The organism is Nocardioides dilutus (assembly GCF_054779555.1).
The window spans coordinates 838647-895349 of record NZ_BAAGYA010000001.1 but is presented as its reverse complement, the minus strand read 5'-3'; the positions used below and the strand labels follow the sequence as shown (position 1 = coordinate 895349).

Here is a 56703-nt window from a genome sequence, read left to right as displayed (position 1 = left end):
CAGACGGCGGGACGGCGGTGCCCGCAGGGTGGGTCAGATGACGTGGCGGGCGATCTCGGCGAACGCGGCCTCGACGCCGGCGAGCGCCTCGTCGATAGCTGCATCGTCATGGGCGGCGGACAGGAACATGTTGTGCCATGGGTGCAGCAACACGCCGTGCCGGACCGCCGCGTCGGTGAAGGCGAACGCGACCTTCTTCTGCGGGTCGTCGGCGAAGTTCAGCATGGGCATCTGAACCGGCCCGGTCAGCGCGACGTCGAAGCCGGCGGCGCGCCCGGCCGCCTCGAGACCGTCCTTGAACCGGGTGCCGGCTCGCCCGATGACCGCCGGGGCGTCGATCTCGACGGCCTCCCGCACCGTGGCGATACCGGCGGCCATGGGCACGGCCGAGAACCAGAACGACCCGGTCACGTAGATCTCGGCCGCAGGCTCGCGAAGGGCGTCGACGCCGACGAGGGCCGAGACGGGGTGGCCGTTGGCCAGCGCCTTGGAGAAGGCGGTGAGGTCGGGCCGGACCCCGAACTGCTCCCAGGCGCCGTTCACGTCCAGGCGGAAGGCCGTGCGCACCTCATCGAGGATCAGCGCGGCCCCCTCGCGCGTGGCCGCCTGGCGGACGGCCCGTGCGAACTCGACGGTCGCGAGCTCCTGCTCCACGAACGCGTCGTGGCGGAACGGTGTCACGATGATGGCGGCGATGTCACCGCTGTGCTCCCTGACCGCGGCCTGCATCGAGACGACGTCGTTGTACTCGAACTCGACGATGTTGAGGCGGTCCTCGAGGGTGACCCCGGCGGTGCCAGGGGTGAACCAGTCGTTGGCGCCGTGGTAGGCCACGGTCGCCTTGAGCAGCTTGCGCTTCCCGGTCGCCGCGCGCGCGACCCGCACGGCGGCGGACGTGGCGTCGGTACCGTTCTTGGCGAACATGGCCCAGTCGGCATGGGCGACCGTCTCGGTGAGGACCTCGGCGAACTCGATCATCCGCGCGGAGGGACCGGACAGCGTGTCGCCCACCCGAGCCTGGGCCGCGGCCGCCGCCTCGATGCGCTCGTGCCGGTGGCCGAGCAGCACGGGGCCGAAGGAGCAGAGGAAGTCGACGTAGCGGTGGCCGTCCACGTCCCACGTGTGCGGTCCCAAGCCGCCCTCGTAGTACTGCGGATAGGACGGCGGGAGCGTCTTCGCGCTGGCCGTCATGTGTCCGTACATGCCTCCCGGCACGACAGCAGCAGCGCGGGCTCGCAGGCTCTGGTCTCGCGGCAGCGTCCATTCAGCGGCCGTGAGGGCAACGGGCACCACAGTCCTCCTTCGGTTTTAGAACGGATGCCCGATATAAGATACCGATTGGGTGCGCCCCTGTAAAGGTGGCCTGAGGTGGAGTCGGCCACGGCCCCGACTACGGCTCCTCCGCGACTCCGGCCGAGGACCGGGACCGGCGCTGGAGGTCCAAGGCGCGCGAGATCTCAACTGCGAGCACGAGCTCGGGCAGCCGGGTGCGTAGGTCGCCGCCCAGGAGCTCCTCGAGTCGCTCCACGCGGTAGCGCACGGTGCGCTCGGAGACCGCCAGCTGTCGGCCGGCGGCGCTCGGGCTGAGCCCGGTCCGCGCCCACACGACCAGGGTGTCTGCGAGCTCGGCTGTCCGGGACCCGGCCGCCTCGAGAGGCGCCAACAGGTGGTCCGCACAGACCCGGGCAGTCACCTCGTCCTCGAGGGCAGCAGCGAGCAGGGCGACCTGGTCGAACCGGATGACCGGCACGGTCGACGGCACCAGCCCGCGCGCCCCCAGGGATGCCGCCAGGCGGGCCTCGCGGTGACTGGTCACGAACCCCTCGCGCCCTGCCGAGACCGAGCCGAGGGCCACGTGCGTCCCGGCGGCAGGGCGGACGGCGCCGGCGGGGTCCCCGACCTCGGACGACGCGAGGCCGAGCCACCCCCAGACGTGGCCGGAACCGGCTTCGACCAGCAGCAGCTCCGCGCCCATGCGCGCGGCGAGGCCCCGCACAGACGCCTCGACATCTACGCCCCAAGCGACCAGGGCGAGGTGGTCCTGGCCGAGCCGGTAGCCCAGCTCGACGTCGCGCACGGCGACCCCCTCGAGCACCTGCGCCACCCGCTCGCGCAGCCGGCGCTGGCTGCGCTCGGACTCCTCCTGCCGCGCAGCATCGAAGACCCGGTGGGCCGCCTCGGCCTGCCGGTCGAAGTAGGTGAAGAACACGTCGCTGACCTGGCGCAGGAGCAGCGCCTGGTCCGCACGGGGCAGGCGCAGCTCGGCAAGGACCGGAAAGACCTCCTCCCACAGCGCCTGGTGGGTCAGCCGGTAGGTCCGGTCGAGGACCTCCCACGGGAGGTCGGAGCGCGCGGCGGCCGTGGCCTCGTCGACGAGCGACCGGTCGAGGGTGGTCGGCGGCGTCGCCCCGGCCAGCACGTCGAGCACCTCGTCGACCAGGACGTACATGGCCGACCAACCGGCCTGCTGGAGGTCGCTCTGGTCTACGGCGTAGTACTCCGGCACCGCCTCGCGCAACCGGCGGCTGAAGCGCTCCCCGAAGTCGTCTCTTCGGGCCCGGATAGCGGCGGCGACGGCTCGCCGCTGCTGGACCAGTCCGTCCACGCCGACCTCCTCTGCCGCCGGCCGACCACCGTAGCCCGCGGTGGCTCAGTCGGCGACGAAGAAGATGCGCTTGTTGACGAACTCGTCCATGGCCAGCGGGCCGAGCTCGCGGCCGAAGCCGGAGCGCTTGATCCCTCCGAACGGGATCTCCGGGCCCTCGCCCATGGGGGTGTTGACGTTGCTCATGCCGACCTCGAGGCGCTCGGCCAGTGCCCGGGCGCGCGCCGGGTCGCGGGAGAACACCGCACCCCCGAGCCCGTAGGCCGAGTCGTTGGCGAGAGCGAGGGCCTCCTCGTCGGAGCAGGTCCGGTACACCACGGCGACCGGACCGAACAGCTCCTCGGACCAGGCGCGCATGTCCGGTGTCACCCCGGTGAGGACGGCGGGCGAGTAGTGCGCGTCCGGGCCGGGGCTCAGCACGCCTCCCGCGTGCAGGGTCGCGCCCTTGTCGACCGCGTCCTGTACCTGCGCGTGGAGGGTCTCGGCCGCCCGGCGCGAGGACATCGCGGGGGGGCCCTCCACCGCCGTCGCCAGGGCAGTCAGCTCCGCGACGAAGTCGTCGTACAGGTCCGCCATGACGATCATCCGCTTGTTGGAGTTGCAGGCCTGGCCGGCGTTGTACATCCGGGTGTCCCAGGCCAACCCGGCGGCCGCAGCCACGTCGTCGGTGTCCAGCACGATGTAGGGGTCGGAGCCGCCGAGCTCCAGGACGCACTTCTTCAGGTACCGGCCCGCGATCGCCGCAACCACCGAGCCCGCGCGCTCCGAGCCGGTCAGTGACACCCCGGCGATCCGCGGGTCGGCGATGAGGGTCTCGACCTGCTGGTGGGTGGCGAACAGGTTGACGTACACCCCGTCCGGCAGGCCGGCCTGGTCCATGATCTCCTGCACCGCGAGCGCCGAGCGCGGCACCGACTCGGCGTGCTTCAGCACCACCGTGTTGCCGAGCACCAGGTTCGGCGCCGCGAAGCGGGCGATCTGGTAGTAGGGGAAGTTCCACGGCATCACGCCGAGGAGAGGTCCCACCGGGAGCCTCTGCACGACCGCCGTGCCGCCCGAGAAGGTCTTCAGCTGCTGCTCCGCCGCCAGATCGGGTCCTTCGCTGGCGAAGTACTCGAAGATGGCCCGGCAGAACTTCGCCTCCTCGACGCCCTCCGAGAGGGGCTTGCCCATCTCGGTTGTCGCGGTCTCGGCCAGCTGCTGGGCGCGCTCGCCGAACAGCTCGCCGATGCGCCGGACGATGGCTGCCCGCTCGAGGAGGGGCACCTCCCGCCACGCGTCGTACGCCGCGGCCGCGCGCGCAAGGGACGCCGCGACCTCCTCGTCGCTCGCGTGCTCGAAGGTCTCGACGACCTCACCGGTCGCCGGGTTGACGACCTGGTACGCGGGACTGCCCACCCCTCTGCTCCTCTGCTCGTGTTGTGATTCCTCACGGCCTGCGTTCGTACCGCGGATGCTCCGCTCCCGGCGGCTCGACGAGGTCACGGATCGAGGATGACCGAGACTCCCGGGACGGTCGACGTGCCGACCGACATCAGGGCCTGGCCGGCCTCGTCGAGACCCAGGGTGCGACCGATCAGCTTCTCCGGGGCCAGCAGCCCGGCGTCGATCATGGACAGCATCGCGCCGTACCGGTGCGCGGGCATGCCGAAGCTTCCGAGGATCTCCAGCTCTCCGAACAGCACCTCGTCGGTGAACAGCCCGGCCGGTTCGGTCTCGCCCAGCATCAGCCCAACCTGGACGTGGCGTCCCTGCTTGCGCAGGCACCGCACGGAGTTCAGGAAGACCTCGCGGTGGCCCAGCGCCTCGATGGAGACATGCGCACCGCCGCCCGTGAGGTCGCGCACAGCCGTCACGACGTCCTCGGACGAGGCGTCGACCACGGCCTCGGCCCCAGCGTCGCGGGCCAGCGCGAGCTTTTCCGGCGTGATGTCCACCGCGACGACCCGCGCGCCCAACGCCCGGGCGATCATCACCGCTGACAGGCCGACGCCACCGCAGCCGTGCACCGCGACCCACTCGCCCGCGCCGGTCCGGGCGCGGTCGACCACTGCCCGGAACGAGGTGACGAAGCGGCACCCCAGGCTGGCGGCGGTCGGGAACGCCATGCTGTCCGGGAGACGCACCAGGTTGGAGTCCGCGTGCGGTACGGCGACCAGCTCCGCGAACGAACCCCAGGTGCTGAAGCCGGGGGAGCCCCCGTCGTCGCACAAGTGCTGCCGCCCGGTCACGCAGTAGCTGCAGGACCCGCAGCCCAGCAGGAACGGCGTGGTCACCCGGTCGCCCACGGCCCAGTGGCGCACCTGCTCCCCCACCGCTACCACCGTGCCGGCGAACTCGTGGCCGGGGACATGCGGCACGACGATGTCTGGGTCGTGACCGACCCAGGCGTGCCAGTCGCTGCGGCACACCCCTGTCGCTCCCACTCGAAGAACGACGCCCGAGGCTGGCAACACCGGGTCTGGCACCTGCGTGACCGCGGGTTGGCTCCCCACCTGCTCGTAGACCAGTGCTCGCACGGCGCCTTCTCAGGCTCGGACGTCGCGCTCGGCGCCGACCGCTGCTGCGGACGGCTGGTAGACGGGCACCGGAAGGCCTTCGAAACGCGCCTTGAGCTGCACGGCCAAGAACTTCGAGTACAGCCGGGACTGCATCAGATTTCCGGCCTGGATCCATAGGTTCTTCTGGGCGGTCGGCTTGTAGACGTTGCGCAGCTCACCTTCCCACGGCCCCGGGTCCAGCGGTCGGTCCGAGCCCAGTCCCCACACCGGTCCCACCCGGTCCGCGACCTCGGCACCGACCAGCTCGGCCAGGGTGTCGTGGAACGGACCGAACCCGGTCGCGTAGACGACCAGGTCCGCCGGCAGGTGCCGACCGTCGGAGAGCACGACCGAGTCGGTGGTCAGCTCCTCGACCTCGACGCCACTGCACAGGGCGATCTGCTTGGAGGCGACCAGCTCGGAGGCGCCCACGTCGACGTAGTAGCCACCAGCCCTGGTTAGGTACTTCATCCCCAGGCCGGAGCCGTCGGTGCCGAAGTCGAGCCGGAACCCCACCTCGCTCAGCCGGGTGTACAGGTCGGCGTCCATCTCCCGGATGCGGTCCCAGGCCGGGATCGACATCGCGGGCACCAGGCGGTACGGCGTCGCCGCGCTCAGCAGATCGGCCTGCTCGGTGCTGATCCCGGCGGCCAGCGCCTCCTCGGAGTACAGCCCGCGCTGCAGCCACCGCAGCGAGTCAGCGGTGACGATCAGAGTCGAGGAGCGTTGGACCATCGTGACGTCGGCGCCGTTCTCCCACAGCGCCGCCGCGATGTCGTGGGCCGAGTTGTTGGCCCCCACGACCACGACCCGCTGCCCGGCGTAGTCGCCCGCTCCGGAGTGCTGGCTCGAGTGCTCCTGCCGTCCGGCGAAGTGCTCCTGGCCGGGGACGACCGGCACCTGGGGCCGCCCCGACAGACCGGTCGCGATCACCAGCTGGGCAGGGCGCAGCTCGACGCGCTCGCCGTCGCGGGACACGACGACGGTCCAGCGCTGGGACTCCTCGTTCCACGCCGCCGACTCGCAGGTCGTGGACCCCCAGAAGGCGATCTCCATGACCTGGACGTAGGTCTCGATCCAGTCGCCCAGCTTGTCCTTGGGCGTGTAGACCGGCCACGAGGTCGGAAACGGCAAGTAGGGCAGGTGGTCGTACCAGACGGGGTCGTGGAGGCAGAGCGACTTGTAGCGGCTGCGCCAGATGTCACCCGGCTTCTCCTGGCGGTCGATGACCAAGGTGGGCACGCCGAGCTGGCGCAGCCGTGCCGCGAGCGCGACGCCGCCCTGGCCTCCGCCCACCACGAGCGTGTAGGGCTCGCGGTCGGTCTCGACCTCACGCGCCTCCCGCTCCCGCTGCTCGAGCCACGTGACCCGCTCGCGGCTGGCGCCGTGCTCCGCCCCCAGCGGGCGGTGCGGGCCGGCGGCCTCCTCGAACCCGTCGAGCTGGTCCACGACGGTGAGCAGGGTCCACGCCCGCCCGTCGCGCAGCCGCACGACACCGCGGCCGGTGGCCGTCGCGGTGCGGAAGGTGAACCACCCCTGGGTGACCCCCTCCGGCACCGGGCTCGCCGCGACGTCGGTGAGCGCGGCGAAGTCGTGGGGCGCGGTGCTCTCGACGGTGCTCGTCACCAGCTCGCGCACGCCCAGGTGGCCCTCGACGGTCACGAGGTTCCAGCTGAAGGCGACGAGGTCACGCCAGTAGCAGTCCTCGTGGAAGAGCTCCGCCACAGCGTCGGCGTCGCGGGCGTCGAGAGCGGTCTCGAACTCGGCCAGCCAGGTGGCGACCGCCTCAGGTGTCGGTGTCATGCGAGCTCCTGTGTCTTCGGGGTGGATGGGGTGCGCCGCGAGGGCGCGCGGCGCGAGAGCCGCCGGTATGGGTCGGCGGCTCTCGCGGACGCCCTCGTCAGGGGTGCCTGGCCACGGGGGCGACGTCGGCACCGCCCGCGTGGCGCCCGGTCGGGATCGCCGCGAGGAGGGTCTTGGTGTAGTCGTCCTGGGGTCTGTCGAAGATCTCCTCGGGTGTCCCGCTCTCGACGATGCGACCGCCCTTCATCACGTGGATCTCGTGGCAGACCATCCGCACCACTGCGAGGTCGTGGCTGATGAAGACGTAGCTGAGGCCGAGCTGCCGCTGGAGGTCGACGAGCAGGTCGAGGATCTGCGCCTGCACGATGACGTCGAGGGCGGACACCGCCTCGTCGAGCACCACGACCTCGGGACCCAAGGCCAGGGCACGCGCGATCGCGACCCGCTGGCGCTGCCCGCCCGACAGCTCGTGGGGGTAGCGGTCGACGAGGCCCTCGTCGAGGGCGACCTGCGACAGCAGCTCGAGCACCCGCGTCTGGCGCTCCGCCTTGGTGCCGACCTTGTGCACGTCCAAGGGCTCCTGCACCGACTCGCCGACGGTGTATCGAGGGTCGAGCGAGGCGTAGGGGTTCTGGAAGACCGGCTGCACGCGGCGACGGAACGACATCAGCTCGGCGCCCGAGGCGTGCGTGACGGGCTTGCCCTCGAAGAGGACCTCGCCCGAGGTGCTCTCCTCCAGCAGGAGCAGCATCTTGGCCGTCGTCGACTTGCCCGAGCCGCTCTCCCCGACGATTCCGACGGTCCCGCCGCGCGGCACCGAGAAGGACACTCCGTCGGCGGCCGCCAGACTGACCTTGCGGCCCGACACGCCGCGGCGCAGCGGGTAGACCTTGGTGAGGTCCGAGACGGCGATGACCTCGTCGCGGCGCGCATCGCCGGCGGCCGGGTACGGGCTCACCAGCGACGTGGTCCCGAGGCTCGGCGCCGCGGCGATAAGGCGCCGGGTGTAGTCGTCGGTCGGGTCGGACAGCACCTCGTGCGCCCGGCCGGACTCCACGATGGTTCCCCGGTTCATCACGACGACCCGGTCGGCGCGCTCGGCTGCGAGCGCGAGGTCGTGGGTCACCAGGAGGACCGCGGTGCCCATCGACGAGGTCAGCTCGGCGAGCTGGTCGAGGATGACCTTCTGCACCGTCACGTCGAGTGCTGAGGTCGGCTCGTCAGCGATGAGAAGCTTGGGCTTGCAGGCCAGCGCCATGGCGATGAGCACGCGCTGCCGCATGCCGCCGGAGAACTCGTGGGGGTACTGGCTGTAGCGCTGGGCGGGGTGGGAGATCCCGACCATCTCGAGCAGCTCGACGGCCCGGGCCTTGGCGTCCTTGCCCCGCGCGACACCGTGGAGCCGGAAGACCTCGGCGATCTGCTTGCCCAAGGGCATCAGCGGGTCCAGGTTCGAGATGGGGTCCTGGGGGACCAGTCCGATATCCCTGCCTCGCACCTGGCTCATCTCACGCTCACTGAGGGCGAGGACGTCGCGGCCGTCGAAGGAGACGGAACCTCGCGTCACCCGGCCGTTCGACGCCAGCAGGCGGTTGATCGCCGCCGTGAGCGTCGACTTCCCGGACCCGGACTCACCCACGATGGCGACGGTCTCGCCGGCCGCCAGCTGCAGGTTGGCGCCATGGACGGCCTCCACCTCCCCCCGGTCGGTGGTGAAGCTCACCGCCAGGTCGGACAGCTCGAGGAGCGGTCGCGCGAGCTCAGACATCCGGACCTCCGGTGTGATGGGCGCGGGTCCCCTCGAGACGATCTCGCGCCACGCGCCGCGGTTGAGGACTCGGTCGGCAGTCACCGTCCTCTCCTCCTGACGTCCAGGACGTCGCGGAGACCGTCGCCGAGGAAGTTGATGGCCAGGACGACCGAGACGATCGCCAGGCCGGGACCGAGGGCGATCCACCACTGGTAGAAGTTGGCGCTGCCCTCCGTGATCATCGATCCCCACTCCGGCGAGGGTGGCAGCGCACCCAGGCCCAGGAAGCTGAGCGAGGCGATGAGGATGGTGATGGAACCGAGGTCCATCGTCGCGCTGACGAGGATGGGAGTGCGGGAGTGCGGGAAGACGTGCTTGCGCAGGTTGGCCCACCGGCCCATGCCGATCGCACGCGCGGCCACGACGTGGTCGCGCTCCTTCAGCGAGAGGACCTGGCCACGCGCGAGTCGCGCGTAGATGGGCCACCACACGACAACGATGGCCAGGAACGCGTTGCGGAGCCCGGGTCCCAGAGCGGCGGTCACCGCCATTGCGAGGAGCATCGACGGGAACGCCATCGTGATGTCGGCCAGTCGCATCAGCACCTGGTCGACCAGGCCACCGACGTAGCCCGCGACCGCGCCGACCAGGCAGCCGATCACCACGGCGATGGTGATGGTGGCGGTGGCGATGGGCAGCGAGAGCCGGGCTCCGTAGAGCACCCGCGAGAACACGTCGCGTCCCAGGGTGTCGGTGCCGAGGAGATGGTCGAGGGACGGGGAGGTGAGACGCGGTCCTGAGGAGGCCAGCGGGTCGTGCGGCGCGATCATGCCGGCGAAAGCGATCACCAGGACCCACAGCGCCACGATGCCGCCGCCGATGACGATCGGGGGCGTCATGAACGGTCGTAGCTTCGCGCGCAGGGGGATCTCGCGCTTGGTCAGCCGACCGGCCGGACCGGCTCCGGTCGGCTCAGCACCCGGGACGCCGCCCGGGACGGCAAGGGGCGACAGGGTCACGACAGCCTCACTCGGGGGTCGACGACGGCATAGGCGATGTCCGCCAGCAGGTTGGAGACGAGGAAGATGACGCCGCCGATGAGGCACACACCGGTGATCGCCGGGAAGTCCAGGGAGCGCGACGACTCGACGGCGTAGGTGCCGATGCCGTTCCAGGAGAAGATCGTCTCGATCAGGACCGCACCCATGATCAGCATGCCGATCGACACGCCGATGATGGTCACTACGGGGGTGATCGAGTTCTTCAGGACGTGCCGGTTGAAGACCTGGTTCATCGTCATGCCCTTGGCTCGGGCTGTACGGACGTAGTCGGCGCTCTGCTCCTCGAGCATCTGCGAGCGAACGATCCTGATGATGGTGCCGAGCAGCGCCAGGCTCATGATGAAGCCCGGCATGATCAGGTGGCGCAGCGCATCGCCGAACAGGGCCATGTCGCCGGCGACCAACGAGTCGATCGTGTAGAAGCCGGTGACATGGGGCGGGGGTTCCACCCGCGGTGACAGCCGACCGGGACCTGGCGCGATGCCCCAGGTGGCGTAGAAGAGGAAGAGGAAGATCAGACCTACCCAGAAGACCGGCAGGGACGACCCCGCGAGCGCGAACACCCGGATGCCGCCGTCGACGAGCTTGCCGCGGTTGCGAGCGGCAACCACCCCGAGGGCGATCCCGAGGACGATGGACAGCAGGAGCGCGAAGGTCGCCAGCTCGAGGGTCGCCGGCAGCCGGGACGAGAGGTCCGACAGGACCCCGGACTTCGTCCGGAACGAGGTGCCCATGTCACCCTGCGCCAGGTTCTTCAGGTAGATGACGTACTGCTCGGGCAGCGACTTGTCGAGGCCCCACCGCTCCTCTGCTGCCTGCACCACGTCGGGGTTGTTGAGGTTGCGCTCACCGACGATCGTCGCCAGCGGGTTCGAGACCGAGTGCGAGAGCAAGAAGGCGATCGTGACCACTCCCCACAGGAGCAGCGGCATGAGCGCGAGTCTTCGCGAGACGAAACGGAGCACGATGGTTCCCTCCTGTCGAGGTGGTCAGCACCTTGACGGACCGGGGGACGGCGGAGGTCGTCGCGGGGACGACCTCCGCCGGCGCCGCGGATCAGTCCTTGAAACTCATGATGCTGACGTCGAGGTTCCTGGTCACGTGGTAGTTGTTGCCGACGACGTCGGTGGAGCTGGCAAGCAGGATCTGGGGGTTGACGATCGGCAGGATGATCGCATCGTCGTACATCTCCTGAGCGAGCTCCGCGTAGGCCTGCTCCCTGGCCTCGCCGGACTCGCTCAGGGCCTTCGCGAGCAGATCCGTCTCCACGGGACGAGCTTCCATTCCAGCCCGGGTGGTCCAGACCGAGCCCTCCGCCAGGGAGAAGTACTGGACGTACTGGACCGGGTCCGGGTGGTCCGGAGCGAAGTAGACAGAGGTCATCGGGAAGCCCTTGGTGTTGATCTGGTCGACCCACTGCGAGAACTCGATCGGGTTCAGCTTCAGCTCGATCCCCACCGACGAGAGGCTCTGCTGGATCGCCTGGAACATGGTGCTGGCGTTGACGCCGTAGATGGAGAAGGTCGGGAAGGTCGCCTCCAGCTCGAAGCCGTTCGGGTAGCCCGCCTCGGCGAGCAGCTTCTTGGCGTTGTCGGGGTCGAACTCGGGCAGCGGGAGGTCCTGGGTGCCGACGAACCCGTTGGCGATGCCCGTCGCCTGCTTGTCGCCGTTGCCCGCCACGGTGGCGTCGATGACGGCGTCGTAGTCGATCCCCTCGCGGATGGCCTGGCGGACCCTCGGGTCCTGCAGCGCCTCGCCTCCGGCGACACCCGGTGAGAGCGCGACATAGATGAAGTTGAACGACGGGTCGATCGACATGGAGAGGTTTTCGTCGGCCTCGATCTGGTCAACGGCGTCGAAGCTGAGGTTCATCGCCACGTCGATGTCACCTTGCTGCAGCTGCTGGAGCTGCGCGGAGGCGTCGGTGACCTCCTTGATGGTGATCTTGGAGAACGCCGCCTCCTCGCCCCAGTACTCGTCGTTGCGAGCCATCACGAGCTCGGAGCCCTCCGAGTAGGAGCTGAGCACGTACTGACCCGACCCGGCGGAGTGCTCGAGGAACCAGTTCTCCGCCTGGTCCGTGGTGGCCGCGTCGGCATCGGCGGTGGCGCCGTTCTCGCTGGCGACGTCGGAGTTGATGACCCCCATGTACGAGGCGGACACGATGTTGAAGAACGCCGAGTTCGGCGCTTCCGAGGTGACCACCACCGTCTGCGGGTCCGGGGCCTCGACCGAGGCGATGCCGGCCATGAAGTACGCAGGCGAGCCATCGAGGTTCTTCAGGCGGTCCCACGACCACTTGACGTCCTTCGCCTCGACCGGCGAACCGTCGGCGAACACGGCGTCGGGGTCGAGGGTGAAGGTGAACACGGTGTTGTCCGCGTTGGCCTCCCACTCCGTGGCCAGGAGAGGCTCCAGCGGGTCGGTGGCGTTCGGTGCCCTGAGCAGGGTCTCGTAGACCGCCGAGTTGTAGATCTGACAGGTGTCGCAGAGGTTCCGCGAGATGTCGAGCGTGGTGACGTCCATGGCACGACCGAGGACGAGGTCGTCACTGCTCGCCGACGTCGTGGCGGGGTCCGAGCACGCTGCCAAGGCCACCGGGGCCAGGGCGAGCAGCGCGACGGCCCCGACACGACGTCGGCGATGAAGGCCGGGACGAGAGTTGACTGCGGTCATTCGGACTCCTTGTGGCGGTGGTTGTGAGTGGGTCAGGAGACGGTGGGAGCAAGGTCCGCGAACGCGGCCTCGGTGCGGGTGAGCGCGTCGTCGACCACCTCGAAGGTGTGGGCCGTCGACAGGAACATGTTGTGCCAGGGGTGGAGCAGCACGCCGTGTCGGACGGCGGCGTCGGTGAAGGCGAAGGCCTTGGTCTTGTCGGGGTCATCGGCAAAGGTCAGGATCGGCATCTGCGCCGGCCCGCTGAGCTCCGCGGGCATCCCGGCCGCGGCCGCCTGAGCGTGCAGCCCGGCGCGGAACCGCTCGCCGGCCGCCCGCATCAGCTCCGGGGCGTCGATCTCCACGGCTCGCTGCACCGTCGCGATACCGGCCGCCATTGGCACGGCGGAGAACCAGAAGGATCCGGTGACGTAGATCTCCCCCGCGGCCTCCTTCAGCGCGTCGACCCCGACCAGGGCCGAGACAGGGTGGCCGTTGGCGATCGCCTTGGAGAAGGCGGTCAGGTCGGGCCGGATGCCCAGGCCCTCCCACGCGCCGCGGACGTCGAGCCGGAACCCCGTGCGGACCTCGTCGAGGACGAGCGCGGCACCCTCGGCAGTCGCGAGCCGGCGCGCTTCGCGGGCGAACTCCGGGTCGGCCGGCTCCTGGGGGACGTGGGAGTCGTGGCGGAACGGGGTGACGATGATGGCCGCCACGTCACCGGAGTGGGCGGCCACCGCATCGCGCAGCGACGCCGCGTCGTTGTAGTCGAACTCGACGATGAGGCTGCGGTCCTCGGGCGTCGTGCCGGCGGGCTTGGGCGTGAACCAGTCGTTGGCCCCGTGGTAGGCCCTGCGCGCCTTGAGGAACCTCTTCTTGCCGGTTGAGGCCCGCGCCACGCGGACCGCGGTCGAGGTGGCGTCAGTGCCGTTCTTGCCGAACAGCGCCCACTCGGCGGAGGCCACGGTGCCGGTCAGCACCTCCGCAAACTCGACCATGCGGGCCGTGGGTCCCGACAGCGTATCGCCGAGGGCGGCCTGCTGGGCGGCCGCGGCCTCGACGGTCGGGTCCCGGTGCCCCAGCAGCATGGGACCGAAGGAGCACATGAAGTCGACGTAGCGGTTCCCGTCGACGTCCCAGGCGTAGGCACCCTGTCCACGCGACCAGAACTGTGGGAACGACGGCGGCATCGTCCGCTCGTTCACAGCCATGTGCCCGTACATCCCGCGAGGGATCACCCGGGCGGCCCGCGCGCGCAGCTCGGCGTCGACCTGGAGCTCGTGCGTGGCACGACCCGTCGTCATCGTCACTGCTGATTTCCCTTCGCCGTCCAACAGGGAGTACGTTGCATTACGGATGTTCGAAATAACTTAACGGCGGCTCGCCGCGCTGTAAAGTGCTCTGGAGAACCCATTTCCGGCCGTTTCAAGCTCGCCCGGAGCGGCGTTCTCCGAAACGCCTCTTCGTACGCGTGTCGCGGGCGCCACCAGCGCTGCGAAATCCCCCACCTGACCCGGAACTGGAGCAAGATGCCCAAGATCGTTGACCACGAGGAACGCCGTCGCGAGGTCTTGGACGCCACTTGGCGCGTCATCGGGCGCGAGGGCCTGAACGCTGCCACGGTCCGGCGCATCGCTGAGGAGGCCGGCCACTCCAACGGAGTCCTGGCCCACTACTTCAACAACAAGAACGACATCCTGGTCTCGGCCCACCAGCTGGCCTACTCGCGCGCCCGGGCCCGCATCGCCAAGGCGACGGCCGACGTCGAGGGTCTCGAGGCGCTACGTCGCGCCATCCACGAGGCCCTGCCCTTGGACGAGGAGCGCCTGCTGGAGGCCCAGGTCGACGTGAGCTTCCTCGGCCTGACGGTCGGCGACGCCCACCTGCGCGAGGTACGCAGCGCCTCGGGCGAGATTTCGCGCGCACGATGGCGGTCCTACGTAGAGCGGGCGCAGGAGCTCGGCGAGGTCGACGTCTCGGTCAACCCCGATGACGTCGTCGACGACGTCATCGCCCTGATCGAGTCGCTGTCCATCGGCGCGATCATCACGCCCGAGCGTGTGACCGTGGCACACCAGCTCGCGCAGACCGAGCGGCTGATCAGCCGCATCACACGTCACGACCAGCAGGCTGGCTGACGCCCTCACGCAGGCCGACCCCGGTCAGGCGAGCACGCTCAAGGCAGGTGGCGACATCTCGACCTGGTTCGCGCGGCTGCGCCAGAACTCCAGGGTCGAGTCGAGATCGACGATCCCAGCGTCGGAGCCCAGACCCCCGGCGACGAGGGCAGCAGCGGCCGTGCCCAGGCGAGCCGCCTCGCTCAACGACCAGCCGTGGCCCAGGCCGGTGATGAAGCCGGCGACGTAGGCGTCGCCGCACCCGGTGGTGTCGACGACCGCACAGGTGAACGCCGGCACCACCTCGACGCCGGACTCGCCGACGACGATCGACCCGTCCGCCCCCGTGGTGGCGACCACCGTGCCCACGCCGAGGTCGCGCAGCTGCCGCGCGGCCTGCCGTAGGTCGTCGGTGCCGGTGAGGGAGCGCAGCTGGTCGTCGTTGGGGAGGAAGTAGTCGATCAGGGGCCAGATCTGCCGCAGCGTCTGCAGGGCGTCCGGCGCGATGCGGCTCCGGAGCAGGTCGAGGGTGATCACCGTGCCGGCCTCACGCGCCGCGCGCAGCAGCGCGGGGACGCCGTCCACCGCGAAGTCCCCGAGGGCGTCCGGCCCGCCGATGTGCAGGAAGTCGGCCTCGCGGACCAGGTCAGGGTCGACGTCGCCGGGGGCCAGGAAGCGCGTGGCGCCCGGGGCGTGGAGGGATGGGCGCTCGCCGTTCGGCCGGATCGGCAGCACTGTGAGCGTCGTCTGCAGACCAGGCTTCACGACCAGGTGACTGGTGTCGACGCCGTGGTCGTCGAGGAGCAGGCGGACCATCCGGCCGGCCGCGTCGTCGCCGATCGCACCCACCGAGGTGACGTGGGCCCCGAGCTTGGCCAGGTCGACGGCCGTCCCGGCGGCTGTCCCGGCGGCGGTGATGCGGCTCTCCTCGAGGAGCGCACCGCCCTGGCCGGCGGGGATCCCGCTCACCGGTCGGACCAGCACGTCCAGGATCTGCGGACCGAGGCACACCACGCGCGCGGTCATGCATAGCTCCGGGCGGTGCGCGCGGCGACGACGTCCTGCATCTCGGCGTCCGTGAGCTCTCGAGGCGTGCCGACCGAGGCTGCCTCGATGTACATCGCGCACAGCCACTCGACCAGTTGGGCCCGCTTGTAGGCCAGCTCGAGCGTGGCGCCGTGGGCCACCGCTCCGTGGTTCTGCATGAGGGCTGCGACCCGGTCCTCCAGCGCCCCCATGACCCCCGCGGCCAGCTCGTCGGAGCCGTAGCGCGCGTACGGCGCCACCCGCAGCGACCCGCCTAGTTGCGCGACGTAGTAGTGGATGGTCGGCACCACGTCGAACAGCGTCGACAGTGCGGCGCTCTTCAGCCCGTGGTGGTGCACCACCGAACCGGCGTCGCTTCCGCGGTAGACCGACAGGTGCATGGGCACCTCCGACGACGGACGACGGCCCGCGGCGGCCTCGACCACGAGGCCGTCCATGTCGACGACGCACACGTCCGCCGCCGTCACGTCCGCGTAGGCGACAGTGGACGGCGAGATGACCACGAGGTCCCCGACCCGGGTGCTGACGTTGCCGGCCGTGCCGAGCACCAACCCGTCGGCGATCATCTGGCGGCCCGCGTCAGCGACCGCCTGCCGTTCGTCGTGCAGGATCATTCTCATCCTCCGTTGTTGGTTGGGCGGCTGAAGCGCACCCGGAAGGCGTCGAGGTGCCGGATGCCGCTGCCCTCGGTCCACTGAGCACTGCCGGTCGGCTCGACCTGCACGTCGGGCGAGGTCAGGGCACGCAGCGCCACCTCGCTGAGCAGGCGGGCGGCGTTGCGCCCCGGGCAGACGTGGGCTCCACCGCCGAACGTCGTGGCGTGTCGGACCGTCCGGGACAGGTCGAAGCGACCCGGGTCTGGGAAGACCTCGGGATCGTGGTTGCCGGCGACCCAGATCATGTGCACCGGAGTGCCCGCGGGAAGAACGTGGTCGCCGTGGTGGACCTCCTCCAGGGTCATCCGGGTGGTCAGCATGAGGGGCGGCGAGATCCGCGTGCCCTCCGTGAAGACTTGGGGGACCAAGGACTGATCGGCGCGAACGGCTGCCACGTCGCTCGGACTGGTGAATAAGTGGTAGGCGGCGTTGGTGAGCGCGACGCCCACGGTGTGGAAGGCATCGAAGAAGTTCGACGCCACGTGGGCCCGGAAGTCGACGGGAACGCCGTCCCGCTCGGCGCCGTGCACGCCCTGGGCGAGCTGCGTCAGCAGGTCGTTGGGGCCAGCGACCCACACCTGGTCGACCAGCGACTCCACCAGCGCCATGTACTCCCGGGTGGCGGTACGGGCCCGGGCGAGGTCGTCAGGCACGGGGTTGAACCGGAACTGCAGGTTCATCTCCTCCATCAGGTGCTGGATCCGGCCGGCGTGACCGGGCGGGAGCCCGAGCTGCTCGGTCCAGAACCGGGTCGCGAACACCGCGGCGAAGTCCGGCCCGAAGTCGACCTCACCCGTCCCCACCAGCTCCTCGACGAGATCGTCCACGACCCTCTCGGCCAGGGGCACGAAGGCCAGCACGGGTCGTGGCATGAGAGGGCGGGCCAGGGCCCGGCGGAGCTCGGTGTGCACAGGCGGGTTCATGGTGAACACCTGGTTGCCGAGGAAGTGCTCCAGCGGCTGTGTCCCCACCGGAGACTGAGTCCCCTGCCCACTCTCTCGCGCCCGGCGCAGTCGCTCGTTCGAGCGTCCGGTCAGGAAGGACACGGGAGCGTTGCCCACCGCGGAGTTCTCGGCCAAGGAGCGCAGCGAGGCGTTGCGCAGCACCACGACTCCGCCGTCGGGGTGGCGGAGCAGGTCGGCGTCACGTGCGAGCAGCGCGCGCGATGCACCGAGGAGGTCTCGCGACCACTCCGCGATCGGCACGAGGTCGGTGAGGAGCGGCAGGTCGGAGAGCTCCGCTGTCGGCGCTGCTGTCATCACGTACTCCTCTGTGTTGTCGGGCGCTGGGGCCTCAGTGTGGGTGGCCAGCAGCGTCCGCGGGCTGCCGAACGCGACGAGATCAGCGGTCCCTGATTCCGGATCCGGCAGGCAAGGGGGTGACGGAGGCCTGGCTCACCGCGGGCTCGAGGACGCCGTCGACGCGGCGGGCCACACCCCAGGGGTTGTCCGGGCGCGCGGCCTCGGGCAGCCACGCCGGGGGGGTCGACTGGTAGACCACCGCACGGACCCACCGAGTCAAGGCGGCAGCACCTACCGAGGTGTGAGCGGGTGAGGTCGTGGCGGGCCACGGGCCCCCGTGGTGCTGCGCCCACCCGAGGGCGACGCCGGTGGGCCAGGTGTCGACGGCGACCCGGCCGGCCATCGAGGCCAGCTGGGCGACGACGGCCTGCGCTTCGTCGTCAGCATCACCGCCGGTCATGACTGCGCCGACCAGACAGCCCTGCAACCTACCGAGCAGGTCGCGGAGCTCCTCGTGAGAGCCGTACTCCACCACTATCGACACCGGGCCGAAGCACTCTTCGAGCAGCCGCGAGCCGCGGGTCAACGCGGCCGCGGGCGCCTCGAGGACGACGCTGCCGGATGACCACCCCTCGCCCGCCCCTGGGACCTCGGCGACCACTGTGGCCCCTGCCGCGACCAGGTCGGCAACGCCGAGGGTGGCCGAGCGCGCGATCCCCTCAGTCAGGAGGACCGCCGGCGACGCAGCCCGGACGAGGTGCTCGCCGACCGCGGCGGCAACGCCGTGACCAGCGGGGACGAGCAAGAGGCCCGGCTTGGTGCAGTACTGTCCCGCACCCAGGGTGAAGGACTCGACGAACCCCGCGACGAGCCGCGGCAGGTCAGCCATGCCGCTCGTGGTCACGACGACCGGGTTGACGGTGCCCATCTCGGCGAAGACCGGGATGACCTCGTCGCGCTCACGCGCGGCCTGCCAGAGTGCCATGCCACCAGCCTGCGACCCCGTGAAGCCGACGGCCCGGACCCGCGGGTCCTGGACGAGCGCCAGACCGGCCTGCATCCCGTGCACCATCGAGAGCACGCCCGCAGGGGCTCCGACCTCGTCGAGCGCCCGCGAAGCGAGCTCCACCAGCCGCACGCTGAGCAGCGGGTGGGCGGGGTGGGCCTTGACGACCACGGGACACCCGGCCGCCAGCGCCGACGCGGTGTCGTGGCCCAGGACGCCGAAGGCGAAGGGGAAGTTGCTGGCTCCGAAGACGGCGACAGGCCCGACGGGATGGTGGATCCGCCGCAGCTCCGGTGTGGTCTCGGTCGACGCGTCGACGGCGATGCCAAGGTGCGAGCCCTCCTGGGCCACCCGGCTGTAGAAGCGCAGCTGGCCGGCCGCGCGAGCGATCTCGCCCCGGAGCCGGACAGGTCCGAGGCCGGTCTCCGCGTCAGCGAGGGCGACGAGGTCCTCGACCGCCGCCTCCAGGGCGGTCGCGACGGCCTCCCACCACGCATGCCGCCGCCGGGGCGGGGTGGCGGCGACCTGCGCCGCCGCTCCGGCCGCGCGGCCGACCGCGGCCTCGACCTCAGCGCACGTGCTGTCATCGACTGAACCGTTGACCGTCCCGTCGTACGGTCGGAAGCTGCGCGCAGCACTCACGTCCACTCCTCATCTCGACGATGTGGCGCTAGGGAGGTTACATCACGGACGTCCGAAATAGAACTTCCGTCATCTGGCTCACCGGAAGGCCGACTCCCCCGTCATCGCCTGTCCGATCGACAGCGCGTGCATCTCCGACGTGCCCTCGTAGGTCAGGACGGACTCGAGGTTGGCCATGTGCCGGATCACGGGGTACTCCAGGCTGATGCCGTTGGCGCCCAGGATGGTGCGCGCGGTCCGGCAGACCTCCAACGCCTCACGCACGTTGTTGAGCTTCCCCAGGCTTACCTCGACCGGCAGCAGTCCGCGGGCGTCCTTGGCCCGTCCGAGGTGCAGCGCCAGCAGCGTGCCTCTGACGACTGCCAGGGTCATGTCGGCGATCTTGGCCTGGGTCAGCTGGAAACCGGCGATGGGCCGGCCGAACTGCACGCGTGAGCCGGCGTACTCGACGGCGCACTGCAGCGAGGAGCGCGCCGCGCCCACGGCGCCCCAGACGATTCCGTAGCGCGCCTCGTTGAGGCAGCTCAGCGGGCCTTTCAGCCCGAACGCGCCCGGCAGCACCGCGTCGGCGGGTAGCCGGACCCCCTCGAGCACGAGCTCACTGGTCACCGAGGCGCGCAACGACATCTTGTGCTTGATGAGTGGGGCGGTGAAGCCCGGCACGTCGGTCGGGACGACGAAGCCGCGCACGCCTTCGTCGGTCTGCGCCCAGACCACGGCCACGTCGGCGACCGAGCCGTTGGTGATCCACATCTTGCGGGCGTCTAGGACCCAGTCGGCGCCGTCGCGGCGGGCACGGCTGCGCATCGAGACGGGGTCGGAGCCGGCGTCGGGTTCGGTCAGCCCGAAGCAGCCGATCGCGCGGCCGGCTGCCATGTCGGGCAGCCACCGCAGCTTCTGCTCCTCCGAGCCCCAGTGGTGGATCGCGAACATCGCGAGCGATCCCTGAACCGACACCAGGGACCGGAGCCCGGAGTCGGCCGCCTCCAGCTCGAGGCAGGCCAGACCGTACTCGGTGGCGGTCATGCCCGGGCAGCCGTAACCGTCGAGGTGCATGCCGAGCACCCCGAGCTCGCCGAGCCCGAGCGCCAGCTCGCGGACTCCCGGCAACTCACCTTCCTCGAACCACGTGGCGACGTGCGGCTCGACGTGGTCGGTGCAGAAGCGGCGTACGGCGTCGCGCACGTCGCGCTCGTCCTGGGTCAGCACGAGGTCGATCCCGGCGGGGTCCGCGGGCGAGAAGGTGCGGGGGGCGGCAAGGGTGGTCACGGTTCGTCCTTCGGGAGGGGGCGGTCGGGTCCGGCGAGCCAGTGGCGGACCTGCTGGTCGTGCTCGGAGAGCGTCGGGGGGCGCCGGGCTGGGGCCGGCGCGAAGCCGGAGTAGGTCACGGGGTGCGCGACGAGCGGCGTCGCGCCCTCCCCCGCCGGATGAACCAAGGGGTCCAGACCGAGGCGGGTCGCCAGGGCGAAGCCGCCGGCGACGTCCTGCACCTCGCCCGCGGGGACACCCACCTCGGTGAGCCGGGCCTGCCACACGGCCGCCGTGGCCTGGGCCAGCGGGGCCTCCAGCAGCCCACGCAGCTCGGAACGCGCCGCCACGCGGGCGGAGTTGTCCGCGAATCGCGGGTCTGAGCCCACCTCGGGGATGCCAAGGACCTGGCACAGCCGCCGGAACTGCCCGTCGTTGCCGCAGGCCACCACGATGAGGCCGTCGGCGCACTGCAGGGTCTCGTAGGGCGCGATCGACGGGTGCTGGTTACCCAGACGGGACGGCGACACCCCGGTCGCGAAGTAGGAGCTGGCCTGGTTGGCCAGCGAGCCCAGCAGGCTCATCAGCAGGTTGACCTCCACCGCTTGCCCTACCCCGGTCAGGTCGCGGTGGCGCAGGGCGGCGAGGATGCCGATCACGGCGTCCTTGCTCGTGAGCACGTCCACCAGCGCGACCCCGACCTTCTGCGGGTCGCCGTCAGACTCCCCTGTGATGCTCATCAGCCCGCCGAGGGCCTGCACGACCATGTCGTAACCCGGCAGGGTGGCGCCGCCCGCGCTGCCGAAGCCGGTGATCGAGCAGTGGACCAGCCGCGGCCAGCGGGCCCGGGTCGATGCGGAGTCCAGCCCGTACTTGGCGAGCGAGCCGACCCGGAAGTTCTCGACGAGGACGTCGGCGCGATCGATCAGGCGGTCGCACACCGCAAGGTCGTCGGGGTCGTCGAGGTCGAGGACGATGCTCCGCTTCGAGCGGTTGGCGGCGTCGAAGTAGGACGAGCCCGCGGAGGACCAGGGCGGCCCCCAGGACCGCGTGTCGTCGCCCCCTGCCGGGTGCTCGACCTTGACCACAATCGCGCCGAGGTCGGCCAGGGTCTGCGTCGCCAGCGGCCCGGCCAGCACCCGGCTGAGATCGGCGACGACGAGCCCGTCGAGTGGTCGGTGCACTGGGCCTCCTCTTCGATGCCGGGAGAATCCTATAAATTCTAGGAATGGTCAACCGAGGACTCCGCTTCAGTACGCTGCGCGGGTCATGACGCCTCCAGCCCAGTCGCCCGCCGCCTCCCAGCCGCGCCAGACCGCGCACGACGTGGCCCTCGTGTCGCTCCGCGCGCGGCTCTCCTCGGGTGCACTGCGGCCCGGGGACCGCATCCACCAGGAGCAGGTGGCCGCCGAACTCGGCACGAGCGTCGTCCCGGTCCGCGAGGCGCTGACCATGCTGCAGGCCGAAGGGCTGGTACGCCACGTCCCCCACCGCGGCTACCGCGTGGCCAGCCTGAGCCTCGAAGAGCTCTCCGAGACCTACCTGATCCGCAGACTGCTGGAGGACGAGGTCGTTCGGACCGCCACGCCCCAGTTGCGCGACGATCACCTCGAGGTCCTGCGGGCGGCCGCTGATGAGATGGAGCACCTAGCCGAGGGCGCCGACGTGACTGCGATGATCGAAGCGAACCGCCGTTTCCACTTCACACTCTTCGAGGCGGCCGACCGGCCGCGCATGGTCGACTTCATCCGCATCCTGTGGCAGACGACCGACGCCTACCGGTCGATGTACTACGGCCAGGACAGCGCGCGCCAGCGGGTCAACCACGAGCACCGCAGCATCATCGAGGCGCTCGAGGCCGGCGACGTCGACCGCGTCGTTCGCGAGCTCGAGGAGCACCGACAGCACGCGGTGGCCGACCTCGAGATCCGTCTCCGGGCCGGCGCCTCGGCCATCTCCTCGGCCGCCACGTCGACCCAGGCACAGTCATGACGCCGGCCGAGGAGCCCGGGACGGGGCCGGACGAGCGCGTCCTGCCGCCGTACCGCTCGTTGCCGCTGCTGCCCAGCGGGGTGCGGTCCGGCTGGCACGTGTTCGGCGAGGACGACCAGGTCGGGTTGCTGAACCTGCAGACGCCCGAGCGGGTCACGCGCGCTGCGCGGCTGGTCGTCACCGGCGAGACCTTCCCACTCGACGCCGACCTGTCGCTCATCGACCCGCCGCTGTTCGGGCGCGGCCCGGCTCGGCACCAAGTCATCGACTTCGGCGTCGGCTGGGACCTCGACGACAAGCTGGACGACTTCTACCCGCAGGCCTCCAGCCAGTGGGACTCCCTCGCCCACGTCGGCTACGCCCCGGATCAGTTCTACAACGGGGCGACGATGCGCGAGGTCAGGGAGGAGGGCCGCAACTGCATCGCCCGGTACGCCGCCCGCGGAGTGGCCGGGCGCGCGATCCTCCTCGACGTCGCGGCGGTCCTCACCGCACGTGACAACGACTACGACCCCGGCCGCAGCCGCGGCATCACGGTCTCAGACCTCGAGGAAGCCCGGGCCGCGGCCGGGGTCACGTGGCAGGCCGGCGACGTGGTGCTACTGCACACCGGCTGGCTGCGCTGGTACGCCCAGCAGAGCCGGGAGGTCCGCGTCGAGCTGTCCACCCAGAACGCTTTGACGTCGGTCGGCCTGGTCCGCGAACCCGAGGTCCTGGAGTACCTGTGGGACGCCCAGGTCTGCGCGGTCGCGGCGGACAACCCGGCCGTCGAGCAGCTGCCCTTCGACCTCTCGCCCGAGGCCTGGCCCTTCGGCTTCCTGCACCAGTGCCTGATCGGCCAGCTCGGTCTGGCTCTGGGCGAGCTGTGGTGGCTGCACGACCTGGCCGCGGCGTGCCGCCGCCACCGGCGCTACGAGGTGTTCCTCACCGCGGCGCCGCTGCACCTGCCGGGCGGGATCGGGTCGCCGGCCAATGCCCTGGCCGTGCTTTGACCGGACCCGTCCCGGGATGACGGCGCTCGCCCGCGGCGCTGGTCCCCACGCTGACCGCTCGAGCTAGGAAGCTGCTGATCAGCGCCCGGGGCAGAGCCGCAGCAGCTGGTCGACGACGGCTCGCAGAGCAGGACCGTCGTCGCCGGTCCTCCAGGCGGCGCGCAGGTGAACGTCCTCGGTGACCTCGTCCAGCTCGAGGAACACCACGTGCGGGTCGGAGGAGTTGGCGGCAACCGATCCCAGCGTGAGGTGGCACCCGACCTCGGCGCTGACCAGCGCCAGCGCGGTCTGGGTGTCGGGAGCCTCCTGCACGATCTCCGCCTCGAACCCGTGCCGCCGCGCGAGGCGCCGCAACCGGTCGGACAGCACCGCGCCGTCGTGCGGTGGGAGCGACACGAAGCCCTCCCCGGCGAGCCCGGCCATGGAGGTGCGCGACCGGCGGGCCAGCGGGTGGGTGTCGGGGACTGCGACCACCAGCGCGTCCTCGATCACCACCTCGGCGGACACGTCCGGCGGCACCAGGTCCCAGCGACCAAGAGCGAGGTCGCTCGCCCCGTCGAGCAGGCGGCGCATCGCCGGTTGGGCGAACCTCTCGCTGGACAGCTCGAGTCGGATCCCCGGACGGTGGGCCCGAACGGCGCGTGCGAGCTGGGCGACGATGCGATGCGTCGACACCCCTGCGAAATCGACGCGCACCACCCCAACCTGCCCCGTGGCCGCCGCGTGGACCGTCTCCACCGCGCTGGCCACCGAGGACAGCACGTCGCGCGCGGGCGCGAGCAGCGCCTGCCCTGCCGCGGTCAGCACGACCGACCGGGTGGTGCGGTCGAACAGGGTCGTGCCCAACTCGCGCTCGAGCTGCTTGATCGTGCGGCTGAGCGGCGGCTGTGCGGTGTGCAAGCGCTCCGCGGCGCGCCCGAAATGCAGCTCCTCGGCCACCGCGAGGAACGCCCGGACCTGCTGGATGTCCACGACGGTTGCCTCCAGGGAGATTGATATCGAAACGGTATCAGTGCATGGTGGATCAAGTATTGGACCGGACCCAATCCGGCCCGCGAGGGTAGGGCCGTGTACACCGGCAACCCCCACGTCCCCGACGACCTCTTCGCCGACGTCCTCGACCAGGTCAGGCTCTTCGTCCGCTCCAAAGCGGTGCCGCGAGAGACCGAGATCATGGCCATCGACGCCGTCCCGGACGACCTGCGCCGTCAGGCTGCCGAGATGGGGTTGTTCGGGTACGCCGTGCCGCAGGAGTGGGGCGGGCTCGGACTCGACCTGGTCCAGGACGTCGAGCTCGCCATGGAGCTGGGCTACACGTCGCTGGCGCTGCGCTCCATGTTCGGGACCAACAACGGCATCGCGGGCCAGGTGCTCGTCGGATTCGGCACCGACGACCAGAAGGCCCGCTGGTTGCCCGGCATGGCCGCGGGCGAGGTCGTAGCCTCCTTCGCCCTGACCGAGCCGGGGGCGGGTTCCGACCCGGCCGGGCTGCGGACCACTGCGACCTGCGACGGCGACGGGTGGGTGCTGAGCGGCAGCAAGCGCTTCATCACCAACGCCACCGACGCCCACCTCTTCGTCACCTTCGCGCGGCTCGACCCGGCGCCGGAGACCCACGACGGCATCGCCGTCTTCCTGGTGCCAGCGGACCTCGAGGGCGTCGCGGTCGGGGTCAAGGACGCCAAGATGGGCCAGGAGGGCTCCCGCACGGCGGACGTGACCTTCGACGGCGTACGGATCGGGCCGGAGGCGCTGGTCGGTGGACGGCCCGAGATCGGCTATCGGGCGGCGATGACCTCACTCGCTCGCGGCCGCATCCACCTCGCCGGCGTGGCGGTAGGCGCCGCGCAGCGGGCCCTGGACGAGTCCGTCGCCTACGCGGCGTCTGCGACGCAGGGGGGTGCGCCGATCGGGAGCTTCCAGCTCGTCCAGGCCATGCTCGCCGACATGGCCACTGGGGTCATGGCCGGCCGGGCGATGGTCCGCGAGACGGCCCGGGCCTACCTCACCGGAGACGACCGCAGGATCGGACCCTCGGCGGCCAAGCTGTTCTGCACCGAGATGGCCGGTCGGGTGGCCGACCTGGCCGTGCAGGTCCACGGCGGCACGGGCTACATGCGCGAGGTGCCGGTCGAACGGATCTACCGAGACGTTCGCCTGCTGCGCCTCTACGAGGGCACCAGCGAGATCCAGCGGCTCATCATCGGCGGCGGCCTGGTCCGCCAAGCAGGGGCGCGCGCATGAGTGCGCTGCCCCTCGACGGGGTGCTGGTGGTGGCCCTCGAGCAGGCGGTCGCGGCGCCCTTGGCCACCCGCAACCTGGCCGACCTCGGGGCGCGGGTGGTCAAGGTCGAGCGCCCGGGTGGCGGTGACCTGGCCCGTGGCTACGACCGGCTGGTCCACGGCACGGGCGCGCACTTCGTGTGGCTCAACCGCGGCAAGCAGTCGATGGCCGTCGACCTCAAGGTCCCGGCCACCCGCGACGCGGTGCGGCGCCTGGTCGACCGTGCCGACGTCGTGGTGCAGAACCTCGCCCCCGGCGCCGCGCGCCGGCTCGGGCTGGACGCCGCGAGCCTGCGGGCCGACAGGCCCGAGCTGGTCGTCGGCAACATCACCGGGTACGGCGCCGGAGGGCCGATGCAGGACCGCAAGGCCTACGACATGCTCATCCAGGCCGAAGCCGGCCTGATCTCTCTCACGGGCACGCCGGAGACCGCCGTGAAGACGGGGATCCCCGCATCCGACATCGCCTCGGGCATGTACCTCGCGCAGGCGGTCCTCGCCGCGCTGCTGCGACGCTTCCGCACGGGCGAGGGGGCGACCGTCGACGTCAGCATGTTCGAGGCCACCGTCGAGTGGGTCAGCCACGCTCTCTACTCGCAGGTCGCCACGGGGGCCCAGCCGGGACGGATGGTGACCGGCCACGCCTCCATCGCGCCGTACGACGCCTACCCGACGGTCGACGGCGAGCTGCTCATCGGTGTGCAGTCCGAGTCCGGGTGGCTCGCCCTGACCCGGGTGCTCGGCATCGAGGACGCCGCGGCCGACCCTCGGTTCGCGACGAACGTCGACCGCGTGCGGCACCGAGACGCCTGCGATTCGCTGGTCGCCGCACGCACCAGGTCGTGGACGACCACCGACCTCGATGCGGCACTGGCGCGCGCCGGCGTCCCGGCCGCCCAGGTGCGGTCGATGGAACACGTCGTGGCGCACCCGCAGCTGCGCGAGCGCGACCGCTGGCGCACGGTCCGCACGGAGCACGCCCTCGTCCCTGCGCTCCTCCCGCCGGCGACGTTCGCCGACGTCGAGGCGGTCATGGGCGATGTCCCCGCCCTGGGGTCGCACACCGTCGACCTGCTGCTGGAGTCGGGCCTCGACCGCGCCGGGGTCGACGAGCTCGTCGCCAGCGGCGCCGCCGTCCAGGCAGCCGCGCCGTTCCCCGTCCTGCATGTCACCTGACCCCGAGCCGAACAGGAGAGAAACCGTGGACGCCTACGTCGCCGGAGGAGCCCGCACGCCGATCGGGCGCTACGGGGGTGCACTGGCCGGGCACCGCCCTGACGACCTGGCCGCGCTTGTCGTGGCAGAGACCGTGCGTCGCTCGGACGTCGACCCCGCCGGCCTAGACGAGGTCGTCCTCGGGGCCGTCAACCAAGCCGGCGAGGACAACCGCAACGTCGCCCGGATGGCGACGCTGCTGGCTGGGCTGCCCGAGACCGTGCCCGGCTACACCGTCAACCGGCTCTGCGCCTCGGGCCTGAGTGCCGTCGTAGCAGCCCGCCAGGCCATCGCGGCCGGCGACGCCGACCTGATGCTGGCGGGCGGGGTGGAGTCGATGACCCGGGCACCATGGGTCATGGAGAAGCCGGCCCGGGCCTGGGCGAAGCCCGGGGCCGCCTTCGACACCGCGATCGGGTGGCGCTTCCCCAACCCCCGCTTCGACCGGGAGACGACGCTGTCGATGCCGGAGACGGCCGAGCGGGTTGCCCGGCGGTGGGGGCTGCGCCGCGACGAGCTCGATGCGTTCGCGCTCGCCTCGCACCAGAAGGCGGTCGCGGCTCGCGACAGCGGTCGCTTCGACGCCGAGATCGTCGCGGTCGGTGACACCGACCGCGATGAGGGCCCGCGCGCAGACACCGACCTGGAGGCGCTGGCCCGCCTGCGCGCGGTCACCGGGCCCGACGGGGTCGTCACTGCGGGCAACTCCAGCTCCCTGAACGACGGGGCCGCCGCCCTGCTGGTGGCGTCGGAGCGGGGGCTCCGGAACCACGGACTCGAGCCGCGCGCTCGCATCGTCGCCGTCGCGAGCGCCGGGGTGGCGCCCGAGATCATGGGAACCGGGCCGGTGCCGGCCACGCGCAAGGCCCTCGCGAAGGCGGGGTGGACGGTCGACGACCTCGACGCGGTCGAGCTCAACGAGGCCTTCGCCTCGCAGGCTCTGGCCTGCATCCGCGAACTAGGACTCGACCCCGAGACCGTCAACGCCGACGGCGGCGCCATCGCGCTCGGCCACCCGTTGGGAGCCTCGGGCACCCGCATCCTGCTGACCTTGCTGGGCCGGCTCGAGCGCACCGGCGGCCGTCGCGGACTGGCCACTCTGTGCGTCGGCGTCGGCCAAGGTGTGTCGGTGCTGGTGGAGCGGTCGTGAGCGAGTCGGCCCTCCTCGTGGAGGAGCGCGACGACCGCGTCGTCGCGACGCTCGATCGTCCCGCAGTGCGCAACGCCATCGACCGCGCGACCGCGCAGGCGCTGCACCACCTCTGCGCCCGGCTCGAGCAGGCTCCCCGGACGCTCCTACTGACCGGGGCAGGCGGGCACTTCGCCGCGGGGGCAGACCTCACCCAGATGCGGGACCGCCGACGCGACGACGCCCTCCGGGGCATCAACTCCTCGGCCTTCGACCGCCTTCGGCGACTGCCGATGCCGACGATCGCGCTCATGGACGGCTACGCGCTCGGCGGCGGAGCCGAACTCGCCTATGCCTGCGACTTCCGAATCGCCACGCCCCGCGTCCGCATCGGCAACCCTGAAGCCGGGCTAGGGATCCTGGCCTCGGCCGCTGGCACCTGGCGGCTGCGCGAGCTCGTGCCGGAGAGCGTGGCCAAGGAGGTACTCCTGACCGGGCGGATCCTCGACGCCGACGCCGCCCTGGCCGTCGGGCTGGTCAGCGAGGTTGTCCAGCCGAATAGCCTCCTGGCCGCCGGGCATCGGTGGGCTGACCGGATCGCCGAGCAGGTGCCGCTCGCCGTCCGGCTGACCAAGGCGGTGTTCCACACTCCGCGCGAGGCCCACCCCTTCGTCGACGACCTGGCCCAGGCCGTTCTGTTCGAAACCGAGGAGAAGCACGAGCGGATGACCGCGTTCCTGGAGCGGAGAAGCAAGTCGTGACCGGCGTGGCCGGGACCGTCGGGGTCTACGGCGGAGGACGCATGGGCGCGGGAATCGCCCACGCCTTCGCGGTGGCGGGTCGGAAGGTCGTGGTGGTGGAGACCTCCGCGGCCACCGCGGCCGCTGCGCGCGCTCGGGTGGAGGCTGCGCTGCGACGGGCGGCGGAGCGCGGCACGCTCAGCGGCCCGGCCGACGCAGTCCTGGACCGGGTGGTGACGACTTCAGACCCCGCCGAGCTGAAGGACGCCGTCCTGGTCGTCGAGGCCGTGCCCGAGCACGCCGAGCTCAAGGCCACGGTGCTGGCCTCGGTAGAGCGCCACGCGCCGGGGGCATGGCTAGGGTCCAACACCTCCAGCCTGTCCATCGACGACCTGGCCGCGGGTCTGTCCCGCCCCGAGCGGCTGGTCGGGCTCCACTTCTTCAACCCGGTCCCGGTCAGCGAGCTGGTCGAGGTCGTCGTCGGGTCGGCCACGGCCGAGGAGCTGGTCGAGCTCGCGCGCTGCTGGGTCGGTGAGCTGGGGAAGACCGCGATCACCGTCCGCGACTCACCGGGCTTCGCGTCGTCCCGGCTCGGGGTCGTGCTCGCTCTCGAGGCGATGCGGATGCTCGAGGACGGCGTGGCCTCGGCGGCCGACATCGACACCGCGATGACGCTGGGCTACAAGCATCCAGTGGGGCCGCTGCGAACCACCGACATCGTGGGGCTCGACGTGCGGTTGGCCATCGCCGAGCACCTGGCACGCGAGCTTGGCGAGCGGTTCACCCCGCCGCAGGTGCTCCGGGACCTGGTGGCCGCAGGCCACCTGGGCCGCAAGACGCATCAGGGCTTCTACACATGGCCGTGACCGAGCCCGCAGCTGAGCCGGTGACAGGGCGGATCTGAGCTCCGCGTTGGCCTGCACGATTGGCGAGCCGGTCTGGTAGGCGAACATGTCGGGTTGCTCAGCGACGAACCGTGTCCCGGCGCCCTTGGGGCGCTTCCTGGGTTGGGGGGTGACGAACCCGCGGCGGGTCAGAACCCGCCAGATCGTCGAGACCGACGGCAACCGGTCGGTCCCCGCCATCTGCAGGTGGCTACGGAGGTCTCCGCACCGGCGTCCAGCCCCTGCTTGGACAGGTCCTTGCGCAGCCGGACGATCTGGTCCTCCAGATCCAGGCTGATCGCCCGCGGGTTCGAGTGCGGTCGTCGGGACCGGGGCTGGAAGGCTGCCTGGCCCTCGGCTTCGTAGCGTCTGACCAGCCGCTGAACCCAGTAGCGGGAGATGTTGTAGTCACGGGCGACCTCGCTCTTGGAGCGGCCCTCGACCTTGACCGACACGATGACCAACTCCGCGAGCGACATCCCGCACCACCGCCCAGGCCGACCCTTCGGGCACCGCTTGCCCTGGCGGCGCCAGCGGGTTCGTCCTGTGGGATGTCGACACCGAGCCCTACGGCGTCGACAACCTCGTCGACGAACGCGGCAACAACGACGGCTGGGCCTGCGCCAAGCCCATCTACGTCGTCACCGAGGACGACGGGACTCCCTTCCAGATCTACAACTTCATCGACAACAAGTTCCAGTCCTAGCTGCCGGGTGATCAGGCTCCCGCGCAGTCGAAGGTCGGCTCCAGCTGACTCGGCCCCGGGCCGGCGGGGTCCTCGCCTGCGAGGAGAGGCCCGAACAGGTAGGCGAGCGCATCCAGGTCGCACTGCGAGAACAGCGGGTCAGGTGCGCCGCCGATCCACTCGTAGCCCATGAGGTCCATGCTCTCGCGCAGGTTCGTGGCGTGCCCCAGGCCCAGGGCGTGCCCGAGCTCGTGGAGGGTCACGTAGAACAGGTACTCCGGCGTGTAGCCCTCCTCGGTGGCGAACTCCGAGCTGACGATGATGTTGCCGCAGCCGTTCGCGCCACAGATGGCGTAGCCGGCGAAGACCACGCCACCGGCGTGGGGGACGTAGTGCACCACGATGTCCGCGGCCTTCCGCGGCTGCCCGGTGACGTCGGTCAGCGTGATCTGGCCGTCGAAGCAGTCACGGAGGACCTCGTCCCAGGCGTCGATGGCATCCCGGACCGCGTCCACGTGCGGCTCGGAGACGTTGGGGGCGGCCTGCACGGCGACCGTCAGGTGGGTGTCCTCCCAGACGTACTTGTTGGGGTAGTAGTAGTTGAGGATCACCAACGCCTCGGCGTCGGACTCCGGCAGGGCGCAGTCCGCGCTCGCTGCCTGGGCGGTCGAGGTCGGCTTGGCGTCGGCCGTGGTGACGGCGAAGCCAAGGCTGCCCACAAGAGCAGCGAGCACGAGGATCACTCGTCTGAGTTGCATGGGGCGCTCCTGTCTCTGGCTCGAAGGAGCCCTGAGCAGGAGCACGGGCTCCAGGATCTGAAAAGGACGCTACGCCGAGTAGGCGGCCGTTGGTAGATACCTGGGGTCGCGGTGAGGCCGAGCTCGAGGACCTGCTGGTCGCGGAGCTCAGTCCGGCAGCCTCTCGCCGCGGGCTTCGACCAGGGTCGCGGGAGCGGTCAGCCGCCACGCCTCGAAGGTGAGCTCGGCGAGCTCGTCGCGCTCGACACGCTCGAGGTGGGCGACGACCCAGCCGAAGCCGTAGGCAGTGAACTGCACCTCGAAGACCTCGGGACGCTCGGCGACCAGGGCCTGTTGCTCGGCGATCGTCTGCTTGAGCCCGACGGTCCGGGTCGGCTCCCACAGGTAGGCGAAGGTGCGGCCCGAGACCGCGAACCTGCGGTAGCGGTCGTGGTCGGTCTCCACCACGTCCTCGAGCTGGTGGACCAGCTCGAGGAAGTCGGTGATGCCGGTCCCTCCCACCGCATGGACGCTAGTGGTTGCCTTCGCAGGTTCGGGTGGGCCGTACGGCAGGATGCCCGGCATGAGCCCGGTGAGGCCGGCCGACGCCCTGGCCCTGCACGACCTGGTGCACCGCTACGCGGCGTACGCCGACGAGCGGCGGCTCGACGACCTGGCGGGGCTCTTCGACGCCGACGGGGTGCTGGTCACCCCCGGCGGCACCCACGAGGGTCGCGAGGCGATCCGGCTGCACCTCTCCGCCCTGGACCGCGTCGAGGCCACCCAACACCTGGTCGCGGGCGAGGTCTTCGATGCGCGGAGCGAGGACTCGGCCACGGGCCGGGTGGTGGCGCAGGCCCACCACCGCACCGGTGGGCGAGACCACGTCTGGCACCTCGTCTACCGCGACGACTACGTGCGGCGCGACGGTCGCTGGCTGTTCCGGCGCCGCGCGATCGAGGTGCGCTGGACCGAGGAACGGACCTAGGAGTAGGCCGAGTCAGCTGGCAGCCCGCTGGGTCGCGCCGTGCCAGCGGGCGAACTCCTCGAGATAGGTCTCCGGGTCCTCGAGCATCAGCGCGTGCCGGCGGTCGTCGAGCACCCGGCCCGTCCAGTCGGGACGGCGGGCCAGCACCGCGCGGAGCACCTTGGCCGGCACCAGCGCGTCCCGGGTGCCGCCGAGCACCAGCGTGGGGGCCGTGATCCGGTCGATGGCTCGCCAGACCCGCCGCGGGTCGGTCCACAAGCCAGCGATCGAGCGGGTCGCGCTGCGCAGGGCGCGCCGCCGTGAACGGACCGTGGTGGCGTCGTCACCGCGGAAGTCGGCCGCCATCAGCTCGAGCAGAGTGCGGTCGACGCTGTCGGGGTCGGGGTAGATGAGCTTGAGCAGCTGCCGGTTGCGGTGCTCGGTCAGCTCGGGGCCGGCGATCCCGACCACGCCGAGGACGGCGGCGCTGAAGGTCGAGACAGCGACGGGCGCCATCCCGTCGACGGTCGCCCGCGCCGGGACCAGCAGGCCCAGGGGCGTCCGCGGCGGCAACGCGGGGGAGACCAGCACCAGGCGGTCGACCCGCTCGGGGTGCCGTGCGGCAAGCAGGACCCCAATGAGCCCGCCCATCGAGTTGCCGTGCAGGGTGAACCGGTCCCAGCCGAGGGCGTCCGCGACCTCGAGCACGAACTCGACGTAGCCGCGGACCGTCAGCGTGTCGTCGTCACGAGCCGTGGTGCGACCGAACCCGGGCAGGTCCACCGCGACGACCGGCCCGTGCTCCGCGAGACCGGCCATGATCTCCACCCAGGTGACCGACGAGCCGCCGAGCCCGTGGACGAGGAGCTGGGGCTCGCCGCCCGGAGTGCCGTCGGCCCGGAGGACCCGGACGGGGCGGCCGCCCACCTCCAGCTCCGTGTCGACGACTCCGGGCCAGGCGGACAGGCGCGTGCTCATGCGTCAAGAGTGCCCGGTCCAGGCACATCCCGTGACCAGACACCCAGAGGGCGCGTGGTCCTCGAGCCTCCAGCTGCTCCTAGCGCCACCTGAACGAGGCGAGGACGGAGGCCACCAACGCCGCGTAGGCCGCGGGGTCGGCGGCGTCGAAGGCCATCCGGACCTGGATCACCCGACCCTGGTGGTCCAGGCCGACGTCGTGCTGGATCTTCGTGTCTCCCTTCATGCGCCACTGGACGTAGTAGGCCGGCGCGCCGTCGAGGAGGACGTCGGGCTGACGCTCGATGATCGCGCCCTTAGGCAGGCTCCGGTTGTGGTAGCGCACCTGCTCGTCGAGGGACAGCTCGGTCGCGTAGTTCTCCCGGTCGCTGAGCGAGATGACCTGGGTGGTGGGCACGTGCCCGGCCGCCGAGGCATAGGTGACGATGTCGGGAATCCGCTCCCACTCCCCCGCGGGCGCGTTGACCTGCGAGGTCTCCTCCTTGAGCAACAGCCCGGAGGCCGGAACCACGGTCGGCTCGGTCGCGGTCGGCTCGGTCGCGGTGGGCTCGGTGGGGGTGGCCTCGCTGCTCACCGACCCGGTCGGAGCGGTCGGCTCGGAGGGAGACGGACCGGACGACGGCGGGTCGTCGCCACCGCAACCGGCGACGAGCAGGCCGACGGCGAGCCAGCCCACCACCCCGGACCTGACCGTCCTCGACGTTGCCGACACGACCGACTACCCCTTCGCCTCCGAGCCGACCCGAGTGGGACCGGCGGCGTGCGACCACCGTATCCAGACCCCCAGAATTTCCGTTGTTTGGCCGTCCATCGGCGCGGGTAGGCACCGATCGGCCACCGCATGAGACGAACCCTGGGAGGAGCTGCGTGTTCACCGCTGGAGATCTGCTTGCCTTCGGGTTCACCGACGACCTCGTCGACCGCATCATGCGGTTCCTCGACGACAGCGCCGCCGACCTCAGCGGCTCCAAGCCCGAGACCGTCGTCCAGGGCGCGTTCGGCGGGGCTCCGGCGAGCGTCACCTGCTCCGGCCACGCCGGCAGGGCGCGCCACCATGTCGTCGAGGCGATCAACGACATGGTCAACGGGCTCCAGGGCTACCACTCGTCGCTCGACGGCATGAGGCGCCGTGCCCACCAGGTCGACGACATCACCGAGAGCGACATCAACCGGCTGATCGTGCGCGCCGAGGACTGCGCGGCGACACCCAGCGTGGGCTCGCCGAGCCAGTGCGTCGCGCCGAGCAGTGCCTCAACAAGCGGTGCCGACTCGTGACCCGCGGGCCCCAGCAGCAGCGGCTGCGCGACTATCTCGCGAGCGCCAACCAGGACGAGCTACGCAGGGCTGCCCGGCAGTGGCATGAAGGCCAGCTCCTGCTCCAGTCGATCAGCGAGCAGCTCGACCGGATGTCCGGTGAGATGGCCACCAGCGACGACGAGGAGTTCCAGGGGAGGACCGCCGACGCGGCCCGGCTGTCGTTCGTCACCTCGTCGAAGGCGATGGCGGACAAGGCCACCCAGCTGAGGCAGGGCACCGGTGCCTTCGAGCAGTCCGCGGCCGCGCTGGACACCGCGATCGCCGAGCGCGACGCCCTGGCGCAGGGCGACGGGGCCCAGCCCCCCGTCCGACCCAGCACCCCGCCAGGCTCGACCGACCCCGCCGACGTGCGCGCGCAACGCGACTTCGACACCGCGAACGCGGCCTACTGGGAGAAGTACCACGCCGACGAGCGGCGCGCCGCGGACGCCATCACCGCACTCGACCAGTCACACACCGCGGCCGGCGAGGTGTTCAAGAGCATCCACGGTGAACCCGACCCCGTGGCTCCCTCCGGTGGCGGAGGTGTGGACTCGGGTGGTGGTGGCGGCGGCGTGTCCCCGCCGGTCGGTGGCGGTGGCGGCGGCCGGGACACCGACTTCGACCCGACCGACGGCACCGACCAACCGGACGACCACACCGACAACACCGACAACACCGACGACGACCCCGACACGACCCCTGACGGCACCACGGTCCCCCCTGGCACCGGAGGCCCGGTGTTCGGCGAGCCGACGGGGCCGACCGGGCCAAGCGGCCCCGTGGGCACCACGACTCCTGGTGTCGGGGCCGGGCCGGTTCCGACAGCCGGTCCAGCCGGTCCCAGCACGCCCATCGCGGGCGGCGTCGCCGCCGGGCTGGGGGTCGGCCTGGCCGGCGGGCTCGCTGGTGGCGTCGCGGGTGGGCTCGCCTTCCCCGGCACGGTGGTCGGCACGGGCGGAGCGGCCTCGGGCGGGCGTGGGATCGGCGCCGGCGGCCCCCGGGGCGCCGGGTCACCGGTCCTCGGCCGCGGCAGCGGCATCGCCGGGGTCGGCAACGGCGCCGGGACCGCCCGCGGCAATGCGCGCGGATCCGGACGCGCGGCTACCGGCGGCGCCACGGGCCGCGGCGCGGGGCGCAGCGGAGCACGTGGGGCGGCCGGCTCACGCGGGACGCTCGCCGGCGTCGGTGCCGCCGGCGGCGGCAGGTCAGACCGCCGCGGGGACAAGCGCCGCCCGGGCGAGGACCACGAGCTGTTCGACGACGGGCAGGACTGGCTCGACGACGAGGACGTCTACGACGGCGTGATCGACTGACTGGTCAGCGGCCGCACTCAGCGACGACGTTCAGCGGCGGCGAGTGGCGCCCCACAGGCCCACCCAGATCCCGACCACCGCTCCGCCCAGCCCGATCGCCTTCTGCGAGGCGCTCATCTGGTGGTGAACCGGCAGCCCGCCCAGCAGGTCGGCTGCGTCGGCGCCACCCGAGGCCAGGAACCAGCCACGGGTGTCCTTGCCGCGCACGGCGGCCTGCACGAGCAGGCCGCCGATCAGGAAGTCGCGGTAGCCCATCGACCGGAGGAGCAACCGGGCCGTGGGCTCGACCTCGCCCTTGTCGCCCCACATCCGGTTCGCCCTGAGCGGGTCGACCAGGAACGAGATGCCCGAGGCCAACCGGATGCTGCCCGCGACCAGCGCGGCGGTGTCCACTGCCATGGCGGGACTCTAGGGGTGGGACGTCCGGCGGCGCCTACTTCTGCGGCCACTCCTTGGCGACCAGCGTCAGCACGTCGTAGGTCGCGACCGGCTCGCCGGCGGCGTTGGTGACCAGGGCGTCCCAGCGGACCTCACCGTAGTCGGCGGTGGCCCGGGGCGTGATCTGCTTGACCGTCAGGGTCACCGCGATCGTGTCATCGGCCTTGACCGGGGTGAGGAAGCGGAGGTTGTCGACCCCGAAGTTGGCCAGGACCGGGCCCGGGTCAGGGTCGACGAAGAGCCCTGCGGCCAGCGAGACGATGAGGTAGCCGTGCGCGACGATGCCGCCGAAGAGCGGGTTGGCAGCGGCCGCCTCCGGGTCGGTGTGGGCGTAGAACGTGTCGCCGGTGAACTCCGCGAAGTGGTCGATGTCGGCCCGGGTCACCTGCCGCGGGGCTGATGCGATGGTGTCGCCGATCCTCATCTCCGCGAGGCTCTTGCGGAACGGGTGGACGCCGTCGTCGCGACGTCGTGAGCCCGTCGTCCACCGGCCGGTGATGGCGGTCATCAGGTCGGGCGAGGCCTGGACGGCGGTGCGCTGCATGTGGCCCAGCACCGCGCGTACGCCGCCCAGCTCCTCGCCGCCGCCGGCCCGTCCGGGGCCACCGTGGACCAGCATCGGCAGCGGTGAGCCGTGACCCGTCGACTCGGCCGCGTCATCGCGGTCGAGGACGTGGACCCGGCCGTGCCAGGGGGCGATGCCGAGGACCACGGAGCGGGCCACCTCGGGGTCGTGGGTGACGACGGACGCGACCAGCGACCCCTTGCCGCGGGCCGCCAGCTCGACTGCCTCCTCGACGGACTCGTAGGTCAGCACCGTGCTCACCGGCCCGAATGCCTCGACGTCGTGCGGCTCGACGGCTCCTGGGTGCGCGCGCAGCAGGACCGGACCGAGGAACGCACCGCGCTCGGCGTCCCCGTCGACCAGTCCTGGGTTGCCCGGGCGGTCCGGGTCGCCGTGCACGAGGTCGGCCGAGGCGCGCAGCGACTGGATCGCCTTGCGGACCTCCTCGCGCTGGTCGAGGCTCGCCAGCGCGCCCATCCGCACGTCGGGGTGGGCCGGCGTACCGACGGTCACCGCCGCCAGCCGGGCGACCAAAGCCTCGACGACGGTGTCCGCCATCGCGGCCGGCACGATCGCGCGCCGGATGGCCGTGCACTTCTGGCCGGCCTTGACGGTCATCTCGGTGACCACGCCCTTGACGAAGAGGTCGAGCTCGGGGTCGTCGGCGCTCACGTCGGGCCCGAGGATCGAGCAGTTGAGCGAGTCCGCCTCGACACCGAGGTGGACCCCGCCGTGCAACACCTGCGGGTGGTTGCGCAACAGGCCGGCGGTGTGGGCCGAGCCGGTGAAGGCCACCGAGTCCTGCACGGTGAGCTCGTCGAGCAGGCCACCGGCACCGCCCGCCAGCAGCTGGAGCGACCCCTCCGGCAGCAGGCCGGACTCGATGATCCGGCGGACGACCGCTTCGGTGAGGTACGCCGTCTGGCTGGCCGGCTTGACGATGCTGGGCAGGCCGGCGAGGAAGGCCGGCGCGAGCTTCTCGAGCATCCCCCAGACCGGGAAGTTGAAGGCATTGATCTGCACCGCCACACCCGGGCGCGAGGTGTAGACGTGCTGGCCGACGAAGGTGCCGCCCTTGCCGAGCTGCTCCAGCCCGCCGTCGAGGACGACCGTGTCGTTGGGCAGCTCGCGCACGCCCTTGCCCGCGAAGCCGAAGAGCGTGCCGAACCCGCCGTCGATGTCCACCGCCGAGTCGCGCCGCGTCGCGCCGGTGCGGAACGACAGCTCGTAGAACGCCTCCTTGTCGGCCATCAGCTGCTTGGCGAGCGCCTTGAGGATCCCGGCCCGCTCGTGGAAGGTCAGCGCCCTGATCGCGGGCCCGCCCACCGTCCTGGCATGGGCGACCATCGCGCCGAGGTCGAGCCCGGTCGAGGACAACCGGGCGACCTCCTCGCCGGTCGCGGCGTCCAGCAGCGGCTGGCCCTCGTCGGCGGCGGCGTACCACCGGCCGTTGGCGTAGCTCTCGAGCAGACGTGAGTTTTCGGACCCGGCCATGTGTGGCAGACTAATACCAGACCGATCGGTCAGTAAATCGGTCAGGACTGCATGCGGAGGACCGACCATGACGACCGCTCTGGACGAGGGCGAGCTGCAGCGGGAGTTCGACGACGTCATCGCGCGCAACGACCGCATCGAGCCCCGCGACTGGATGCCCGAGGGCTACCGCAAGACCCTGGTCCGCCAGATCGCCCAGCACGCCCACTCCGAGATCATCGGCATGCAGCCGGAGGGCAACTGGATCACCCGGGCACCGTCGCTGCGCCGCAAGGCGATCCTGCTGGCCAAGGTCCAGGACGAGGCCGGGCACGGGCTCTACCTCTACTCCGCCACCGAGACGCTCGGGGTCTCCCGTGGCGAGCTGACCGAGATGCTCATCGAGGGGCGCCAGAAGTACTCCTCGATCTTCAACTACCCCACGTTGTCGTACGCCGACGTCGGCACCATCGGCTGGCTGGTCGACGGCGCCGCGATCTGCAACCAGGTGCCGCTGTGCCGCACGTCGTACGGCCCCTACGGCCGGGCGATGATCCGGATCTGCAAGGAGGAGTCGTTCCACCAGCGGCAGGGCTTCGAGCTGCTGATGACGATGATGCGCGGCACCGACGAGCAGCGCGCGATGGTGCAGGAGTCGGTCGACCGGTTCTGGTGGCCGGCGCTGATGATGTTCGGCCCGCCCGACGCCGACTCCCCCAACACCGCGCAGTCGATGGCTTGGGGCATCAAGCGCAACACCAACGACGACCTGCGCCAGCGCTTCGTCGACATGACCGTGCCGCAGGCCGAGGCGCTCGGCGTGACGCTGCCCGACCCCGACCTGCGCTGGAACGAGGAGCGTGGCTCCTACGACTTCGGGCAGCCTGACTGGGAGGAGTTCATGCAGGTGGTCAAGGGCAACGGCCCGTGCAACCGGCAGCGGATCGCGCACCGGCGGCGCGCCCACGAGGACGGCGCGTGGGTGCGGGAAGCGGCCCTCGCGTTCGCCGCGAAGGGGGACTCATGACCGACCAGCGCGAGTGGCCGCTCTACGAGGTGTTCGTGCGCGGCAAGCGCGGGCTCAACCACGTGCACGTCGGCTCGCTGCACGCGGCCGACGACGCGATGGCGCTGCAGAACGCGCGCGACGTCTACACCCGCCGCAACGAGGGCGTCTCGATCTGGGTCGTCCGCGCCGACGCCATCGCGGCCTCCAGCCCGGACGAGAAGGACCCGCTGTTCGCACCCGCGGGCGACAAGGTCTACCGGCACCCCACCTTCTACTCCATCCCCGACGACGTCCCGCACATGTGACGGGACCAGTGACGGACACGGACATGGACCACGGAACCCCCGACCCCAGCCACGAGGACGGCAGCGTCTACGCCGACCTGCTGGGCAGCGACGACTCGCACTGGGCCTTCGGACACGATTTCGAAGACCCGCTCGCGGGCGTCGACACGACCGTCCCCGAGGGCCTCGACCCAGCCGAGCTGGCGGCCTACTGCCTCGCCCTCGGCGACGACGCCCTGGTGATGTCCAACCGGCTCGCGGAGTGGTGCAGCAACGCCCCGGACCTCGAGGACGACATCGCGCTGGCCAACATCGCCCTGGACCTGCTCGGCCAGTCCCGCCTCCTCCTCTCCCGGGCCGCGGCCGCCGACCCGTCGGTCGTGCCGGTGCTGCCGGAGGGCTCGCCGGTGCCCGCCGAGGACGCGCTCGCGTTCTTCCGCGAGGCCCATGACTTCCGCAACGTCCGCCTGGTCGAGGTCCCGAACGGCGACTTCGGCCACACCGTCGCCCGCCTGCTGCTGTTCGCGACCGCTCGGCTGGCGGCGTTCGAGGGTCTCTCCTCGCACGCCGACCCGGTCCTGGCGGCGATCGCCGCCAAGGGCGTCAAGGAGCTCGCCTACCACCGCGACTACGCCGCCCGCTGGTTCGTGACGCTGGCCCAGGGCACCGAGGAGTCGCGGCGCCGCGTGCTCGCCGGGCTGACCGACGTGTGGCCCTTCCACGCGGAGCTCGTCGACGCCTATGCCGCGGGCGCCGACACCGACGTCGTGCTGGACCAGGTCTTCGCGGCGGCCGAGGTGGATCGCCCGGAGGTCGGGCCGATGTCCGGCTCCGGCCACACCGAGGCGCTCTCCCGGATGCTGGCCGAGATGCAGGTCGTCGCCCGGGCGCACCCGATGGGGCAGTGGTGACCATGACGAGCACCGCCCACGCGATCGCCGCGTCGGTGACGGACCCCGAGATGCCGATGCTCACGCTCGAGGACCTCGGCGTCCTGCGCGACGTCCGGGAGGACGGGTCCGAGGTCGTCGTCACGATCACCCCGACCTACTCCGGGTGCCCGGCCATGGCGACGATGCGCGACGACCTGGTGCACCGCCTCCAGGACGCCGGCTATGACGCCCGGGTCGAGATCGCGCTCGCCCCGGCCTGGTCGAGCGACTGGATCACCCAGCGGGGTCGAGCGGCCCTGCGTGCCCACGGCCTGTCCGCTCCCGGGGCGGCCCCGCGGCGTACCGGCCCAGTCGCGCTCAACCTGCTGCCGACCCGGCGCGAGGTCAGCTGCCCCCGTTGCGGCAGCGCCGAGGTCTCGCTCATCTCGGAGTTCGGCCCGACCGCGTGCAAGGCGCTCTACCGCTGCTCCGCGTGCCTCGAGCCCTTCGAGCACGTGAAGGAGCACTGATGCCGGTGGTTGAGGTGCGAGCGGAGCGAGCCTCGAAACCAGCGTTCCACACCCTGACCGTCGCCGACGTCGAGGAGCTCGCCGACGACGCGGTGGCGGTCACCTTCGCGGTGCCCGACGACCTGCGCGATGACTACGCGTTCGTCCCGGGCCAGTCGCTGACCCTGCGCCGTTTCGTCGAGGGCCGCGAGGAGCGGCGGCAGTACTCGATCAGCGCCCCCGTCGGCTCGCCGCCACGGGTCGGCGTCCGGGAGATCCCGGGTGGGCTCTTCTCCCGCTGGCTGGTCCGGGAGCTCCGGCCCGGCGACGCGGTGGACGTCCAGACCCCCAGCGGACGCTTCTGCCCGGACCCGGTGTTGCTCGAGGGCGGCCGGCACCTCTGCATCGCGGCGGGGTCCGGTATCACGCCGATGCTGTCGGTGGTCTCGACCGTGCTCGGCAACGGCGGCGACGTCACCCTGCTCTACGGCAACCGGACCACGGGCTCAGTGATGTTCGCCGAGGAGCTGGCCGACCTCAAGAACCGGTACGGCCCGGACCTCCAGCTCGTCCACGTCCTGTCCCGGGAGCCGCGCGACGTCGAGCTGTTCTCGGGACGCCTCGACGCCGACCGGCTGCGGCGACTGCTGACCGTCCTCGCTCCCGCGGCGACGTTCGACCACGTGTGGATCTGCGGACCGCACGCGATGCTCGAGGACGCCCGCGCCGTGCTGGCCGAGCTCGGCGTCCTGGCCGAGCGGGTGCACTTCGAGCTCTTCTACGTCGACGCCCCGCCACCGGAGCTGCACCGGCCCGAGGCCCGGGCGACCGGCGAGACCACCGAGGTGACCATCGTCCTCGACGGGCTCACGACCACCGCGCCGCTCCCCCGGGACGTCCCGATCCTCGACGGCGCCCAGGCGACGCGGGCCGACCTGCCCTTCGCCTGCAAGGGCGGCGTGTGCGGCACCTGCCGGGCCAAGGTGACCGAGGGCGCGGTCGACATGCGCCGCAACTACGCGCTCGAGCACGCCGAGGTCGAGGCCGGCTTCGTGCTGACCTGCCAGTCCTTCCCGCTGGCCGACCCGGTCACCGTGGACTTCGACGCATGAGCCAGCACCACGTCCACGAGATGTGGGCCGCCGACGTGGCCAGCCGTGCGCTCGGCATGGACCTGGTCGAGGTCACCGAGGGCGCCGCCGTCGTCCGGATGGCTGTGCGCGACGACATGGTCAACGGCCACGGCATCGCCCATGGCGGACTGGTCGCCGCGCTCGCCGACAGCGCCTTCGCACTCGCCTGCAACTCGCACGGGGTGCCCACGGTCGCCGCGGGCTTCGACGTCTCGTTCCTCCGCCCGGCCCGGACCGGCGACGTCCTGACCGCGACCGCGGCCGAGCGGGTGCGCGACGGGCGCTCCGGCATCTGCGACGTCACGGTCCGCAACGGCGACGGTGCCGTCGTCGCGGAGTTCCGTGGCCGCAGCCGGGCAATGCCGCCCTCCTGAGAGGTTGCCTGGGCGGGTCGGGTAACAAGGTCCCATGCAGCAACGACGCCTCGGAGACCTGTCCGTCAGCGCGGTCGGCCTCGGCGCCATGCCGATGTCGGTGCGCCAGACCAACGACGAGGCGCAGGGGATCGCGACGATCCGCGCCGCCGTCGAGAGCGGGGTCACCCTCATCGACACTGCCGACGCCTACTGCCGCGACGAGAGCGAGTTCGGGCACAACGAGGTGCTGATCGCCAAGGCACTCGCCGTGGCCGGCGCGGGACCCGACGACGTGCTGGTCGCGACGAAGGGCGGCCACACCCGCACCGGAAGTGCCTGGACGCTCAACGGCCGGCCCGACTACCTGCGCGAGGCCTGCCTCGCCTCGGCCCGGCGCCTCGGCGTCGAGCAGATCGGGCTCTATCAGTTCCACCGCCCTGACCCGGCCGTCCCCTACGCCGACAGCATCGGCGCACTCAAGGGCCTGCTCGACGAAGGGCTCATCGCGCGAGCCGGGATCTCCAACGCCAGTCCCGCCCAGATCCGCGAGGCTCACGAGATCCTCGGCGTCGGCCTGGTCTCGGTCCAGAACCAGTACTCCCCGTCGTTCCGCTCCTCAGAGCCCGAGATCGACGTGTGCGAGGAGCTCGGTCTCGCGTTCCTGCCCTGGAGCCCGCTGGGCGGGATGGGCGGGGCGGCGGACCTGGGCGACCGTTTCGCCGCCTTCGGCCGGGTCGCCGCCAAGCACGGGGTGAGCCCGCAGCAGGTGGCGCTCGCGTGGGAGCTGGCCCGGTCCAGCACCGTCATCCCGATCCCCGGCGCCAGCCGCCCGGAGTCGGTCACGGACTCGACCGCGGCGGTCCACCTGCAGCTGGACGACGAGGACCTGGCTGCGCTGTCGTGAGCAGTGCCCAGGGCGGTCCTAGCGATGCAGCCCGTCGAAGGCCAGTGTCGCGATCGCCTCGGCCAGGTCGTGCGCGTCGATCCCCCGGCCGGGTATGTGCCACTCCACGAGCGAGTTGACCATCCCGAAGAGCAGCCGGCTCACCAGGTCGGGCGGCAGGTCGGTGCGCAGCGACCCCTCGGCGACGGCCGCCTGCACGAGAGCCGTGAGTCGGGCGTCGATGTGCCGGCGCCGGGCGAGGGCCTTGAGCTCGATGTCGCTGTTGCCCCGCACCCGCAGCAGCAGTGTCACCGCTGGCTGGTGGGCCACCAGCACCTCGACGCTCTGCCGGACGACCGACCGCAGGCGCTCGTAGGCCGAGGCGCCGGCCATCCCCTCGGCCACGGTGATCGCGGACTCGAGGCCCTCCAGTGCCTCGTCCAGCGCCTGCGACAACAGGTGCTCCTTGCTCGGCACGTGGTGGTAGATCGCGGACTTCGTCACCCCGAGCTCGGCGGCCAGGTCACCCATGCTGGTGCCGTCGTACCCATGCCGGTTGAAGAGGTCGATGGCGATCCGCAGCACGGCCGCCTGGTCGTGGCCCGGGCGGCCGCGGCGAGGCCCACCAGACACCGTCATGCCGCCCAGTCCACCACGGTCACGACGTGCTCGCCGCTGAGCCCTTTGAGCTCGACCTCTCGCTCCTCAGCAAGCACGATGTCCTCGCGCTCCTCCACGGCCTCGGCCACGCTCTCGCTGACCAGGATCTCGCCGCCCGACGCGATCCCCGCCACCCGCGCGGCCTGTGCGACGTTGCGGCCGAAGATGTCGTTGTCGCGGTGGACGACATCGCCGTAGTGGATGCCGATCCGGACGAGCACGGTCGCCTTGCCCCGACGACTGCCCTTGTCGAAGGCGCGCTGCACGGCGATTGCGCAGCGAACCGCGTCCTCGGGGGTCGGGAACGCGACCATGAAGCCGTCACCCTGGGTCTTGACCACCTGACCGTGGTGACGGTCGACCGCCGAGCGCACCGCCGAGTCGTGCCGGGCCAGCAGCCTGACCCACTCGCGGTCACCCAGCCGCTCGTTGAGCTCGGTCGAACCCTCGATGTCGGAGAACAGGATCGCGACGCGGCCGTCGGGTCCCGCCAGGGACATGAGCGCGGGCCGCTCGACCTGGGCCCAGCCGGCCAGGTCCTCGATCGAGGTGCGGATCGCCCCGCCGAAACCCTTCTCCCGGACCAGGTTGGCCGTCTCCCAGACGCCCTTCACGAACTCGTCGGCCGTCGGCACCAGCCGCTTCGGGGGGCGCTTCTTCCCGCTGGCGTCGAGGGCGGCAGCGAGCTTGGCCCGCAGCAGCCGCTGGGTACGCCGGCCCTTCAGCCAAAGCCCGGCGAGGACCAGCACCAGCGCGCCCTCGACAGACGCCGCGACGATCAGCAGCAGCGCGCCCGTGTCCACGGCTCGCATGGTGGCAGATCGCCAGAGAAGGGTCAGTCGCCGACGCCCAACGCGACCAGCAGCACGCTGAAGAACGCGACCGGCGCGAGGAGGGCGTGCACCGCGGCAGTCGGCCTGGCGAAGGACAGGACGTCCCGAGCTGCGGCGAGGTAGGCCCGCGCTCCGGTCGGGACCGTCACACCGGCTCGGACTGCCCGCGCCCGCCAGCCCTGGACCATCAGCGTGTCGCCGAGGGTGTTGACGACGACGAGCAGGGCGAACACGGCCCAGGCCAGCCAGGCGCGGTCGTCCCCCACGACGTACGCCGTCCACGCGGCGAGGGTCGAGACCGCCGCGACCAGGTGGAAGAGCACGAGCCGCGGGAGCGGGCGTCCGGAACGGACGAGGCCGGTGAGCATGGTGAGCCCGAGGGCGACCGTGACGACCAGCGCGGCGAGGGCGACCCGGGCGAGCACGTGGCGACCCTACTACGTTCGTAGTGCCCTGTCACTACTATTGTAGTGAAATGGCCGGCAACCGGGAGCGCTCACTCAGGGCCGCCGTCGAGCTCCTCGGCAGCGGCGGCATCCGGGCGCTCACCCACGGCCGGGTCGATGCGGCCGCCGGACTGCCGAGGGGCTCGACGTCCAACCACTTCCGCACCCGGGCGGCGCTCCTCGACGGAGTCCTGGCGTGGATGCTGGAGCAGCAGCTGCACGAGCTCGGGACCGCCCTGGACGTCGACAGCGTGGACGAGCTCGTCGACGCCCTCACCGCGTTGTTCGCACACATGACCGGCCCCGACCGGTCAGTGACGGGCGCCCGGATGGTCCTCATCGTCGAGGCCGCCCACGACCCACACCTCCGCGAGGTCCTCGCGACCGGCCGACGGACGGTCATCGACACGCTCGGCCCCACCCTGGAACGCCTCGGCGCCCCCGACCCGCAGCTCGCCGGCCAGGCCATCGCCGCCTGCCTGCAGGGGCTCTTCCTGCGAGAGCTCGGCGGCATCGACGAGCTCGACCCGCGGCCGGTCATCGACCTGGTCGTGCGGGCCGCCGTCGCCTCGACTTGAGCTGAACCGCGGTTGAACTCCTACCGTGGCCGGGTGACCACGACGCCGGCGCCGACCACGCCGCTCCTGGCGCCTGCCTACCGCTGGGCGACGATCGGCATGGTCAGCCTGATCTTCCTGTTCGCCTTCGAGGCGATGGCGGTCACCACGATCATGCCGACGGTCGCCGCCGACCTGGAGGGACGGGCGTGGTACTCGGCGACGTTCTCGGTGACCCTCGCCGCGAGCATCGTCGGGATGGTGTCGGCCGGCATCTGGGCGGACCGCCGCGGGCCGCGCGCGCCGATGGTCGCCTCGGCCGTCGTCTTCGGGGTCGGCCTGCTGGCCGCGGGGCTCGCCCCAGGCATCGAGGTGTTCGTCGCGGCCCGCTTCCTGCAGGGCCTCGGCGGCGGGGCGATGACCGTCGCTCTGTACGTGCTGGTCGCCCGGATCTACGCCCCCGTCGACCACCCCCGGATCTTCGGGGCGTTCGCCGCGGCCTGGGTCATCCCGTCGATGGTCGGGCCGACCATCGCCGGCGCGGTTGCCGAGACCGCCGGCTGGCGCTGGGTCTTCCTCGGTGTCGTCGGGCTGGCCGCGGGGGCCACGGCGATGCTGCGGCCGGCCCTGCGCGACGTCGCCGACCGCCCCGAGCCGTCGCCGGTGGCCTCCGTGCGCCGGCTGGCGCTGGCCGTGGTCGTGGCGGCGGGGGTCGTCTCGGTCGACCTCGCGGCGCGGGCCGACGGCCGCGCGGCGTACGCCCTGGCAGCGGCGGCGCTGCTCGTCGTCGTGGTCGCGGCCCGACCCCTCCTCCCCGCGCGGACGCTGCGTGCCGCCCGCGGGCTGCCGTCGGTCGTCGCCCTGCGCGGCATCATCTCCGCGGCGTTCTTCGCGACCGAGATCTACGTGCCCTACCTGCTCCAGGAGCACTACGGCCTCGCCCTCTGGCTGTCCGGAGCGGCGCTCACCGTGGGCGCGCTCGGGTGGGCCGGGGCGTCCCAGGCCCAGGCCCGGCTGGGCAGCAGGCTCGCGAACGCCGTCGCCCTGCGCATCGGCGCGCGGCTGCTCGTCGCCGGGATCGGGCTGGTCCTCGCCACCGCCGCGCTCGACCTGACCCCGTGGCTCGTCGGTGTCGCCTGGGTCGTGGCCGGCAGCGGGATGGGCCTGATGTACCCGCGGATCGGGATCCTCGTCCTCGAGTCCTCCACCGAGGACGAGCAGGGCGCCAACACCGCCGCCATGTCGATCGCCGACGCCGCCGGGGGCGCGACCGCGATCTCGCTGACCGGTCTGCTGTTCGCCGGCCTGGGCACGGCCGCCGACCTCGCGCCGTTCGTGGGCGTCTTCGTCATGACCTCGGCGCTCGCGCTGGTGGCAGTCCTCGTCTCACGGCGCAGCACTGCGGTTGGATGAGCCCCGTGAGCGACGGTCGGTTCAGTGCAGACGAGATCACCACGGCGTACGCCGCCATGCACGAGCGGGTGCAGGAGCACGCGACGTCGGGCAACTGGGACGACTTCGCGCTCAACTTCACCGAGGACGCCGAGTATGTCGAGCACGCGTTCGGCACCTTCCGCGGCCGCGACGCCATCCGGGAGTGGTCGGTGCGGACGATGACGTCGTTCCCGGGCGGGGTGATGACCGGGTTCCCGCTCGCGTGGTCGGTCGTGGACGTTCCGACCTCGCGCCTCATCTGCGAGGTGCGCAACCTGATGCCCGACCCGGGTGACGGCTCGCACCACGAGGAGTCCAACCTGACGATCATGACCTACGCCGGCGACGGCCTCTTCAGCCGAGAGGAGGACGTCTACAACCCCTTGCGGTTCATGAAGATGTCGCTGCGCTGGGCCCGGATCGCCGAGGCACACGGCAACCTGTCCGAGGAGGGCAGGGCGTACGTCGCGCAGTTCGGCGGGTGAGCCTTGACCCCGTCTGACAGGCTCAGCCCATGAGGAGCGCGGCCAAGCGGGTGGTGCTCGAGGTGGTCGGCTGGGTGCTCGTGCTGGCGGGCATCGCCGCGCTGGTGCTGCCGGGCCCAGGCCTGCTGCTCCTGGCCGCCGGGCTGTTCGTGCTGAGCCAGCAGTACGAGTGGGCGGAGCGACGCGTCGACCCGATCCTGGACCGCGCCATGATCGGCGCGGCCATCGGGGTCGAAGCGCTGTGGAAGGTCGCGCTGTCGGTGCTGTTCGCACTGGGGCTTGCTGCCTGTGGCGTGCTCTGGATCAAGTCGCCACCGGTCCCCGACTGGTGGCCCTTCGCCGAGTCGTGGTGGCTGCCCGGGGGCGCGGCCACCGGGATCACCCAGGTGGCCTCGGCGATCATCGCGCTCGGCCTGATCGTCTGGAGCTACCGCCGGTTCCACGGCAGGCCCGATCGGGTGCAGGAGCTGAAGGAGCGGGCGGCGGCCCGCGCCGGCTGAAGCCAGGCGTCCTCAGCGCACCCGGGCGCTCTCGACCAGGGCGCTGAGCTCGGCCACGACCTCGTCGAGGGGTTGCGAGTCCCGCGAGGCACGGGCGAGGGCCACGGCTCCCTCGGTCGCCGCGACGACGGTCCGCGCCAGCCGGCCGGCGCGCCTGGCCGGCACCCCGGAGGCGCGCAGCGCCTTGGTCAGGGCGTCGTGCCAGTCGGCGAAGACCTCGCGGGCGACCTCGTGGTGGCGGGGGTCGGTGGCGACGGCGGCCGCGACGACCGGACATCCGGCGGCGTAGTCACTGGACTCCAGGACCCGCCGCCACCGGTCGGCGAAGACGCTAAGCACCGCGTCGGTGCCCTGGGTCGGCGCCTCCCGGATGAGCCGGGTGACCTGGTCGCCGACCAGGCGGACGGCTTCGTCGACCAGCTGGGCCTTGCCGTCGGGGAAGTGGTGGTAGGTCGAGCCGAGGGGCACCCCGGCCTGGATCGCCAGGTCGCGCAGGCTCATCGCGTCGACGCCGCCAGCCGAGATGACCTTGGCCGCACCCACCACCATCCGGTGCCGGGTGTCGGCCCGGCGCCCGACCGCCCCGGCGGCGGGACCGGGGACGGGCTCAGCGGTGTCAGTGGTCACAGGACAACTCTATTGCGCGTTCTATGACACCCGTCATAACCTCGCCGCATGACGATCTATGACACTCGTAATAATGCGGTGCTCCCCCGGCCGCTGACGGTCGTCGCCGACGACGGCCGCGAGCTGCGCGCCACCCGCTTCGAGCCGGTCACCGAGGCCCGCGGCGCCGTGCTCCTGGCCCCGGCGATGGCCACGCCGGCCGCCTTCTACGCGGCGTTCGCGACCTGGCTCGCCGAGTCCGGCTTCCACGTCCTGACCTTCGACTACCGCGGCACCGCGAGCGTCGAGGAGATGAGGGCCGAACGCGGCGACGTGCTCCGCTGGGCCGGCGACGCAGCCAGCGCGCTGGAGGCCCTGCTGGACGAGGGCCTCGGCCTGCCGGTCACCTGGGTCGGCCACAGCCTGGGCGGCCAGCTGCTGCCGTTCGCCCGGCACGACCTCCTCGACCGGGCGCTGATGATCGCCGCCGGCTCCGGCTACTGGCGCTACAACCAGCCGTCCATCCGCCGGCGGGCTCCGCTGTTCTTCCGGGCGATCGCACCGCTGGCGATGCGCGCCGCCGGCTACTACCCCGGCCGTCGGCTGGGGATGCTCGGCGACGCACCGTCGGAGGCCATGCGCCAGTGGTCGCGGTGGTGCCTCAGCCCCGACTACTACGGCGTCGACGTACCCGACCTGGACCGCCGGCTGGCGGAGCTGGCCGTGCCGATCGCCGCGGTCTCCTTCACCGACGACGAGCTGCTGAGCGCGCGCAGCCACCTCGCCCTCGAGGAGATGTACGCCGCGGCGCCGGTCGAGGCCCACCGCCTGGCGCCGGCCGACCTCGGCCTGGAGCGGATCGGTCACCACGGCTTCTTCCGGGCACACCTGCAGCCGAGCTGGGACGCCGTCGTGCTGCCGCACCTCGCGACGCGCTGAGCCCTGGTTCCGTCGGTCCTCGGCCGTAGGGTCGGGGACCGATGGCGCTCCACCTGCACCGCGCCCCGCGGACCGACCTGCTCGCCGACGCGCTCGGCGACCTGCTGTCGACCCCGTTGGACGACCCGTTCGCCACCGAGCTCGTGCTGGTGCCGGCGCGCGGGGTGGAGCGGTGGCTGTCCCAGCGGCTCTCCCACCGGCTCGGCGCGTCCTCACAGGTCGACGGTGACGGCGTCTGCGCCGGGGTGGAGTTCCGGTTCCCCCGGTCGCTGGTCGCCGAGCTGACCGGCACCCGCGACGAGGACCCGTGGGCGGCCGCCGAGCTGGCCTGGCCACTCCTCTCGGTGCTCGACGCCTGTCTCGACGAGCCGTGGGCGGCCACCCTCGCCACCCACCTGGGTCACCGCGACACCGGCGACGAGGCGGAGTTCCGTCGCGGTCGCCGCTACGCCGTGGCCCGGCGGCTGGCCGGCCTGTTCGCGTCCTACGCCGCACAGCGGCCCCAGCTGCTGGCCGACTGGTCGGCGGGTGAGGCGACCGACGGCCTCGGCAGCCCGTTGGACCCCGACCTCGCCTGGCAGCCCCCGCTGTGGCGGGCGCTCACCGCCGCGGTCGACGCACCGGTCCCCGCGGTCCGGCACGCCGAGACGCTGGCCCGGCTGGCCGCGGGGCCGAGCGACCTGCCGCCGCGGGTGTCGTTGTTCGGCCACACCCGGATGCCGTCGACCGAGATCGAGCTGCTCCGGGCGCTCGCCGACCACCATGACCTACACCTGTGGTTGCCCCACCCCAGTGGTGACCTCTGGCACCGCCTGGCCGACCTGACCGCACCCACGACCCGGCGCGACGACGTCAGCCACCGCCGGGTCCGACACCCACTGCTGGCCTCGCTCGGCCGCGACCAGCGCGAGCTCCAGCGCAGCTTGGGCGCCGGCCACCACGGCGAGGAGGTCGCCGCCCCCGACCTCCCGGACACGCTGCTCGGCCGGTTGCAGTCAGACCTGCGCGCCGATGCCGTGCGGCCCGCGGGCCGCGTGCACGACCCGGCCGACCGGTCGGTCCAGGTGCACCGCTGCCACGGCCCGGCCCGCCAGGTCCAGGTGCTCCGCGAGGTGCTGCTCGGGCTGCTCGCCGATGATCCGACGCTGGAGCCGCGGGACATCCTGGTGATGTGCCCGGACATCGAGCACTACGCGCCCCTGATCACCGCCGCGTTCGGGCTGGGCGAAGTCGTCGAGGGTGGCCACCCCGCCCACCGGCTGCGGGTCCAGCTCGCCGACCGCGCCCTGTCCAGCACCAACCCGCTCCTGGGCGTCGCCGCCCAGCTGCTCGACCTCGCCGGCAGCCGCACCACGGCCAGCGCGGTCCTCGACCTGGCGCAGAGCCCGCCCGTACGCCGCCGGTTCGGCTTCGTGGACGACGATCTCGACACGCTCGCCGGCTGGGTCCGCGAGTCCGGGGTGCGGTGGGGGTTCGACGCCGAGCACCGCGAGCCGTTCGGGGTCCGCTACCTGCAGAACACCTGGCGCTTCGGCATCGACCGGGTGCTCACGGGCGTGGCGCTATCCGACGACTCGCAGACCTGGCTCGGCACGGCACTCCCGCTCGACGACGTCGGCAGCAACCGGGTGGAGCTGGCCGGCCGCTTCGCGGAATACGTCGACCGGCTGGTCGCCGCCACCGACGGGCTCAGCGGCACCCACCCGCTCACGGACTGGCTGTCCGGGCTGGTCGACGGCGTACTCGCGCTGACCCGAGTCGAGCGGGCCGACCAGTGGCAGGTCGGGCAGATGCAGCGCGAGCTCGCCCGGGTCGAGGTTGACGCCGGTGAAAGAGCCGCCAGCACGCTTCGGCTGGCCGACGTGCGGGCCATGCTCCAGGACCACCTCCAGGGCCGGCCGACCCGCGCCAACTTCCGGGCCGGCAGCCTCACCGTCTGCACGATGGTGCCGATGCGCTCGGTCCCACACCGGGTGGTCTGCCTGCTGGGGCTCGACGACGGGATCTTCCCGCGCCAGCGGATCGTCGACGGCGACGACGTCCTGGCCCGCAACCCGGTCACCGGCGAGCGGGACATCCGTTCGGAGGACCGCCAGCTCCTTCTCGACGCCATCGGTGCCGCCACCGAGCGCCTGGTCGTCACCTACACCGGCGCCGACCCGCACAGCGGACAGGACCGGCCGCCCGCCGTACCCCTCGGCGAGCTGCTCGACGCGCTCGACCGCACCACCGAGGCCCCCGTCCGCGACGCGGTCGTGGTCAAGCACCCGCTCCAGGCCTACGACGTCCGCAACGTCGAGCCCGGGCGCCTCGGTGTCCCGACCCCGTTCACCTTCGACCCCCAGATGCTGCGTGCTGCGGTCGCTGCGACCGGGCCGCGCACGCCACCGCCGCCGTTCCTCACCGCGCCGCTCGCCACCCCGGCGAGCACTCGCGCCGGAGCCGCCGACATCTCGCTGGACGATCTGGTCAGGTTCTTCAAGGACCCGGTCAAGGGGTTCTTCCGAGCCCTCGACCTCACCCTGCCGTGGGACGTCGACGCGGTCAGCGACGCGATGCCCGTGGAGATCGACACGCTCGACACCTGGGGCGTGGGGATGCGGATGCTCGAAGACATGCTGCGCGGCATCCACCCGGACACCGCGCGCGACATCGAGTGGCGACGTGGGGCGCTGCCGCCCGGCCAGCTCGGCTGGCGCAAGGCCACGGAGGTCCGCGAGACCGCGATGAACCTTGCCGTCGCCGCGCTCACCCACCGCCAGGTCGCGCCGCAGGCCTACGACGTCGACGTCCAGCTGCGCGGTGGGCGACGGCTCACCGGCACCGTCACCCCGGTCTACGGCGACCGGCTCGTCGCGGTGGGCTACTCCCGGCTCGACGGCAAGCACCTCCTCGAGTCCTGGGTGCGGCTGCTCGCCCTGGCCGCGGGACACCCGGACCACAACTGGACGGCGCTCACGATCGGCCGGGCGCCGCGCGGGAGCCAGGCCGCCCAGCGGCTGCTCGGGCCCGCTGCCACGGAGCCGCTCGGTCTGCTCAGCGACCTCGTCGACCTCTATGACCAAGGTCGCCAGGCGCCGCTGCAGCTGCCCCTGAAGACCTCGTTCGCATGGGCCTGCGCCGTGCGCCAGGGGCAGGACCCCCGGGCCGAGGCCCTCAAGAAGTGGAAGTCCAGCCGCTATCCGGGCGAGGACGCCGACCCGGCGCACGTCCGGGTCTGGGGCGAGCACGCCGACCTCGACGTGCTCACCGAGCTGCCGGCGCTGGCCGAGCGGCTGTGGTCTCCACTGCTCGACAGCGAGCGGGGGCCCCTGTGACCGCCACGGGCTCCTTCGAGCTGCTCGCCCCGCTGCCCGCCGGCCCGACCACCACGGTGCTGGAGGCGAGCGCGGGCACCGGCAAGACCTACGCCCTGGCCGCGCTCGTCACCCGCTACGTCGCCGAGGGCGAGGCGCAGCTCGACGACATGCTGCTCATCACCTTCAGCCGCGCGGCCAGCCAGGAGCTGCGCGAGCGGGTTCGCGACCAGCTGGTCCGGGCCGCCGAGGCGCTCGAGGACCCCTCGCTCGCCGACGACGACCTGCTCACCCACCTCGTCACCGGCACCGAGGACGAGCTCGCGGCCCGGAGGCTGCGGCTGCGCGACGCCCTGGCCGGCTTCGACGCCGCGACCATCGCGACCACCCACCAGTTCTGCCAGCTGGTGCTGCGCTCGCTCGGCGTCGCCGGTGACACCGACGCCGGCGTCACGCTGGTCGAAAGCCTCGAGGAGCTGGTGAGCGAGGTCGTCGACGACCTCTACCTCCAGCGGTTCGGCGACGACCGCGACACCCCGGTGATGACCCGCGCCCAGGCGCTGGAGCTCGCCCACGACGTCGTGCGCAACCCGCGCGCCCGGCTGACCCCGGTCGACCCGCCCGCGGACACCAAGGCGGCCACTCGCCGCGGCTTCGCCGACGACGTGCTCCGCGAGCTCGAGCGGCGCAAGCGCCTGCTCGGCATCCTGGGCTTCGACGACCTGCTGTCCCGGCTGGCCGTCGCGCTCGAGGCCGAGGACGCCCCTGCCCGCGAGCGGATGCGCCGACGCTGGTCGATCGTCATGGTCGACGAGTTCCAGGACACCGACCCGGTGCAGTGGGAGGTGATCGAGCGCGCCTTCGTCGGCCAGGTGACGCTGGTGCTGATCGGCGACCCGAAGCAGGCGATCTACGCCTTCCGCGGCGGCGATGTCGTCACCTACCTGCGCGCCCGCGAGCGTGCCGACGCGCTGCTCACCCTCGACACCAACTACCGCAGCGACGCGCCCCTGGTGCAGCGCCTGCTGCGGGTCCTCGGCGGCGCCGCGCTGGGCCACGACGACATCGTGGTGCGCGAGGTCGAGGCGCGGCAGACCGCCCACCGGCTCGCCGGCGCCCCCCACAACGACCCGTTCCGGCTGCGCGTGGTCTCGCGCGACTCTTTCGGCATCCGCGGCACGCGGACCATCCCGATGGACGACCTACGGCCCTTCGTCGCTCATGACCTGGCCGCCGACGTCAAGGCGCTGCTGGCCTCCGAGGCGACCTACGACGGGCGCCCGGTGCGGGCCCGCGACATCGCGGTGATCGTGGAGAGCCACCGCGACGCCCGGGCCTGCCGCGACGCGCTCGCCGAGGCCGGCGTACCCGCCGTCTACACCGGCGACACCGACGTGTTCGCCTCCCAGGCCGCGGCTGACTGGCAGTGCCTGCTCGAGGCGTTCGAGCAGCCCGGACGTTCCGGGCTGGTCCGGGCGGCAGCGACCACGATGTTCTTCGGCCGCACCGCGGCCGAGCTCGCGACCGACCCCGTTCTCACCGACGACACCGCGGAGACGCTGCGTCGGTGGGCCGACCACGCCAGGGCCCGCGGGATCGCGGCCGTCCTCGAGGCCGCCTACGTCGCGGGGATGGCCGAGCGGGTCCTCTCCCGCTGGGGGGGCGAGCGCCACCTCACCGACGTCGAGCACCTAACCCAGCTGCTCCACGAGGTCGCCCACCGCGACGGGCTCGGGCTGCCGGCGCTGCTGCAGTGGCTGCGCCACCAGCGTGAGCAGCGGGCCGGGGCCGCGGAGCGCAACCGTCGTCTCGACAGCGACGCGGCCGCGGTGCAGATCATGACGGTGTGGGTGAGCAAGGGCCTGCAATACCCACTCGTCTACCTGCCCTTCGCGTTCAACCGCAACGTCCGGATGGGCGAGGCCGTGCTCTACCACGAGGCCGACGGCACCCGCTGTCTCGACATCGGCGGTGCCGGGGGTCCCGGCTACTCCCAGGTCACGACCAAGGGCCGTGCCGAGATGGCCGGCGACGACATCCGGCTGACCTACGTCGCGCTCACCCGAGCCCAGTCACAGGTCGTGGCCTGGTGGGCGCCGTCGTGGGACGAGGTCAACGGGGGGCTGTCCCGGCTGCTGCGGGGCCGAGTGCTCAACCAGGCCGAGGTTCCCGACTCCCTGCCGGCCAAGGTCGACGACGCCGCCGTCCTGGACCACCTGCGCAAGTGGGAGGCCGCCGGCGGACCCCACCTCGAGCGCGCGGAGCCGGCAGCTGACGTCCCCCAGCCGGCCGGAGCCGCGGCGCCTACCGATCTCGGCGTACGCCGTTTCGACCGGTCCATCGACGTCGCCTGGCGCCGCACGTCCTACTCAGCGCTGGTCCGGGCCGCGGAGGAGACCGGCGGAGTCACCTCGGAGCCCGACCTGTCGGTGCGCGCCGACGAGCTCGCCGGCGAGCTCGCGAGCCTGACCGACGACGAGGCGCAGATCGCCACCGAGCCGCCGGGCGAGCAGCCCGACGGTCTGCCCTCGCCGATGGCCGAGCTGCCGTCCGGCGCGGCGTTCGGCTCGCTCGTGCACGGCGTCCTCGAGCTCGCCGACCCCCACGCCGGTGACCTCGAGGCCGAGCTGCGGCGGCACATCGAGGACCAGCGCGTCTGGTGGCCCGTGGACACGCCCACCGACGAGCTGGCCAGGGCGCTGGTGCCCCTCCACCACACCTCGCTCGGGCCGCTCGCGGGCGGGCTCACGCTCGGCGAGATCGGCCTGGCCGACCGGCTGTGCGAGCTCGACTTCGAGATCCCGCTGGCCGGCGGCGACCGCGCCCCTCGCGTCGAGGTGTCCCTGGCCGACGTGGGCGTGCTGCTCGACCAGCACCTCGCCGATGACGACCCGCTGCGCCCCTACGCCGCCCGGTTGCGGTCGCCCGGCCTGGGCGCCCAGTCCCTGCGCGGCTACCTCTCCGGCTCGATCGACGTGGTGCTGCGGGTGCCGGGCGCTGCCGAGGGTGACAGCGTGCCGCGCTACCTGGTGGTGGACTACAAGACCAACTGGCTGGGCCCGGCCGAGGCGCCGCTCACCGCGGCGGCCTACTCGCGCGACCGGCTCGCCGAGGCGATGCTCCACTCCGACTACCCGTTGCAGGCGCTGCTCTACGTCTTGGTGGTCCACCGCTACCTGCGCTGGCGGCAGCCGGGCTACGACCCCGCCGTTCACCTGGGCGGCGTGCTCTACCTCTACGTCCGCGGCATGTGCGGGCCCGAGACGCCCGAGCACGGCGGCCACCCCGCCGGCGTGTTCTCCTGGCAGCCGCCCACCTCGCTGGTCACCTCACTGTCCGACCTGCTGGACGGCCGGCCATGACCCTGCTGAGCGCCGAGATCGACGACCCGCACGACCCGCGGCTGGCCGCCGGCGCGGCCGGTCTGCTGCGGACCTTCAACCAGGCCGGGGTCCTCGACGTCTCCGACGTCCACGTCGCCCGCCGGCTGTGCGTGCTCACAGGCGAGGAGGACCCACTGGTCGCGCTCGCGGTCGCGTTCGTGGTCCGGGCCGTGCGCGGCGGCTCGGTCTGCGTCGACCTCGGCTCGGTCGCCGACCCCGAGCTCGATGAGCTGCCCTGGCCGCAGCTCGACGCCTGGCACGCCGCCGTCCTGGCGAGCGGCCTGACGTCGGGCGACAAGCCGGTGCTGCGGGTGCTCGAGGGCGACGACGCCCGGCTGCTCTATCTCGACCGCTACTGGCGGGAGGAGGAGCAGGTCCACGGCGACCTCGTCGGCCGCCCGGCCGGTGGCCACCAGCCCGACGAGACGTGGCTGGCCGCCGCACTCGACCGGGTGTTC

Annotated in this window: 54 protein-coding genes (1 of these 54 cut by a window edge); 26 read left to right on the top strand and 28 right to left on the bottom strand. The window is 71.9% G+C overall.

Annotation, left to right across the window (positions count from 1 at the left end):
* Positions 1-33 precede the first annotated feature (33 nt).
* The 10 genes from ACYVC6_RS04405 to ACYVC6_RS04360 all read right to left on the bottom strand — a co-directional run bounded on the left by ACYVC6_RS04405 (position 34) and on the right by ACYVC6_RS04360 (position 13718).
* The gene (locus ACYVC6_RS04405; RefSeq protein ID WP_460711356.1) at positions 34-1191 is read right to left on the bottom strand and encodes an aminotransferase class III-fold pyridoxal phosphate-dependent enzyme; all 1158 of its coding nucleotides are present in this window, start codon (positions 1189-1191) and stop codon (positions 34-36) included.
* 199 nt (positions 1192-1390) lie between these two features.
* Complete coding sequence (locus tag ACYVC6_RS04400; RefSeq protein ID WP_460711354.1) at positions 1391-2605, bottom strand: PucR family transcriptional regulator; 1215 nt, start codon at positions 2603-2605, stop codon at positions 1391-1393.
* 45 nt (positions 2606-2650) lie between these two features.
* Positions 2651-4003 (bottom strand): NAD-dependent succinate-semialdehyde dehydrogenase, encoded by a 1353-nt coding sequence (locus ACYVC6_RS04395; RefSeq protein ID WP_460711352.1) that lies wholly within the window; start codon positions 4001-4003, stop codon positions 2651-2653.
* An 83-nt stretch (positions 4004-4086) separates the two neighbouring features.
* Entirely contained in the window at positions 4087-5073 is a 987-nt protein-coding gene (locus ACYVC6_RS04390) for a zinc-dependent alcohol dehydrogenase family protein (protein WP_460713305.1), read from the bottom strand.
* 60 nt (positions 5074-5133) lie between these two features.
* On the bottom strand, positions 5134-6948 hold the full coding sequence (locus tag ACYVC6_RS04385; protein WP_460711350.1) for an NAD(P)/FAD-dependent oxidoreductase: 1815 nt from the start codon (positions 6946-6948) through the stop codon (positions 5134-5136).
* A gap of 97 nt (positions 6949-7045) precedes the next feature.
* The gene (locus ACYVC6_RS04380) at positions 7046-8800 is read right to left on the bottom strand and encodes an ABC transporter ATP-binding protein (protein ID WP_460711348.1); all 1755 of its coding nucleotides are present in this window, start codon (positions 8798-8800) and stop codon (positions 7046-7048) included.
* The gene (locus tag ACYVC6_RS04375) at positions 8797-9717 is read right to left on the bottom strand and encodes an ABC transporter permease (protein WP_460711346.1); all 921 of its coding nucleotides are present in this window, start codon (positions 9715-9717) and stop codon (positions 8797-8799) included. The genes ACYVC6_RS04380 and ACYVC6_RS04375 overlap by 4 nt, the downstream gene beginning before the upstream one ends.
* Entirely contained in the window at positions 9714-10724 is a 1011-nt protein-coding gene (locus ACYVC6_RS04370; RefSeq protein WP_460711344.1) for an ABC transporter permease, read from the bottom strand. The genes ACYVC6_RS04375 and ACYVC6_RS04370 overlap by 4 nt, the downstream gene beginning before the upstream one ends.
* A gap of 91 nt (positions 10725-10815) precedes the next feature.
* Positions 10816-12435, bottom strand: coding sequence for an ABC transporter substrate-binding protein (locus ACYVC6_RS04365; RefSeq protein WP_460711342.1), 1620 nt, complete (start codon positions 12433-12435; stop codon positions 10816-10818).
* Between the two features lie 32 nt (positions 12436-12467).
* Positions 12468-13718: an aminotransferase class III-fold pyridoxal phosphate-dependent enzyme gene (locus ACYVC6_RS04360; RefSeq protein WP_460711340.1), complete on the bottom strand. Its 1251-nt coding sequence runs from the start codon at positions 13716-13718 to the stop codon at positions 12468-12470.
* Positions 13719-13943: 225 nt separating this feature from the next.
* On the opposite strand from ACYVC6_RS04360, the gene ACYVC6_RS04355 reads away from it, so the two are divergent.
* A complete protein-coding gene (locus ACYVC6_RS04355) occupies positions 13944-14552 on the top strand; it encodes a TetR/AcrR family transcriptional regulator (protein WP_460711338.1) in 609 nt (202 codons plus the stop codon).
* A gap of 24 nt (positions 14553-14576) precedes the next feature.
* Here ACYVC6_RS04355 and ACYVC6_RS04350 read toward each other — a convergent pair whose 3' ends face one another.
* From ACYVC6_RS04350 to ACYVC6_RS04325, 6 genes are all read right to left on the bottom strand, one after another.
* On the bottom strand, positions 14577-15557 hold the full coding sequence (locus ACYVC6_RS04350; protein WP_460711336.1) for a carbohydrate kinase family protein: 981 nt from the start codon (positions 15555-15557) through the stop codon (positions 14577-14579).
* A complete protein-coding gene (locus ACYVC6_RS04345; RefSeq protein ID WP_460711334.1) occupies positions 15554-16192 on the bottom strand; it encodes a class II aldolase/adducin family protein in 639 nt (212 codons plus the stop codon). Before ACYVC6_RS04345 ends, ACYVC6_RS04350 begins: the two co-directional genes overlap by 4 nt.
* A gap of 2 nt (positions 16193-16194) precedes the next feature.
* Complete coding sequence (locus ACYVC6_RS04340; protein WP_460711332.1) at positions 16195-17493, bottom strand: cytochrome P450; 1299 nt, start codon at positions 17491-17493, stop codon at positions 16195-16197.
* Between the two features lie 82 nt (positions 17494-17575).
* On the bottom strand, positions 17576-19123 hold the full coding sequence (locus ACYVC6_RS04335) for an aldehyde dehydrogenase family protein (protein WP_460711330.1): 1548 nt from the start codon (positions 19121-19123) through the stop codon (positions 17576-17578).
* A gap of 78 nt (positions 19124-19201) precedes the next feature.
* On the bottom strand, positions 19202-20392 hold the full coding sequence (locus ACYVC6_RS04330) for an acyl-CoA dehydrogenase family protein (RefSeq protein ID WP_460711328.1): 1191 nt from the start codon (positions 20390-20392) through the stop codon (positions 19202-19204).
* Positions 20389-21555 carry a CaiB/BaiF CoA transferase family protein gene (locus tag ACYVC6_RS04325; protein WP_460711326.1) on the bottom strand — a complete coding sequence of 389 codons (1167 nt, stop codon included), beginning with the start codon at positions 21553-21555 and terminating at the stop codon, positions 20389-20391. Before ACYVC6_RS04325 ends, ACYVC6_RS04330 begins: the two co-directional genes overlap by 4 nt.
* Before the next feature lie 85 nt (positions 21556-21640).
* On the opposite strand from ACYVC6_RS04325, the gene ACYVC6_RS04320 reads away from it, so the two are divergent.
* The gene (locus tag ACYVC6_RS04320) at positions 21641-22363 is read left to right on the top strand and encodes a GntR family transcriptional regulator (RefSeq protein WP_460711324.1); all 723 of its coding nucleotides are present in this window, start codon (positions 21641-21643) and stop codon (positions 22361-22363) included.
* Entirely contained in the window at positions 22360-23355 is a 996-nt protein-coding gene (locus ACYVC6_RS04315; RefSeq protein ID WP_460711322.1) for a cyclase family protein, read from the top strand. The genes ACYVC6_RS04320 and ACYVC6_RS04315 overlap by 4 nt, the downstream gene beginning before the upstream one ends.
* 78 nt (positions 23356-23433) lie before the next feature.
* Here the strand turns inward: ACYVC6_RS04315 and ACYVC6_RS04310 are convergent, their stop codons facing one another.
* Positions 23434-24327 carry a LysR substrate-binding domain-containing protein gene (locus ACYVC6_RS04310; RefSeq protein ID WP_460711320.1) on the bottom strand — a complete coding sequence of 298 codons (894 nt, stop codon included), beginning with the start codon at positions 24325-24327 and terminating at the stop codon, positions 23434-23436.
* A 96-nt stretch (positions 24328-24423) separates the two neighbouring features.
* Between ACYVC6_RS04310 and ACYVC6_RS04305 the strand changes: the two genes are divergently transcribed.
* From ACYVC6_RS04305 to ACYVC6_RS04285, 5 genes are read left to right on the top strand one after another with little or no spacing between them, the layout of a single operon-like run.
* Positions 24424-25599, top strand: coding sequence for an acyl-CoA dehydrogenase family protein (locus tag ACYVC6_RS04305; protein WP_460711318.1), 1176 nt, complete (start codon positions 24424-24426; stop codon positions 25597-25599).
* Positions 25596-26813 carry a CaiB/BaiF CoA transferase family protein gene (locus ACYVC6_RS04300; RefSeq protein WP_460711316.1) on the top strand — a complete coding sequence of 406 codons (1218 nt, stop codon included), beginning with the start codon at positions 25596-25598 and terminating at the stop codon, positions 26811-26813. The genes ACYVC6_RS04305 and ACYVC6_RS04300 overlap by 4 nt, the downstream gene beginning before the upstream one ends.
* Positions 26814-26838: 25 nt before the next feature.
* Positions 26839-28002 (top strand): thiolase family protein, encoded by a 1164-nt coding sequence (locus ACYVC6_RS04295; RefSeq protein ID WP_460711314.1) that lies wholly within the window; start codon positions 26839-26841, stop codon positions 28000-28002.
* Complete coding sequence (locus ACYVC6_RS04290) at positions 27999-28742, top strand: enoyl-CoA hydratase/isomerase family protein (RefSeq protein ID WP_460711312.1); 744 nt, start codon at positions 27999-28001, stop codon at positions 28740-28742. Before ACYVC6_RS04295 ends, ACYVC6_RS04290 begins: the two co-directional genes overlap by 4 nt.
* Positions 28739-29587, top strand: a complete 849-nt coding sequence (locus tag ACYVC6_RS04285; RefSeq protein ID WP_460711310.1) for a 3-hydroxyacyl-CoA dehydrogenase family protein — start codon at positions 28739-28741, stop codon at positions 29585-29587. Before ACYVC6_RS04290 ends, ACYVC6_RS04285 begins: the two co-directional genes overlap by 4 nt.
* Positions 29588-29754: 167 nt before the next feature.
* On the opposite strand, the gene ACYVC6_RS04280 is transcribed toward ACYVC6_RS04285, so the two are convergent.
* The 3 genes from ACYVC6_RS04280 to ACYVC6_RS04270 form a co-directional block, all read right to left on the bottom strand.
* Positions 29755-30084, bottom strand: coding sequence for a helix-turn-helix domain-containing protein (locus tag ACYVC6_RS04280; RefSeq protein ID WP_460711308.1), 330 nt, complete (start codon positions 30082-30084; stop codon positions 29755-29757).
* Between the two features lie 238 nt (positions 30085-30322).
* Positions 30323-31048: a matrixin family metalloprotease gene (locus ACYVC6_RS04275; protein WP_460711306.1), complete on the bottom strand. Its 726-nt coding sequence runs from the start codon at positions 31046-31048 to the stop codon at positions 30323-30325.
* A 147-nt stretch (positions 31049-31195) separates the two neighbouring features.
* Positions 31196-31549 carry an MmcQ/YjbR family DNA-binding protein gene (locus tag ACYVC6_RS04270; RefSeq protein ID WP_460711304.1) on the bottom strand — a complete coding sequence of 118 codons (354 nt, stop codon included), beginning with the start codon at positions 31547-31549 and terminating at the stop codon, positions 31196-31198.
* Positions 31550-31610: 61 nt separating this feature from the next.
* Between ACYVC6_RS04270 and ACYVC6_RS04265 the strand changes: the two genes are divergently transcribed.
* Positions 31611-32015: a nuclear transport factor 2 family protein gene (locus tag ACYVC6_RS04265; RefSeq protein WP_460711302.1), complete on the top strand. Its 405-nt coding sequence runs from the start codon at positions 31611-31613 to the stop codon at positions 32013-32015.
* A 12-nt stretch (positions 32016-32027) separates the two neighbouring features.
* Here the strand turns inward: ACYVC6_RS04265 and ACYVC6_RS04260 are convergent, their stop codons facing one another.
* Together ACYVC6_RS04260 and ACYVC6_RS04255 are read right to left on the bottom strand one after the other, a co-directional pair.
* Positions 32028-32972: an alpha/beta fold hydrolase gene (locus ACYVC6_RS04260; RefSeq protein ID WP_460711300.1), complete on the bottom strand. Its 945-nt coding sequence runs from the start codon at positions 32970-32972 to the stop codon at positions 32028-32030.
* A 79-nt stretch (positions 32973-33051) separates the two neighbouring features.
* Positions 33052-33684, bottom strand: a complete 633-nt coding sequence (locus ACYVC6_RS04255; protein ID WP_460711298.1) for a hypothetical protein — start codon at positions 33682-33684, stop codon at positions 33052-33054.
* A 155-nt stretch (positions 33685-33839) separates the two neighbouring features.
* Between ACYVC6_RS04255 and ACYVC6_RS04250 the strand changes: the two genes are divergently transcribed.
* Both ACYVC6_RS04250 and ACYVC6_RS04245 read left to right on the top strand, forming a co-directional pair.
* Positions 33840-34247, top strand: coding sequence for a hypothetical protein (locus tag ACYVC6_RS04250; protein ID WP_460711296.1), 408 nt, complete (start codon positions 33840-33842; stop codon positions 34245-34247).
* Positions 34244-35584, top strand: coding sequence for a hypothetical protein (locus ACYVC6_RS04245; protein ID WP_460711294.1), 1341 nt, complete (start codon positions 34244-34246; stop codon positions 35582-35584). Before ACYVC6_RS04250 ends, ACYVC6_RS04245 begins: the two co-directional genes overlap by 4 nt.
* 30 nt (positions 35585-35614) lie before the next feature.
* Here the strand turns inward: ACYVC6_RS04245 and ACYVC6_RS04240 are convergent, their stop codons facing one another.
* Together ACYVC6_RS04240 and paaZ are read right to left on the bottom strand one after the other, a co-directional pair.
* Complete coding sequence (locus ACYVC6_RS04240) at positions 35615-35983, bottom strand: DUF4267 domain-containing protein (protein WP_460711293.1); 369 nt, start codon at positions 35981-35983, stop codon at positions 35615-35617.
* Positions 35984-36017: 34 nt separating this feature from the next.
* Positions 36018-38081, bottom strand: coding sequence for a phenylacetic acid degradation bifunctional protein PaaZ (gene paaZ, locus ACYVC6_RS04235; RefSeq protein ID WP_460711291.1), 2064 nt, complete (start codon positions 38079-38081; stop codon positions 36018-36020).
* Positions 38082-38148: 67 nt separating this feature from the next.
* On the opposite strand from paaZ, the gene paaA reads away from it, so the two are divergent.
* The 7 genes from paaA to ACYVC6_RS04200 are packed head-to-tail and all read left to right on the top strand — an operon-like array spanning position 38149 to position 43127.
* Positions 38149-39087: a 1,2-phenylacetyl-CoA epoxidase subunit PaaA gene (gene paaA / locus ACYVC6_RS04230; protein ID WP_460711289.1), complete on the top strand. Its 939-nt coding sequence runs from the start codon at positions 38149-38151 to the stop codon at positions 39085-39087.
* The gene (gene paaB / locus ACYVC6_RS04225) at positions 39084-39374 is read left to right on the top strand and encodes a 1,2-phenylacetyl-CoA epoxidase subunit PaaB (RefSeq protein WP_460711287.1); all 291 of its coding nucleotides are present in this window, start codon (positions 39084-39086) and stop codon (positions 39372-39374) included. Before paaA ends, paaB begins: the two co-directional genes overlap by 4 nt.
* Positions 39375-39397: 23 nt before the next feature.
* Complete coding sequence (paaC, locus tag ACYVC6_RS04220; RefSeq protein WP_460711285.1) at positions 39398-40264, top strand: 1,2-phenylacetyl-CoA epoxidase subunit PaaC; 867 nt, start codon at positions 39398-39400, stop codon at positions 40262-40264.
* Positions 40265-40266: 2 nt separating this feature from the next.
* Positions 40267-40755, top strand: a complete 489-nt coding sequence (gene paaD, locus ACYVC6_RS04215) for a 1,2-phenylacetyl-CoA epoxidase subunit PaaD (RefSeq protein WP_460711283.1) — start codon at positions 40267-40269, stop codon at positions 40753-40755.
* Positions 40755-41846 carry a 1,2-phenylacetyl-CoA epoxidase subunit PaaE gene (gene paaE / locus ACYVC6_RS04210; protein ID WP_460711281.1) on the top strand — a complete coding sequence of 364 codons (1092 nt, stop codon included), beginning with the start codon at positions 40755-40757 and terminating at the stop codon, positions 41844-41846. Before paaD ends, paaE begins: the two co-directional genes overlap by 1 nt.
* On the top strand, positions 41843-42241 hold the full coding sequence (paaI, locus tag ACYVC6_RS04205; protein ID WP_460711279.1) for a hydroxyphenylacetyl-CoA thioesterase PaaI: 399 nt from the start codon (positions 41843-41845) through the stop codon (positions 42239-42241). The genes paaE and paaI overlap by 4 nt, the downstream gene beginning before the upstream one ends.
* 34 nt (positions 42242-42275) lie before the next feature.
* Positions 42276-43127, top strand: a complete 852-nt coding sequence (locus tag ACYVC6_RS04200) for an aldo/keto reductase (RefSeq protein ID WP_460711277.1) — start codon at positions 42276-42278, stop codon at positions 43125-43127.
* Between the two features lie 18 nt (positions 43128-43145).
* Here ACYVC6_RS04200 and ACYVC6_RS04195 read toward each other — a convergent pair whose 3' ends face one another.
* Genes ACYVC6_RS04195 through ACYVC6_RS04185 form a run of 3 tightly spaced genes read right to left on the bottom strand, consistent with a single transcriptional unit; the run spans position 43146 to position 45024 of the window.
* A complete protein-coding gene (locus ACYVC6_RS04195) occupies positions 43146-43745 on the bottom strand; it encodes a TetR/AcrR family transcriptional regulator (protein WP_460711275.1) in 600 nt (199 codons plus the stop codon).
* Positions 43742-44569 carry an adenylate/guanylate cyclase domain-containing protein gene (locus tag ACYVC6_RS04190; RefSeq protein WP_460711273.1) on the bottom strand — a complete coding sequence of 276 codons (828 nt, stop codon included), beginning with the start codon at positions 44567-44569 and terminating at the stop codon, positions 43742-43744. Before ACYVC6_RS04190 ends, ACYVC6_RS04195 begins: the two co-directional genes overlap by 4 nt.
* Before the next feature lie 32 nt (positions 44570-44601).
* Positions 44602-45024 (bottom strand): hypothetical protein, encoded by a 423-nt coding sequence (locus tag ACYVC6_RS04185; RefSeq protein ID WP_460711271.1) that lies wholly within the window; start codon positions 45022-45024, stop codon positions 44602-44604.
* Positions 45025-45074: 50 nt separating this feature from the next.
* Here ACYVC6_RS04185 and ACYVC6_RS04180 point away from each other — a divergent pair, with 50 nt between their 5' ends.
* Genes ACYVC6_RS04180 through ACYVC6_RS04165 form a run of 4 tightly spaced genes read left to right on the top strand, consistent with a single transcriptional unit; the run spans position 45075 to position 48021 of the window.
* Complete coding sequence (locus ACYVC6_RS04180) at positions 45075-45623, top strand: TetR/AcrR family transcriptional regulator (protein WP_460711269.1); 549 nt, start codon at positions 45075-45077, stop codon at positions 45621-45623.
* 33 nt (positions 45624-45656) lie between these two features.
* Positions 45657-47015 (top strand): MFS transporter, encoded by a 1359-nt coding sequence (locus ACYVC6_RS04175; RefSeq protein ID WP_460711267.1) that lies wholly within the window; start codon positions 45657-45659, stop codon positions 47013-47015.
* Positions 47016-47020: 5 nt separating this feature from the next.
* Positions 47021-47521, top strand: coding sequence for a nuclear transport factor 2-like protein (locus ACYVC6_RS04170; RefSeq protein WP_460711265.1), 501 nt, complete (start codon positions 47021-47023; stop codon positions 47519-47521).
* Between the two features lie 29 nt (positions 47522-47550).
* Complete coding sequence (locus ACYVC6_RS04165; RefSeq protein WP_460711263.1) at positions 47551-48021, top strand: PGPGW domain-containing protein; 471 nt, start codon at positions 47551-47553, stop codon at positions 48019-48021.
* Between the two features lie 12 nt (positions 48022-48033).
* Here ACYVC6_RS04165 and ACYVC6_RS04160 read toward each other — a convergent pair whose 3' ends face one another.
* Positions 48034-48648 (bottom strand): TetR/AcrR family transcriptional regulator, encoded by a 615-nt coding sequence (locus ACYVC6_RS04160; RefSeq protein ID WP_460711261.1) that lies wholly within the window; start codon positions 48646-48648, stop codon positions 48034-48036.
* 48 nt (positions 48649-48696) lie between these two features.
* Between ACYVC6_RS04160 and ACYVC6_RS04155 the strand changes: the two genes are divergently transcribed.
* The 4 genes in view from ACYVC6_RS04155 to recD are tightly spaced (at most 41 nt apart) and all read left to right on the top strand, a layout consistent with a single transcriptional unit that may run on beyond the window.
* A complete protein-coding gene (locus ACYVC6_RS04155; RefSeq protein WP_460711259.1) occupies positions 48697-49566 on the top strand; it encodes an alpha/beta hydrolase family protein in 870 nt (289 codons plus the stop codon).
* A gap of 41 nt (positions 49567-49607) precedes the next feature.
* A complete protein-coding gene (gene recC, locus ACYVC6_RS04150) occupies positions 49608-52883 on the top strand; it encodes an exodeoxyribonuclease V subunit gamma (protein ID WP_460711257.1) in 3276 nt (1091 codons plus the stop codon).
* Positions 52880-56224, top strand: coding sequence for a UvrD-helicase domain-containing protein (locus ACYVC6_RS04145; protein ID WP_460711255.1), 3345 nt, complete (start codon positions 52880-52882; stop codon positions 56222-56224). Before recC ends, ACYVC6_RS04145 begins: the two co-directional genes overlap by 4 nt.
* Positions 56221-56703, top strand: the 5' portion of a protein-coding gene (gene recD, locus ACYVC6_RS04140) for an exodeoxyribonuclease V subunit alpha (RefSeq protein ID WP_460711253.1). Its footprint extends 1314 nt past the window's final position; only the first 483 of its 1797 coding nucleotides appear in the window; it begins with the start codon at positions 56221-56223; its stop codon lies off the right edge, out of view. The genes ACYVC6_RS04145 and recD overlap by 4 nt, the downstream gene beginning before the upstream one ends.

What these genes read in the sequence shown, in the direction of transcription:
- ACYVC6_RS04280 (WP_460711308.1), bottom strand. Translation starts at nt 30,084, where the DNA reads ATGTCGCTCGCGGAGTTGGTCATCGTGTCGGTCAAGGTCGAGGGCCGC.
- ACYVC6_RS04340 (WP_460711332.1), bottom strand. Translation starts at nt 17,493, where the DNA reads ATGACAGCAGCGCCGACAGCGGAGCTCTCCGACCTGCCGCTCCTCACC.
- ACYVC6_RS04350 (WP_460711336.1), bottom strand. Translation starts at nt 15,557, where the DNA reads ATGACCGCGCGCGTGGTGTGCCTCGGTCCGCAGATCCTGGACGTGCTG.
- ACYVC6_RS04365 (WP_460711342.1), bottom strand. Translation starts at nt 12,435, where the DNA reads ATGACCGCAGTCAACTCTCGTCCCGGCCTTCATCGCCGACGTCGTGTC.
- ACYVC6_RS04315 (WP_460711322.1), top strand. Translation starts at nt 22,360, where the DNA reads ATGACGCCGGCCGAGGAGCCCGGGACGGGGCCGGACGAGCGCGTCCTG.
- ACYVC6_RS04265 (WP_460711302.1), top strand. Translation starts at nt 31,611, where the DNA reads ATGAGCCCGGTGAGGCCGGCCGACGCCCTGGCCCTGCACGACCTGGTG.
- ACYVC6_RS04165 (WP_460711263.1), top strand. Translation starts at nt 47,551, where the DNA reads ATGAGGAGCGCGGCCAAGCGGGTGGTGCTCGAGGTGGTCGGCTGGGTG.
- paaD (WP_460711283.1), top strand. Translation starts at nt 40,267, where the DNA reads ATGACGAGCACCGCCCACGCGATCGCCGCGTCGGTGACGGACCCCGAG.
- ACYVC6_RS04355 (WP_460711338.1), top strand. Translation starts at nt 13,944, where the DNA reads ATGCCCAAGATCGTTGACCACGAGGAACGCCGTCGCGAGGTCTTGGAC.
- ACYVC6_RS04275 (WP_460711306.1), bottom strand. Translation starts at nt 31,048, where the DNA reads ATGCAACTCAGACGAGTGATCCTCGTGCTCGCTGCTCTTGTGGGCAGC.
- ACYVC6_RS04385 (WP_460711350.1), bottom strand. Translation starts at nt 6,948, where the DNA reads ATGACACCGACACCTGAGGCGGTCGCCACCTGGCTGGCCGAGTTCGAG.
- paaI (WP_460711279.1), top strand. Translation starts at nt 41,843, where the DNA reads ATGAGCCAGCACCACGTCCACGAGATGTGGGCCGCCGACGTGGCCAGC.
- ACYVC6_RS04320 (WP_460711324.1), top strand. Translation starts at nt 21,641, where the DNA reads ATGACGCCTCCAGCCCAGTCGCCCGCCGCCTCCCAGCCGCGCCAGACC.
- ACYVC6_RS04300 (WP_460711316.1), top strand. Translation starts at nt 25,596, where the DNA reads ATGAGTGCGCTGCCCCTCGACGGGGTGCTGGTGGTGGCCCTCGAGCAG.
- ACYVC6_RS04240 (WP_460711293.1), bottom strand. Translation starts at nt 35,983, where the DNA reads ATGGCAGTGGACACCGCCGCGCTGGTCGCGGGCAGCATCCGGTTGGCC.
- ACYVC6_RS04345 (WP_460711334.1), bottom strand. Translation starts at nt 16,192, where the DNA reads ATGATCCTGCACGACGAACGGCAGGCGGTCGCTGACGCGGGCCGCCAG.
- ACYVC6_RS04260 (WP_460711300.1), bottom strand. Translation starts at nt 32,972, where the DNA reads ATGAGCACGCGCCTGTCCGCCTGGCCCGGAGTCGTCGACACGGAGCTG.
- recC (WP_460711257.1), top strand. Translation starts at nt 49,608, where the DNA reads ATGGCGCTCCACCTGCACCGCGCCCCGCGGACCGACCTGCTCGCCGAC.
- paaB (WP_460711287.1), top strand. Translation starts at nt 39,084, where the DNA reads ATGACCGACCAGCGCGAGTGGCCGCTCTACGAGGTGTTCGTGCGCGGC.
- ACYVC6_RS04180 (WP_460711269.1), top strand. Translation starts at nt 45,075, where the DNA reads ATGGCCGGCAACCGGGAGCGCTCACTCAGGGCCGCCGTCGAGCTCCTC.
- ACYVC6_RS04405 (WP_460711356.1), bottom strand. Translation starts at nt 1,191, where the DNA reads ATGACGGCCAGCGCGAAGACGCTCCCGCCGTCCTATCCGCAGTACTAC.
- paaA (WP_460711289.1), top strand. Translation starts at nt 38,149, where the DNA reads ATGACGACCGCTCTGGACGAGGGCGAGCTGCAGCGGGAGTTCGACGAC.
- ACYVC6_RS04195 (WP_460711275.1), bottom strand. Translation starts at nt 43,745, where the DNA reads ATGACGGTGTCTGGTGGGCCTCGCCGCGGCCGCCCGGGCCACGACCAG.
- ACYVC6_RS04155 (WP_460711259.1), top strand. Translation starts at nt 48,697, where the DNA reads ATGACGATCTATGACACTCGTAATAATGCGGTGCTCCCCCGGCCGCTG.
- ACYVC6_RS04360 (WP_460711340.1), bottom strand. Translation starts at nt 13,718, where the DNA reads ATGACGACGGGTCGTGCCACGCACGAGCTCCAGGTCGACGCCGAGCTG.
- paaZ (WP_460711291.1), bottom strand. Translation starts at nt 38,081, where the DNA reads ATGGCCGGGTCCGAAAACTCACGTCTGCTCGAGAGCTACGCCAACGGC.
- ACYVC6_RS04200 (WP_460711277.1), top strand. Translation starts at nt 42,276, where the DNA reads ATGCAGCAACGACGCCTCGGAGACCTGTCCGTCAGCGCGGTCGGCCTC.
- paaC (WP_460711285.1), top strand. Translation starts at nt 39,398, where the DNA reads ATGGACCACGGAACCCCCGACCCCAGCCACGAGGACGGCAGCGTCTAC.
- paaE (WP_460711281.1), top strand. Translation starts at nt 40,755, where the DNA reads ATGCCGGTGGTTGAGGTGCGAGCGGAGCGAGCCTCGAAACCAGCGTTC.